The 57,552-nt window shown below is 70.9% G+C and carries 47 protein-coding genes, 2 tRNA genes and 1 pseudogene (1 of these 50 only partly in view); 16 read left to right on the forward strand and 34 right to left on the reverse strand.

Annotated elements, in window-relative coordinates:
* Positions 1-549, reverse strand: a pseudogene (locus AB0O76_RS22215) (hypothetical protein); the annotation flags it as partial.
* A gap of 66 nt (positions 550-615) precedes the next feature.
* On the opposite strand from AB0O76_RS22215, the gene AB0O76_RS22220 reads away from it, so the two are divergent.
* The gene (locus tag AB0O76_RS22220; RefSeq protein ID WP_365493864.1) at positions 616-1,587 is read left to right on the forward strand and encodes an FAD-dependent oxidoreductase; all 972 of its coding nucleotides are present in this window, start codon (positions 616-618) and stop codon (positions 1,585-1,587) included.
* A 48-nt stretch (positions 1,588-1,635) separates the two neighbouring features.
* Here the strand turns inward: AB0O76_RS22220 and AB0O76_RS22225 are convergent, their stop codons facing one another.
* From AB0O76_RS22225 to AB0O76_RS22235, 3 genes are all read right to left on the reverse strand, one after another.
* Complete coding sequence (locus AB0O76_RS22225; protein WP_365494417.1) at positions 1,636-3,264, reverse strand: BCCT family transporter; 1,629 nt, start codon at positions 3,262-3,264, stop codon at positions 1,636-1,638.
* A 176-nt stretch (positions 3,265-3,440) separates the two neighbouring features.
* Positions 3,441-4,721, reverse strand: coding sequence for a M14 family metallocarboxypeptidase (locus tag AB0O76_RS22230; RefSeq protein WP_365493867.1), 1,281 nt, complete (start codon positions 4,719-4,721; stop codon positions 3,441-3,443).
* Entirely contained in the window at positions 4,718-6,718 is a 2,001-nt protein-coding gene (locus AB0O76_RS22235) for a Xaa-Pro dipeptidyl-peptidase (protein ID WP_365493870.1), read from the reverse strand. The genes AB0O76_RS22230 and AB0O76_RS22235 overlap by 4 nt, the downstream gene beginning before the upstream one ends.
* 195 nt (positions 6,719-6,913) lie before the next feature.
* Between AB0O76_RS22235 and AB0O76_RS22240 the strand changes: the two genes are divergently transcribed.
* Entirely contained in the window at positions 6,914-8,410 is a 1,497-nt protein-coding gene (locus AB0O76_RS22240) for a M1 family metallopeptidase (protein ID WP_365493874.1), read from the forward strand.
* A gap of 60 nt (positions 8,411-8,470) precedes the next feature.
* Here the strand turns inward: AB0O76_RS22240 and AB0O76_RS22245 are convergent, their stop codons facing one another.
* The 8 genes from AB0O76_RS22245 to AB0O76_RS22280 form a co-directional block, all read right to left on the reverse strand.
* A complete protein-coding gene (locus AB0O76_RS22245; protein ID WP_365493877.1) occupies positions 8,471-8,968 on the reverse strand; it encodes a DUF3291 domain-containing protein in 498 nt (165 codons plus the stop codon).
* Positions 8,969-9,000: 32 nt separating this feature from the next.
* Positions 9,001-9,681, reverse strand: a complete 681-nt coding sequence (locus tag AB0O76_RS22250) for a helix-turn-helix domain-containing protein (RefSeq protein ID WP_365493880.1) — start codon at positions 9,679-9,681, stop codon at positions 9,001-9,003.
* Between the two features lie 9 nt (positions 9,682-9,690).
* Positions 9,691-10,593: an oxygenase MpaB family protein gene (locus AB0O76_RS22255; RefSeq protein WP_365493882.1), complete on the reverse strand. Its 903-nt coding sequence runs from the start codon at positions 10,591-10,593 to the stop codon at positions 9,691-9,693.
* A gap of 113 nt (positions 10,594-10,706) precedes the next feature.
* A complete protein-coding gene (locus AB0O76_RS22260) occupies positions 10,707-11,486 on the reverse strand; it encodes an alpha/beta hydrolase (protein WP_365493885.1) in 780 nt (259 codons plus the stop codon).
* 167 nt (positions 11,487-11,653) lie between these two features.
* A complete protein-coding gene (locus AB0O76_RS22265; protein WP_365493888.1) occupies positions 11,654-12,133 on the reverse strand; it encodes a hypothetical protein in 480 nt (159 codons plus the stop codon).
* A gap of 94 nt (positions 12,134-12,227) precedes the next feature.
* Positions 12,228-12,707 carry a macro domain-containing protein gene (locus AB0O76_RS22270; RefSeq protein WP_365493891.1) on the reverse strand — a complete coding sequence of 160 codons (480 nt, stop codon included), beginning with the start codon at positions 12,705-12,707 and terminating at the stop codon, positions 12,228-12,230.
* Between the two features lie 43 nt (positions 12,708-12,750).
* Positions 12,751-14,217, reverse strand: coding sequence for an amino acid permease (locus AB0O76_RS22275; protein ID WP_365493894.1), 1,467 nt, complete (start codon positions 14,215-14,217; stop codon positions 12,751-12,753).
* A gap of 180 nt (positions 14,218-14,397) precedes the next feature.
* Positions 14,398-16,209 carry an AMP-dependent synthetase/ligase gene (locus AB0O76_RS22280; RefSeq protein ID WP_365493897.1) on the reverse strand — a complete coding sequence of 604 codons (1,812 nt, stop codon included), beginning with the start codon at positions 16,207-16,209 and terminating at the stop codon, positions 14,398-14,400.
* A 133-nt stretch (positions 16,210-16,342) separates the two neighbouring features.
* Between AB0O76_RS22280 and AB0O76_RS22285 the strand changes: the two genes are divergently transcribed.
* A complete protein-coding gene (locus tag AB0O76_RS22285; RefSeq protein ID WP_365494420.1) occupies positions 16,343-17,077 on the forward strand; it encodes a MerR family transcriptional regulator in 735 nt (244 codons plus the stop codon).
* A gap of 22 nt (positions 17,078-17,099) precedes the next feature.
* On the opposite strand, the gene AB0O76_RS22290 is transcribed toward AB0O76_RS22285, so the two are convergent.
* The 6 genes from AB0O76_RS22290 to AB0O76_RS22315 all read right to left on the reverse strand — a co-directional run bounded on the left by AB0O76_RS22290 (position 17,100) and on the right by AB0O76_RS22315 (position 24,990).
* Positions 17,100-17,792: a hypothetical protein gene (locus tag AB0O76_RS22290; protein ID WP_365493900.1), complete on the reverse strand. Its 693-nt coding sequence runs from the start codon at positions 17,790-17,792 to the stop codon at positions 17,100-17,102.
* Positions 17,793-17,934: 142 nt separating this feature from the next.
* A complete protein-coding gene (locus AB0O76_RS22295) occupies positions 17,935-20,106 on the reverse strand; it encodes a 3-hydroxyacyl-CoA dehydrogenase NAD-binding domain-containing protein (protein WP_365493902.1) in 2,172 nt (723 codons plus the stop codon).
* 265 nt (positions 20,107-20,371) lie between these two features.
* Positions 20,372-21,586, reverse strand: a complete 1,215-nt coding sequence (locus AB0O76_RS22300; protein ID WP_365493905.1) for an acetyl-CoA C-acetyltransferase — start codon at positions 21,584-21,586, stop codon at positions 20,372-20,374.
* Positions 21,587-21,657: 71 nt separating this feature from the next.
* Positions 21,658-22,800: an acyl-CoA dehydrogenase family protein gene (locus AB0O76_RS22305; protein ID WP_365493908.1), complete on the reverse strand. Its 1,143-nt coding sequence runs from the start codon at positions 22,798-22,800 to the stop codon at positions 21,658-21,660.
* Positions 22,801-22,810: 10 nt separating this feature from the next.
* Positions 22,811-23,836, reverse strand: a complete 1,026-nt coding sequence (locus tag AB0O76_RS22310; protein ID WP_365493911.1) for an LLM class F420-dependent oxidoreductase — start codon at positions 23,834-23,836, stop codon at positions 22,811-22,813.
* Positions 23,836-24,990, reverse strand: coding sequence for a CaiB/BaiF CoA-transferase family protein (locus AB0O76_RS22315; RefSeq protein ID WP_365493913.1), 1,155 nt, complete (start codon positions 24,988-24,990; stop codon positions 23,836-23,838). The genes AB0O76_RS22310 and AB0O76_RS22315 overlap by 1 nt, the downstream gene beginning before the upstream one ends.
* A gap of 145 nt (positions 24,991-25,135) precedes the next feature.
* On the opposite strand from AB0O76_RS22315, the gene AB0O76_RS22320 reads away from it, so the two are divergent.
* A complete protein-coding gene (locus AB0O76_RS22320; protein WP_365493916.1) occupies positions 25,136-25,585 on the forward strand; it encodes a DUF523 domain-containing protein in 450 nt (149 codons plus the stop codon).
* Between the two features lie 49 nt (positions 25,586-25,634).
* Here the strand turns inward: AB0O76_RS22320 and AB0O76_RS22325 are convergent, their stop codons facing one another.
* Positions 25,635-26,036 (reverse strand): MmcQ/YjbR family DNA-binding protein, encoded by a 402-nt coding sequence (locus AB0O76_RS22325; RefSeq protein ID WP_365493919.1) that lies wholly within the window; start codon positions 26,034-26,036, stop codon positions 25,635-25,637.
* An 83-nt stretch (positions 26,037-26,119) separates the two neighbouring features.
* Between AB0O76_RS22325 and AB0O76_RS22330 the strand changes: the two genes are divergently transcribed.
* On the forward strand, positions 26,120-27,337 hold the full coding sequence (locus AB0O76_RS22330) for a saccharopine dehydrogenase NADP-binding domain-containing protein (RefSeq protein ID WP_365493922.1): 1,218 nt from the start codon (positions 26,120-26,122) through the stop codon (positions 27,335-27,337).
* 70 nt (positions 27,338-27,407) lie between these two features.
* Here the strand turns inward: AB0O76_RS22330 and AB0O76_RS22335 are convergent, their stop codons facing one another.
* Positions 27,408-28,112 carry an endonuclease V gene (locus tag AB0O76_RS22335; RefSeq protein WP_365493925.1) on the reverse strand — a complete coding sequence of 235 codons (705 nt, stop codon included), beginning with the start codon at positions 28,110-28,112 and terminating at the stop codon, positions 27,408-27,410.
* A 95-nt stretch (positions 28,113-28,207) separates the two neighbouring features.
* Entirely contained in the window at positions 28,208-28,819 is a 612-nt protein-coding gene (locus AB0O76_RS22340; RefSeq protein WP_365493928.1) for a hypothetical protein, read from the reverse strand.
* 216 nt (positions 28,820-29,035) lie between these two features.
* Here AB0O76_RS22340 and AB0O76_RS22345 point away from each other — a divergent pair, with 216 nt between their 5' ends.
* Positions 29,036-29,332 carry a YciI family protein gene (locus AB0O76_RS22345; protein WP_365493931.1) on the forward strand — a complete coding sequence of 99 codons (297 nt, stop codon included), beginning with the start codon at positions 29,036-29,038 and terminating at the stop codon, positions 29,330-29,332.
* On the opposite strand, the gene AB0O76_RS22350 is transcribed toward AB0O76_RS22345, so the two are convergent.
* Positions 29,329-30,480 (reverse strand): oxidoreductase, encoded by a 1,152-nt coding sequence (locus AB0O76_RS22350; protein ID WP_365494423.1) that lies wholly within the window; start codon positions 30,478-30,480, stop codon positions 29,329-29,331. The two genes, AB0O76_RS22345 and AB0O76_RS22350, sit on opposite strands and share 4 nt — an antisense overlap.
* A gap of 302 nt (positions 30,481-30,782) precedes the next feature.
* On the opposite strand from AB0O76_RS22350, the gene AB0O76_RS22355 reads away from it, so the two are divergent.
* Complete coding sequence (locus tag AB0O76_RS22355) at positions 30,783-31,199, forward strand: SsgA family sporulation/cell division regulator (RefSeq protein WP_365493934.1); 417 nt, start codon at positions 30,783-30,785, stop codon at positions 31,197-31,199.
* A gap of 25 nt (positions 31,200-31,224) precedes the next feature.
* Here the strand turns inward: AB0O76_RS22355 and AB0O76_RS22360 are convergent, their stop codons facing one another.
* Complete coding sequence (locus AB0O76_RS22360; RefSeq protein ID WP_365493937.1) at positions 31,225-32,058, reverse strand: isocitrate lyase/phosphoenolpyruvate mutase family protein; 834 nt, start codon at positions 32,056-32,058, stop codon at positions 31,225-31,227.
* Between the two features lie 352 nt (positions 32,059-32,410).
* Between AB0O76_RS22360 and AB0O76_RS22365 the strand changes: the two genes are divergently transcribed.
* The 4 genes from AB0O76_RS22365 (at position 32,411) to AB0O76_RS22380 (ending at position 38,348) form a co-directional block, all read left to right on the forward strand.
* On the forward strand, positions 32,411-34,042 hold the full coding sequence (locus AB0O76_RS22365; RefSeq protein WP_365493940.1) for an ABC-F family ATP-binding cassette domain-containing protein: 1,632 nt from the start codon (positions 32,411-32,413) through the stop codon (positions 34,040-34,042).
* 10 nt (positions 34,043-34,052) lie between these two features.
* A complete protein-coding gene (locus AB0O76_RS22370) occupies positions 34,053-36,344 on the forward strand; it encodes an excinuclease ABC subunit UvrA (protein WP_365493943.1) in 2,292 nt (763 codons plus the stop codon).
* Positions 36,345-36,416: 72 nt separating this feature from the next.
* On the forward strand, positions 36,417-37,193 hold the full coding sequence (gene ddaH / locus AB0O76_RS22375) for a dimethylargininase (RefSeq protein ID WP_365493945.1): 777 nt from the start codon (positions 36,417-36,419) through the stop codon (positions 37,191-37,193).
* 183 nt (positions 37,194-37,376) lie between these two features.
* Positions 37,377-38,348 carry an acyl-ACP desaturase gene (locus AB0O76_RS22380; protein ID WP_135333005.1) on the forward strand — a complete coding sequence of 324 codons (972 nt, stop codon included), beginning with the start codon at positions 37,377-37,379 and terminating at the stop codon, positions 38,346-38,348.
* 27 nt (positions 38,349-38,375) lie between these two features.
* Here the strand turns inward: AB0O76_RS22380 and AB0O76_RS22385 are convergent, their stop codons facing one another.
* The 5 genes from AB0O76_RS22385 to AB0O76_RS22405 form a co-directional block, all read right to left on the reverse strand.
* Positions 38,376-41,717, reverse strand: coding sequence for a hypothetical protein (locus tag AB0O76_RS22385; protein WP_365493949.1), 3,342 nt, complete (start codon positions 41,715-41,717; stop codon positions 38,376-38,378).
* 56 nt (positions 41,718-41,773) lie between these two features.
* Positions 41,774-41,849: transfer RNA gene (locus AB0O76_RS22390), tRNA-Trp, on the reverse strand.
* A 55-nt stretch (positions 41,850-41,904) separates the two neighbouring features.
* A complete protein-coding gene (locus AB0O76_RS22395) occupies positions 41,905-43,098 on the reverse strand; it encodes a ribonuclease inhibitor (protein WP_365493952.1) in 1,194 nt (397 codons plus the stop codon).
* Complete coding sequence (locus AB0O76_RS22400; protein ID WP_365494426.1) at positions 43,095-44,444, reverse strand: SDR family oxidoreductase; 1,350 nt, start codon at positions 44,442-44,444, stop codon at positions 43,095-43,097. Before AB0O76_RS22400 ends, AB0O76_RS22395 begins: the two co-directional genes overlap by 4 nt.
* A gap of 66 nt (positions 44,445-44,510) precedes the next feature.
* Positions 44,511-44,582 (reverse strand) — tRNA-Ala (locus AB0O76_RS22405).
* Positions 44,583-44,712: 130 nt separating this feature from the next.
* Between AB0O76_RS22405 and AB0O76_RS22410 the strand changes: the two genes are divergently transcribed.
* Complete coding sequence (locus AB0O76_RS22410; protein ID WP_365493954.1) at positions 44,713-47,184, forward strand: hypothetical protein; 2,472 nt, start codon at positions 44,713-44,715, stop codon at positions 47,182-47,184.
* A 20-nt stretch (positions 47,185-47,204) separates the two neighbouring features.
* Here the strand turns inward: AB0O76_RS22410 and AB0O76_RS22415 are convergent, their stop codons facing one another.
* Positions 47,205-47,444: a WhiB family transcriptional regulator gene (locus AB0O76_RS22415; RefSeq protein ID WP_135333001.1), complete on the reverse strand. Its 240-nt coding sequence runs from the start codon at positions 47,442-47,444 to the stop codon at positions 47,205-47,207.
* 180 nt (positions 47,445-47,624) lie between these two features.
* A complete protein-coding gene (locus AB0O76_RS22420) occupies positions 47,625-48,416 on the reverse strand; it encodes a VOC family protein (RefSeq protein WP_365493956.1) in 792 nt (263 codons plus the stop codon).
* Positions 48,417-48,638: 222 nt separating this feature from the next.
* Between AB0O76_RS22420 and AB0O76_RS22425 the strand changes: the two genes are divergently transcribed.
* The gene (locus tag AB0O76_RS22425) at positions 48,639-49,865 is read left to right on the forward strand and encodes a glycoside hydrolase family 64 protein (RefSeq protein WP_365493959.1); all 1,227 of its coding nucleotides are present in this window, start codon (positions 48,639-48,641) and stop codon (positions 49,863-49,865) included.
* A 129-nt stretch (positions 49,866-49,994) separates the two neighbouring features.
* On the opposite strand, the gene AB0O76_RS22430 is transcribed toward AB0O76_RS22425, so the two are convergent.
* The 3 genes from AB0O76_RS22430 to AB0O76_RS22440 all read right to left on the reverse strand — a co-directional run bounded on the left by AB0O76_RS22430 (position 49,995) and on the right by AB0O76_RS22440 (position 53,146).
* Positions 49,995-50,249, reverse strand: a complete 255-nt coding sequence (locus tag AB0O76_RS22430; protein WP_365493962.1) for a chaplin — start codon at positions 50,247-50,249, stop codon at positions 49,995-49,997.
* A 129-nt stretch (positions 50,250-50,378) separates the two neighbouring features.
* On the reverse strand, positions 50,379-51,398 hold the full coding sequence (locus AB0O76_RS22435) for a LacI family DNA-binding transcriptional regulator (protein ID WP_365493965.1): 1,020 nt from the start codon (positions 51,396-51,398) through the stop codon (positions 50,379-50,381).
* Positions 51,399-51,556: 158 nt separating this feature from the next.
* On the reverse strand, positions 51,557-53,146 hold the full coding sequence (locus AB0O76_RS22440) for a GMC family oxidoreductase N-terminal domain-containing protein (protein ID WP_365493967.1): 1,590 nt from the start codon (positions 53,144-53,146) through the stop codon (positions 51,557-51,559).
* A gap of 147 nt (positions 53,147-53,293) precedes the next feature.
* Between AB0O76_RS22440 and AB0O76_RS22445 the strand changes: the two genes are divergently transcribed.
* From AB0O76_RS22445 to AB0O76_RS22455, 3 genes are read left to right on the forward strand one after another with little or no spacing between them, the layout of a single operon-like run.
* Positions 53,294-54,280 (forward strand): hypothetical protein, encoded by a 987-nt coding sequence (locus AB0O76_RS22445; protein WP_365493969.1) that lies wholly within the window; start codon positions 53,294-53,296, stop codon positions 54,278-54,280.
* Between the two features lie 42 nt (positions 54,281-54,322).
* Positions 54,323-55,798 (forward strand): HEAT repeat domain-containing protein, encoded by a 1,476-nt coding sequence (locus AB0O76_RS22450; RefSeq protein WP_365493972.1) that lies wholly within the window; start codon positions 54,323-54,325, stop codon positions 55,796-55,798.
* A gap of 31 nt (positions 55,799-55,829) precedes the next feature.
* Positions 55,830-57,308 (forward strand): hypothetical protein, encoded by a 1,479-nt coding sequence (locus tag AB0O76_RS22455; protein ID WP_365493975.1) that lies wholly within the window; start codon positions 55,830-55,832, stop codon positions 57,306-57,308.
* A 22-nt stretch (positions 57,309-57,330) separates the two neighbouring features.
* Here the strand turns inward: AB0O76_RS22455 and AB0O76_RS22460 are convergent, their stop codons facing one another.
* A protein-coding gene (locus AB0O76_RS22460; RefSeq protein ID WP_365493978.1) for a multicopper oxidase domain-containing protein crosses the window boundary here: on the reverse strand, positions 57,331-57,552 show its end. It continues 783 nt past the right edge of the window; 222 of the gene's 1,005 nt are visible here — the last part of the coding sequence; its start codon lies beyond the right edge, outside the window; the stop codon is at positions 57,331-57,333.

Consider the following 57,552-nt stretch of genomic DNA (forward strand, 5'->3'; position numbering starts at 1 on the left):
GCCGTTGCTGATCGTGGTGCCGCTCCCCCCGCTGAAGTCCTCGCCGGAGACGAGTTCGTACGTGGTGATCCCCGCCATCGACACACCGAAGACCAGGCCGAGGGCCTCACGGTATTCGGCACCCTGGAAGCGGAAGGGCCCTATGCCGTGGTAGCCGTTGAGCTCCAGATCGGCCCGCTCGGCGGTCTGCCAGGCGAAGTCACACCACACATAGGCATCCTCTCCGTCCGGCGCCCGCTCGATGACGGCGGTGACCGCCCCGCATTCCAGGCCCTCGCATTCGGGGCATCCGTAGATGACGTGCCGGCCGTCGAGCAGTGGCGCCTCCGTTTCCAGGAGAAGTCCGCGCACATGATGGGTGAAGATCGCGGGTGGTACGTCGGCGGCGAGGGGGGATACGGCGTCGAGGTCGGAGAGCTGGAAGAGCAGCGGTCGTCCGTTCACGATGAAGTCGACGAAATCCCGGTGGACTTGGTAGTCACCGTTGGCGAGAACTCCACCGGCGCGCATGGCCGGTGCCAGACCGAAGGTCGCGTACTCGGCAGACATGGTGTGAGTATCCCCATCTGAGACGTGATGTGAGCACGGCATGACACATTCCGCTACGTTCCTGGGATGGACGAGGCGCATGGCAGCGATGTGATCGTGGTGGGCAGTGGTGTCATCGGTCTGACGACCGCTGTCCTGCTCGCCGAACAAGGGCGCCCGGTGCGGGTGTGGTCGCGGGAGCCCGCCGAGCGCACGACCTCGACGGTCGCGGGAGCGCTGTGGTGGCCCTACCGCATCGAGCCCGCCGAGTCCGTCGCCGACTGGTCCCTCCAATCCCTGTCCGTGTACGAGGAGTTGGCGACGCGGGCCGACGAGACCGGCGTACGCATGGTCGATGGCGTACAAGGCGAGACGTGCCTGGACGAGCTCGGGCCGTGGGCGGCCCGGGTGCCGGGGCTGCGGACCGCGAGCCGCGCCGAGTACGACGGTCCCGGCGTGTGGGCGCGGCTGCCGCTGATCGACATGCCGGTGCATCTGGGGTGGCTGCGCGAGCGTCTCGCGCGGGCGGGCGGGACCGTGGAGGCGCGCACGGTGGAGAGCCTCGCCGAGCCCCTTGCCGAGGCGCGGTGCGTGGTCAACTGCTCGGGGATCGGGGCGCGGACGCTGGTGCCGGACGCCTCGGTGCGGCCGGTGCGGGGGCAGTTGGTGCTCGTGGAGAACCCCGGGGTGCGGACGTGGTTCGCCTCCGCGGCCGCCACCGCGCACACGTCGACGTACTTCTTCCCGCAGCCGGGCCGGCTCGTGCTCGGTGGCACGGCGCAGGAGGACGACTGGTCGTTGGAGCCGGATCCCGCGGTGGCCGACGCGATCGTGAAGCGGTGCGCCGCGGTGCGGCCCGAGATCGCGGGGGCGCGGGTGCTCGACCACCGGGTGGGGCTGCGGCCCGCACGCCCCGCGGTGCGGATCGAGCGTCAACTCCTCGGCGGCGGCCGGGTGCTTGTGCACAACTACGGCCACGGAGGTGCCGGGGTCACGGTGGCGTGGGGCTGCGCCCAGGAGGCGGCGCGTCTCGCGAACGGGACGGCCGCCTCCTCCTGAGCGGAGAGGATCAGCCTGAACGGAACGGGTCAGGCTGAACGGAAAGGATCAGCCGGACTTGACCGGGTTCCCCTCGGACTCCGATTCGCCCCCGTTCTCGACCGGGCCGATCTGGATCTCGAAGTCGCCGTCGTACTGCGCGTGACCCGCGATCACGGCCTTCTCGACGGCTTCCGTGCCGTGCTCGCCCCGCACGATCAGCGGGTCGTGGCGCAGGTCCCGCATCAGCGCCACACACATCCCGATCATCACCAGGGTGAAGGGCGCCGCGACAAGGATCGTCAGATTCCGTAGCCCGGTGAGGGCGTCGTCCGAGCCGTCCCCGATGAGCAGCATGATCGCGGCGACGGCGCCGGTGACCATGCCCCAGAACACGACGACGAGCTTGCCCGGTTCGAGCGCGCCCTTCTGGGAGAGCGTGCCCATCACGATCGAGGCCGCGTCGGCACCCGAGACGAAGAAGATGCCCACCAGGATCATCACGAGCAGGCTCGTGAAGGTGGCGATCGGGTACTCGTGAAGGAGGCCGAAGAGCTGGGACTCCGGGGTGTCCTGGCCCTCCAGGCCGCCGCGGTCCTTGACCGTCATCGCGCTGCCGCCGAAGACGGCGAACCAGATGAGGCTGACGGTGCTGGGGACGAGAATGACGCCGCCGACGAACTGACGGATCGTACGGCCCCTGCTGATCCTGGCGATGAACATGCCGACGAAGGGCGTCCAGGAGATCCACCAGGCCCAGTAGAAGACCGTCCAGCCGCTCAGCCACTCCGCGACGCCCTTGCCGCTCGATGCCTCGGTGCGGCCCATCAGCTGCGGGAGGTCGTCGAGGTAGGCGCCGAGCGAGGTCGGCAGCATGTCCAGCATGATGACGGTGGGGCCCGCGATGAAGACGAACACCACGAGGAGCCCCGCGAGCACCATGTTGATGTTGGAGAGCCACTGGACGCCCTTCTCCACACCGGAGACGGCGGACGCCACGAAGGCCAGGCTCAGTACGGCGATGATGGTGACGAGCAGACCCGTGCCCGCGTCGTCCATCCAGTCGAGGACCTCGATGCCGGCACCGATCTGCAGGGCGCCGAGACCCAGCGACGCGGCGGAGCCGAAGAGCGTCGCGAGGATGGCCAGGATGTCGATGACCCTGCCCCAGGTGCCCTGGGAGTGCTTCTCACCGATGAGGGGCGTGAACACGGCGCTGATGGTCTGCCGCCGACGACGCCGGAACGTGCTGTACGCGATCGCCAGGCCCACCACCGCGTAGATCGCCCACGGGTGGAGCGTCCAGTGGAAGAGGGTGGTGGCCATGGCCGTTTCCATCGCCGCGGCGGAGTCGGCGGGATCCGTGCCCGGCGGGGGCGTGGTGAAGTGGGCGAGCGGCTCACTCACTCCGTAGAACATCAGGCCGATGCCCATGCCGGCGCTGAACATCATGGCGACCCACGACACGGTCCGGAACTCCGGCTCCTCGCCCTCCTTGCCGAGGGTGATCTTCCCGTACCGGCTCATCGCCAGCCAGAGCGCGAAGACCACGAAGGCGCTCGCGGTCAGCATGAAGAACCAACCACCGTTGGTCATCAGGCCGTTGAGCGCGTCCGTGGAGACTTCCTCCAAGGAGTCCGTCGACACGGCGCCCCAGACCACGAAGGCCAGGGTGAGCACGGCGGTCACACCGAACACGATCCGGTCGGTCTGTGGAGACCGGCCGCCGGAGGAGAGCGCCGGATCTGGCGCCTCTCCTCCGCCGTCCGCTTTCTGCAGGTCTTGCGTCACAAGTGCACCTTTCACGGATTTCGTATTCGTACAATCTCTGTGCTCCGCTACCCACTACCACACGTGACGCACCACTCAACTGCTCAACAGGCAGTGTCGGGCCGACCTGTGACCAGGTGATAAGGAGCACGCTCGTCCAGGAGCAGCGGCACGAGGGCGCGCGCGGACTGCCGCAGCGGCACGTACGCACCCGAACCGTCCCGCTTCGCCTGCACTCCGTGCAGGGCGAGTTCGTCCTTGATGTCGCCGTACTGCGCGGCGTCGAGCCGGTAGCAGGCGGGCGGGTCCTGGATCACCTCGGACGGTTCGGCGGGGTCGTTGTCGGCGCCGCCGATGTAGACGGGACCGCTGTCGCGGAACCCTTCGACGCGGGCCGCGCCGGTGGCGGCCTCCAGCTGGCCGCGCCGCTCGTCGGCGTAGGCGAACAGGCCGCCCAGAGCCGAGAGTTGGGACTTCACGCGGCGGCGGTTGTTCAGCGCCTCGTCCTTCTTCTCGGCATCTGTGAGCGGATCGACCCGGCTCTCGATGAGCAGGCCCGCGGCGTGCTTGATGCCGGAGACGTTGCGCAGGATGCGCTCCTGGCCGTCGCCCGCGGTCTGCTTGATGGGTTCACCGGTCACGGGGTCGGTCCAGATCCCGTACGTCCCCGTCGTGTAGCCCGACTTGTTGGCGGCCGGCCTGACGTAACCCTCCGACAGGGTCTTCGCCTCGCCGTGGACCGCCTCGTCGGTGTTGAGGTTGCGCGGCCACAGGTCGAAGAGGTCCTTGTCGTAGTACTTGGGGGTCGCGCCGTACTCGTGCAGGTCGTAGATGGCGTCGGGCTTCCGGTCGCGGATGACGGCGGCCATCGTACGACCCTCCGCCGTCCGCAGCGCGATGTGGTCCCGGTTGATGTCGACGCCGTCGGAGTTGCCGCGGGTGTCGGCGGCGCGGCCGTCCGGGTTGGCGGTGGGGACGACGAGCAGGGTGGTGCGGGAGAGGAACGCGCGGGTCTGCTTGTCCTTCGCGTACGCCAGGTCGCGGATCGTCGACAGACACGCCTCACGGCCCGACGGCTCGTCGCCGTGCTGGCTGCAGATCAGCAGCACCGTGTTCTTGGCGGGCCGGTCGCCGATGCGCACCAGTTGGAGCGGCCGGTTCTGCTTGGTGGTGCCTACGCGGGCGACGGATACCCGGTCGGTCGACCTGTCGACGGCGGCGAGGAAGTCCTGCTCCTCCGGCTGACTGGTCCAGCGCGCGCCGTTCGTCTCCTCGAATCCGGTACGTGGCGGGGTTCCCGAGGCCTGCGCGGGCGCGGTCAGGAGCGGTGCGGCGAGCGCGGCGGTGGCGCAGGCAAGGGCCAGGGTGCGGATGCGGGGTCTCATGAAGTGCTGCCTCCCGGGACGGGGCGGAACGGACGCGGCGGGGCCACGCCGTCGAGACGGGATGCGCGGGGGGTGACGTCTGGTGAGGTGGTGAAGGCACCTGCGCCGCCGACGAGCGGGACCTTCGCCGACGTACGGGCGAGGTCGATGGCGAGGGTCGGGGTGTCGGCAGGGGGGTCGATGAGGTCCTTGTCGGTGCCCGCGACGATCAGCGCGAGGCGGTGCCCCTTGGGTACGACGTGGTCGCTCGCTGCCAGGTCGAGGGTGATGGTGTGCGGCTTGCCCGGCGTGAGGGGGCGGCCCTGGTGGTCGTCGGCCCAGTTGCCGAGGTCGGCCCAACCGCGGCTGAAGACCGTGTAGTCGACGTCGGCGGTCTTCGCCTTCGTCTCCTTGAAGCAGGAGCTGTCGCCGCCGGTGCTGGCGCCCCAGCAGGTGCGTTCGGTGAGCGTGGTGATGCCCTCGCCGGCGCTCGCGTAGTCGCGGATGGTGTCGGGTCCCAGGTCGACGAGGACCGCGGAGAGGTGGGCGGTGCGGGTCGTCGGCGTCGCGGTGACGGTCACTTCGGAGGAGCCGGAGAGCCGCAGGTCGCGGCCGAGCGGGCGGCTGATGAACCCTGCCTTCGCGGGGGTCGAGGTGTCGATCTGCGCGGCCCAGTCGGTCTCGCTCAGCTTCGGGTCGTCGGTGAAGGTCTCGCTGCCGGTGCCGGGGCGGGTGCCGAGGGTGCCGACGCCGGGTGAAGTCCCCTTGCCGGGGCGGAGTTTGACCGTGTCCGTGGCGCGCGGGGGCCAGACGCGGTCGGTGGTCCACCGGTCGGGTGCGCGCTCGATGTCGGCCATCGGCTCGCGGTCGATGCCGTTGTCGTAGCCGAGGAGTTCATGGTCGAACCAGCGGTGCAGGGTGCGCACCCATCCCCAAGCTCTCGGCTCCGCTCGAGCAGGGGAGACCCCACTGCCGCGGCGGAAGTCGAACGGATCGACGTGGCCGGTCTGGCTGAGCCACACCTTGCGGTCGACGCCCGCGTCGGCGAGCGCGTCCCACCACTGACCGAAGTGCTTCATCCGCACGTTCAGGTCCTGCATGCCGTGTACGGCGAAGACGCTGGCCTTCACCTTGTCGGCGTCCGGGACGTGGTCGCGCTCGCTCCACAGCCGGGTCCAGTCGCCGGTGCGGGGCGCCCCGTCGATGAGCCGCTGCTGTACGGCGCCGCAGCGGGCCCGTGCCTCGGGGCTCTCCACGTAGTCCGAGAGCCACTCGGGGCCGCTGTCGTAGAGCGGGGCGCCCTTGGCGAAGTAGTAGTCGTACCAGGAGGAGATGGCGCCGATCGGGACGATCGTCTTCAGGCCCTCGACGCCGGTGGCGGCCACGCCGTTGGCGACGGTGCCGTCGTAGCTCTTGCCGATCATTCCGGTGGCGCCGTTGGTCCAGGTCGCCTTGGCGGACTGGCTTCCTGTCCGGGTCGTGTAGCCGCGGGCCCGGCCGTTCAGCCAGTCGACGACGGCCTTGGCGGACTGGACGTCGGAGCGGCCGCCGACGTCGACGCAGCCGTCGGAGCGGTTCGTTCCCGCGAAGTCGACGGCGACGAAGCCGTAGCCGCGGGGCACGAAGTAGTTGTCGTAGTAGAGCGGCATCTGGACGACGTCGCCGTTCGCGTCGTACGTCTTCTTCTGGCTCTCGTTGCCGCGCCCGCAGCAGGAGTAGTACGGGCTGGCATCCATGATCACGGGTATCTTCCGGCCCTGTTGGGCCGGTTCGCGGGGCCGGACGATGTCGACGGCGACCCGGTCGGTCTTCCCGTCGTCGTCTCCGTCGATCTTTGTGTCGACCCAGACGGCTTCGCGGATCGCGCTCTCGTACGAGTAGACGGGCTTGCTCTCACGCGGGGCGCTCGGCGCCCCTTGTGCGGCGCCCGGGGACATGAGGGTGGCCATCAGGGCGGCCAGGGCCGCCGTCACCAGGGATCTCCGGATCAAGCGTGTGCGTCGCGCACGTATCGGCATGGCGCGGAAGGTACACCGGTCAACTCCCGTGCGACAGAGGGCAGTACGCGGCCGCGACAGGTTCGTGGGGCGTACTGGCACATGTCGGCCGAATGGCGATCGTGTGACAGCAGCGGCCATGGACATGACCCGTGACCGGAGGGCTCAATAAGGTCGAACCCATCTACCGATGTGCCCCTACGACTTGGAGCTCTTGTGCACCGCAGACTCATCGCCCCTGGCGCGCTCGCGGCCTCTCTGCTGCTGGCGATCCCGGCATCGGCCGCCGACTTCACGCCCGGGGCGCCGGGGATCGGCGATCCCTATTACCCGGCGAGCGGCAACGGCGGCTACGACGTGTCGCACTACGACCTGCGGCTGAAGTACCAGCCGAAGACCGATCTGCTCGAAGGCACGGCGACCATCAACGCCACCACGACGCAGGACCTGTCCCGCTTCAATCTCGACCTCGGCCTGAAGGTCAGCGAGGTGCGGGTCAACGGCAAGAAGGCGGCGTTCAAGGCCACCGGCGAGCAGGAGTTGGAGATCACCCCGGCGGCCGGACTGCCGAAGGGCACGCCGATCACCGTCGTCGTCCGTTACGCGGGCAAGCCGTCCGAGGTGAAGATCAACGGCTTCACGGCCTGGGCCCGCACGCCGGACGGCGGTGTCGCCGCACAGGAGCCGGAGTCGGCGGCCTGGTGGTTCCCGTCCAACGACCACCCGCTCGACAAGGCGACGTACGACGTCTCGGTCTCCGTGCCGGACGGCTCGCAGGCCATCTCCAACGGCGTGCTGCAGTCGCAGAGTTCGAGGCTCGGCTGGACGCGCTTCAACTGGCGCTCGAACAAGCCGCAGGCCAGCTATCTGGCGACGCTCGCCGTCGGCAAGTTCGACATCACGACCGACAAGACGGCGGACGGTCTGCCCGTCCTGAACGCCTACAGCAAGGACCTCGGCGACAACGCCGGGGCCGCGCGGGCGAGCATCGAGCGGTCGACCGAGGTCGCGGAGTGGCTGGAGACCGTCTTCGGCAAGTACCCCTTCAACGCCCTGGGCGGGTACGTCCCGAACGTGACGAGCGGCTTCGCCCTGGAGACGCAGACGCGGCCGTTCTACAGCCCGCGGCAGTTCGCCAACGGGTCCAACGTGTCGGTCGTCGTGCATGAGCTGGCCCACCAGTGGTACGGCGACAGCGTGTCGGTGGACGGCTGGAAGGACATCTGGATCAACGAGGGCTTCGCCCGGTACAGCCAGTGGCTGTGGTCGGAGAAGGAGGGCGAGGGCACGGCGCAGGAGCTGGCGGACTACGTGTACGCGCAGCACCCGGCCGACGACCCGTTCTGGAAGGTGAAGCCGGGCGACCCCGGTCCGGAGAACCAGTTCGACATCGCCGTGTACGACCGTGGGGCGCTGGCCCTTCAGGCGCTGCGCAACGAGATCGGCGAGGAGGACTTCTCGGCGATCCTGAAGGGGTGGCCGAAGGAGCACGCGTACGGCAACGCGAAGGTGGGTGACTTCGTCAAGTACGCGGAGAAGGTGTCGGGTAAGCCGCTGGCTTCCCTCTTCGACACGTGGCTGTACCAGCCGGTCCGGCCGGGCGCTCCTGCCGCGCGGGATGCCGGGGTCTCGCGTACCGCGGGGGTTCCGGCTGCGCCGAAGTCCTGGAAGTCCATTGCCGCGACGAACGGTGTGCACGGGCACGGGCACTGAGACTGAACCGCCGCTTCGCGGCGGATGTTTCCCGCCCACCCACCCGATTGCCCCGCGTGATCAGTTGTGGGTGGGCGGGCCCGTCGTCGTCATCGCGGCCTCCTCGTCTGTGTACGCCGAGGCAAACGTGAACGCCCGCGGGGACGGCCCGTGCGACCGCAGGTGCGCGAGGCGCTCCAAGGCCTCGTCGACGGTCGGGAGGTGGCCCGCTGGGACCCACCACATCACCAGGTGCGCCTCGACGTGCCGCTGGAACCATTCGCGGCGCCGCCGCATCACCTCCAGGTGCCCGCTGCGGTAGGCGAAGTCCCACAGGGCCTCCTGGGTCTCCCACACCGTCAGGTTGACGATGACGTCCTCGCCGGCGGGGCGCAGTTCGGTGGCGTCGGCCGCCCCTTCCTCGACGAGCCGCCACACGAAGCCGGGCGCGGCGTCCGCGGCGGCGTTGACCGGGTCGAGCAGCTCGACGAACGGCGCCATGCGCGGGTCGTCGAGGGGATGGCGGAGCGTGGCGACGTTGAGCTGGGCTAGGTGGGCGGCAGGCAGGGATGCGGTCATGGCCTCATCCCAGCACGGCGCGCTTTTCTATGTCAATCGTCATTGTTTTTAGAATCTTCGACCACCACGCAGCACTCCCCCGGCCGCGCGTCCATGCGGGCATGGACGGGGCCGTCCGTGCCGAGCAGCCCCTCCAGGAGTGCCAGATTCATGCCGCAGACGAGCGGCGGGAAGCGTTCGGCGACGGCGTGGAAGGGGCAGTTGCGCATACGGACGACGGGTGCGGCCTCTCCGTCTGCCCCCTCGGCGCCTTCAAGGTGCGGTTCGTAGCCGCGGGCGGCCAGCGTCTTCATGGCCTCTTCGAGGTCGCCGCAGGGCGCCGCCGAACCGCGCAGCGCCTCGCCCCTGCGGCGCGCTGCCGCGTAGAGCCCGGCGTCGAGCCCTGCCTCATCGGCGGCCTCGGCGAGCAGGTCGGCGGCGGTGCGGTAGTCGCGGGCGGGCAGCGCAACCGCCCGCTCGGCCCGGGACCGCGTGTACACCTTCGCGGGACGGCCCGCCCCCGGCCCCGAGCGGCCCGTGAGGCGGCGGCTGCCGCTTTCGAGGAGCCCCGCCTCGGTCAGCTTGTCCAGATGGTGCGCGGCCAGCGTGCGCGCAACCCCGGCCGCCTCGGCGGCCTCGTTGCGGCCGACCTCGCGGCCCTGCGCCGCCACGTACTCGTACAGGCGACGCCGCACCGGATCCTGCAGGGCCGCGATCGCATTGATGTCCTCCACCGGGCCATTCTACGAACAACGCAGGTTGGAGATAGAAGGGCGGGACGCTCGTCTCCCGTAGCGACGGCGTTCTCGCCTTCTCGCCTCGCGGGCCAGCGGCAGGTAGCGCAGGCGTTCCGGCAGGAGCGGCACCACCGTGCGGACTGCGCGCCCGAAGCGGCGCAGGCGGCGTTCCTGGGTCATGGTCCAGGGGAGGCCGATCGCCTGCCGCGCGTCCGGTGGCATCAGGCCGATCGTGAGGAAGCGGCGGGAGCGGGCCAGGGGCGGCAGGATGATCGGCCACAGGACGCGCAGCGCGAGGCGCAGGGCGCGCGGACCCCGGTCGGGCGGCGGGAGCGGGCGGTCCACGGCGACCAGTTCCGCGGCGACGGCCGTCAGCTCCAGTTCGTCGGCAAGCACCTTGTCGTAGTACGGCCAGAACTCGTCGAGCGTCTGCGGCATGTCCCGGTCGTGGATCCCGAGGATCCGGCCCACCTGGAGCCACTCCGCGTACAACTGCCGCTCCTGCGCCGGGGTGAAGGGGCGGCCGAAGTACTGCTGCGCGTGCCGGTAGACGGGGAATCCGGTGGCGTGGACCCAGGCGTAGTACGCGGGCGTCAGCGCGTGGTAGCTCCGGCCGTGGGCGTCCGTGCCCTGGATGGTCTTGTGCAGCTCACGGAGCCTGCGGCCCTCCTCGGCCGCGGCCTCACCGCCGTACACCCATGTCTGCAGCGACCGCAGCGAGCGCTCGCCGCGGCCCCAGGGGTCGGTGCGGAAGACGGAGTACGTGTCGACGCCGGCGCCCACCGCGGGGTGCGCGACCTGCATGGTGAGCGCGGCGGGCAGGGCGAGCAGGGCGCGGACGTCACCGGCGATGTCCCAGAGGATCCCGCCGGGTGGCGGCGGCTCGGGGGCGGCCTGGCGCTGTGGCATCACACGACTCCCGGTGGGTGAGCCGACCTGCCGGCCGGTGCCCGGTATGTACGTGTTCCAGTATGCGACGGCCCTGGTCGAGGCGTTCGCCGGGGTGCAGGGCGGAGTCCCGCTCAGCCTGCCGCCGCCGCGTGTGTCTGCAGGATGAGGTCCGTGACCGCGTCCGGCTCGCGCAGGGTCGGGAAGTGGTCGCTTTCGCGCAGGCGCACCAGGCGGCAGCCGGGGATGCGTTCGGCCATCTCCTCGTTGCAGCGGACCACCGAGGGCTGGTCCAGCTCCCCCAGGGCGAGGACGCACGGCACGTCGAGCTCGCCGAGGCGGTCGAAGGCCGGTGGGTCGGGCACGTTGTGCGGCTGGGTGGCGAACCAGGCCGGGAGGACCGCGAGGAGGTGCGCCCTGACCTCGGGGTCGTAGCCGGTGCCCGCCGCCGCCGAGCTGTGCATCAGCAGGCTCACGAGGCCTTCCATGTCGCCCGCCTTCGCGAGCCTGACGAACTCGGCCATGAACTCCTCGGAGAGGAGGTCGGAACGGCCGGTGATGCCCGGCACCACCAGGGCGAGACCCGCGACCCGCGCGGGGTCGTCGAGCGCGAGGCTGATGGCCGTGGCCCCGCCCATGCTCGACCCGGCGAGGACAGCGCGGCCGATCCGGAAGTGGTCGAGGACCGCGCCGAGATCCTCGGCCAGCGAGAACGCGGCGGTCGGGGCCGGCGACCTGCCGTAGCCGCGCGCGTCATAGCGGACGACCCGGTGCCGCTCGGTGAGGCGCGGCAGGATCCCGTCCCAGATGCGGGAGTCTGCGACGCCCGGGTGCAGCAGGACCAGCGGCAATCCGTTGCCGCCGGAATCTTCCGCCCAGAGCTGGCCGCCCTTGACCGACACCATTTGTCCCATGGTGTGAGCCTGCCGGGCCGACGGGGTCGGCGCCAGGCGAAACTTGGCCTCTCCGGCGGGGGCAGCGCCGCCCAGGCGCCGTGGGGGGCACTGCAGTGCGCGGCTACGGGTACGTCGTGGTTGCTCGCGCAGTTCCCCGCGCCCCTGACGGGGCGCCCCGTCCGTCTCTAGCGGCCCGTTGCCGCCTGCGCCGGAATCGGCTCCCCCACAATCCTGCTCGCAAGGTCCGACGCCAACTCGAATACCTGGCCGCGCAGTTCGGCCTCCGCCGATGCACGTTCGGTCTCGATCCTGGCCTGGCCCGACGCCACGAGTTCATCGCGCTCGCGTACGCCGTCCTCGCGGGCGGCGGCGATCAGCGCGGCGCCTTCCTCGCGGGCCCGCTGGCGCACCTGTGCCGCGTCGTGGCGGGCTTCGGCGAGCATCTCTTCCCGCTTGTCGCGTATCCGCTCGGCCTCAAGGCGCAGCTCGGCCGCCGGTCCGCCGGTGACTCCTTCGAGGATCCCGGCGCGCACTTCGAGTACGCGGTCGAGGCGCGGCAGAATGCGCCTGACCAGGAAGAAGACGGAGCCGAACAGCACGGCTGCGGCGGCGAGGTGTTGGGGCTCCGGCTTGAGGGGGCCCAGGTTCATCGCGATGAGCTGCATGCCGGTGACCTACCCGCTCACCCGTGCACAACAACGCACATCTGCAAGGGAGTTGGGTGAGGCTCGTCACGCCCGGCCCGAGGGTGTAGAGGGCTCAGTCCCCGAAGTCGTACACCGTCACGGCGATCCCGCGGGCCGTGAGCCGCTCGGCTATCAGCGGCTCGACCCGGGACCACTTGCCGCCCGCGAGGCCGCAGCCGATGCGCGGCATGTGCACGGAGGCGTCGAGCTCCACCGCCTTGTCGGCGAGCTTGCACAGGGCGGCGTCGATCGCCTCGTAGCGCACGGGGACGCCCTTGCTGCCGGTGCGCATGCCGTGCTGGCCGATCATGTTGGCCACCCACAGCAGCGGTCCGACCTGGACGAACTGGGCGGCGCCCAGGCCGAAGTCGTTCTTGGCGCGCTCCCGGTGCCACCGGCGGTACGCCGCCTCCGGCTCGGGCCAGCGGCGCGACACCGCGACGACGAAGCCCTTGCCCCAGCCGCCCAGGTCGTTGCAGACATGGGCGATCAGCTTGGTGCCCTTGCCGAACGGAGCGGTGGCGTCACCCCGGACATACGTGATCTCCGACATGACGCCACCGTAGGCGTTGCCACTGACAGTGGCCCGCGCGTTGTTACTTGCCGGCCTTCATGAGGGTCTCGGCCTCGCGGTCCACGTTGCGGCGGATCGCGTACCAGCCCGCGACCAGCGCCGCGGCGATGATCGGGATGAGGTAGAGCGTCTTGCGGCCGACCTCGGGGTCCTTCCACATCAGGGCGAGGACGGAGAGGAGGAAGACGATCGTGACGATCTCCGTGACCGGGCTGCCCGGGAGCCGGAAGCCGGGCCTGGTGAGCAGGCCCTCCTTGGCGCGACGGACGAACGCCAGGTGACAGATCATGATGATCACCCAGGTGCTGATGATGCCGAGGGACGCCACGTTCAGGACGATCTCGAAGGCCTGGCTCGGCATCAGGAAGTTGAGGCCGACGCCGAGCACACACACCGCGGAGGTGAGCAGGATGCCGCCGTAGGGGACCTGGCTCTTGTTCATCTTCGCGGTGAACTTCGGTGCCGAACCCGCCATCGCCATCGAGCGCAGGATGCGGCCCGTGGAGTACAGGCCCGAGTTCAGCGACGACATGGCGGCCGTGAGGACCACCAGGTTCATCACGTCACCGGCCGCCGGGACGCCGATCTTGGAAAGCACCGTCACGAACGGGCTCTGGTCCGCCGAGTACACCGACCCGGGGAGCAGCAGCGCGAGCAGGATGACGGAGCCGACGTAGAAGAGTCCGACGCGCCACATGATCGAGTTCACCGCGCGCGGGACGACCTTCTGCGGCTCGGCGGTCTCGCCCGCCGCGACGCCGACCAGCTCCAGCGAGGCGTACGCGAAGACGACGCCCTGCATCACGATCACGACCGGCATGATGCCGTGCGGCAGGAAGCCGCCGTTGTCGGTGATCACGCTCAGGCCGGGCGTCTGCCCGCCGACGTCGTGCTGGGTGACCAGCAGGAAGATGCCGATCAGCATGAAGGCGACGAGAGCCGCGACCTTGACGATCGCGAACCAGAACTCCATCTCGCCGAAGATCTTCACCGAGATCAGGTTGATCACGAGGACGACGGCGAGCGCGATCAGCGCCAGCACCCACTGCGGGATGTCGGTGAAGAAGCTCCAGTAGTGCGTGTAGAGCGCGATCGCGGTGATGTCGGCGATGCCGGTGGTCGACCAGTTGAGGAAGTACATCCAGCCGGCGACGTAGGCGCCCTTCTCGCCGAGGAACTCACGCGCGTACGAGACGAACGAACCGGACGACGGCCGGTAGATGACCAGCTCGCCGAGGGCGCGTACGACGAAGAAGGCGAAGATGCCACAGACGAGGTACGCGACGGCGAGTGCGGGGCCCGCCGAGTGCAGGCGGCCGCCCGCTCCGAGGAAGAGTCCGGTTCCGATCGCGCCACCGATCGCGATCATGTTGACGTGGCGGGCCTTGAGGTCCTTGCTGTAACCGGCGTCGCCGGCATCCGCGGGGGCCTGGGACGCATCTGTGCGGGATGCGTCCAGGGCGGCCGAATCTACGGCGTCCTTGCTCACGGGGGGATCTACTCTCTGGTGCCCGGAAGAGCTCCGGGGTCCGGATGTGCTCCGGTCCACGACACTCCTGAAGTGCGTGGACCGACGCGACACCTTCCCCCAGAGATCCCCGGACATGCGGTGGCGCACATCACATAGCGGCACTTCTCACATGGTGGGCAGGGGGTGTACAGCCGCTGATCAATGGGTGTACAGCCCATTGATAACGTCCTTGTACTTCTCCTTGATGACCCTGCGGCGCAGCTTCAGGGACGGCGTCAGCTCCCCGGTCTCCGGGCCCCACTCCTCGCCGAGGAGCCGGTACCGCTTGATCTGCTCGGTGCGGTTGAGGCGGGCGTTGGCCGCGTCGACGGCCCGCTCGATCTCGTCCCGCACGGCCTCGCTCGCCATCAGGTCGCCCGTGATCCCCCGTGCCGCGGCCCACGCGGGGGCCATTTCGGCGTCCAGGACGAGCAGCGCCACCAAGTAGGAGCGGCCGTCGCCGTGGACGAGAGCCTGGCCGATGAGGGGGTGCTCCTTGAGGGCGTTCTCGACGAGCGCGGGCGAGACGTTCTTGCCCGTCGAGGTCACGATCAGTTCCTTCTTGCGGTCGGTGAGCCAGAGGAAGCCGTCCTCGTCGATCCGCCCGACGTCGCCGGTGGCGAACCAGCCGTCCGCGTCACAGGCCGATTCGACGCCGCCGTCGGGCAGCAGATAGCCGTCGAAGACCGTTCCGCCGCGCACCAGGATCTCGCCGTCGTCGGCGGTCCGTATCTCCAGGCCGTCCAGGGGCTTGCCCACCGATCCGAGCCGGAAGGCGGCCGGGGTGTTGATGGTGACGACGCCGGTCGTCTCCGTCAGGCCCCACGCGTCCATGATCACCAGGCCGAAGCCCGCCCAGAAACGCACGATGTCCAGCGGCATCGACGCCGCCGCGCTCGCCGTCCACACCAGGCGGTCGAACCCGGCCAGGGAGAGCAGCGGACCGAGGACGTTCTCCTTGGCCTCGCGGTACGCCGTCTCGACATCGGCCGGCGCTTCCTCGCCGCGTTCCGTGTACGCCACGCGCGCGCGTACCGCCTCGTTCGCCGCCTCGATCGAGTCCTGCTGCTCCTTCGGCAGCCCCGCCAGCGCGGCCCGTACCGACGCGGCCAGCTTCTCCCACACGCGCGGGACCCCGAAGAACTGCGCGGGGTGCAGCTCGCGCGCGGTCGCTGCGACGGCGTTCGGATCCGCGCACAGGTGCACGTGCGAGGCGCGGAACACCGGCAGGTAGATGCCGAGCATGCGCTCCGCGACATGGGCGAAGGGGAGGTAGCTGATGTGCTCCACGAAGTCGGGGAGTTCGACGACGGAGTCCAGGGCGACGCCGTTGAGGACGACGTTGCGGTGCGTGATGCGGACGCCCTTGGGGTCACCGGTGGTGCCCGAGGTGTAGACGACGGTGAGCGGATCGTCGGCCCGGGACTCGCGCCAGGCCTTCTCGAAGGTGTCCGGGTTGAACAGGCGTCCCCCTGTGGCGTGCAGGGAGCCGTAGGTGCGGTGCGGGCCCGCATCGGCCGCCTCGACGACGACCAGGCGCTCCAGTGGCGCCGTGGCGTCCGCCAGGAGGGGCTCCCAGCGGGCCAGCTCCCGAGCACCCTCGACGATCGCGAAGCGGGCGCGGCTGTGCCGGGCGATGTGCGCTATCTGCTCGGGGGCCGATGTGCCGTACACGGTGACGGGGACCGCGCCGAGGTGGACGAGGGCCAGGTCGCTCAGCCAGTGTTCGGGGCGGTTGCCCATCATCATCAGGACGTGCTCGCCGCGCCGCACTCCGAGCGCCGCGTATCCGGCGGCCAGGACGGCGACCTTGCGGCGTGCCTCGCGCCAGGTCAGCGTCGTCCACTCCTCTTCGGGGGTGGTGCGCCAGGAGAGTGCGGGGCGGTCGCCGTGGTCCTCGGCGTTGCGGAGCAGCAGGGCGGGGAGTGTGGTGTCGGCGGGTTCCCCGGGAAGTCGCAGGATCGTGGTCATGACCGCCTCCTGGCGTCATCGACGAAGCAAGTGACTGGCCGGGACGCTTTCACAACAGTGGTGAGACAGCAATACTGTTGCACCGGATCGGTGCACAACCGCACACCTGGGGAGGCGATGCGCTGCCATGACGATGACGACGACGTCGGACACCGACGAGCCGACGCTCACGGTCGACGAACTGGCCGCGCGCGCGGGCGTCACCGTCCGCACGATCCGCTTCTACAGCACCAAGGGCCTGCTGCCGCCGCCGGTGATCGGCCCGCGCCGCGTCGGCCACTACGGCCAGGACCATCTGTCGCGGCTCGCGCTCATCGAGGAGTTGCAGCACCAGGGCATGACCCTGGCCGCGATCGAGCGGTACCTGGAGCAGCTGCCGCCCGATCTGAGCGCCCACGATCTCGCCATCCACCGTGCCGTGGTGGCCTCTTGGGCGCCCGACTCGCCCGAGGAGATCGACCGCGCCGAGCTGGAGCGCAGGGCGGGCCGGTCGCTTGACGACGGGGATCTGGAGCGGCTGGCGGCGATGGGTGTCGTCGCACGGGCCGAGCCGCAGGGGACGTACCGCGTCGATCCGGGGCTGCTGCGGCTCGGCGTGCAGCTGCTCGACGTACCGATCGCGCACGAGACGATCCTCGCGGCGCGCACGGTCCTGATGGAGCACACCCGCTCGGCCGCCCACGAACTGTCCCGGCTCTTCCGCGACGAGGTCTGGGGGCCCTACCGGGAGCGGGAGTCGGACCCGGAGCACGTGGCGGCGATGCGGTCCCTGTCGGCCCATATGCAGCCGATGGTGGTGCAGGCCCTGGTGACCGCGTTCCAGCGCTCCCTCAAGGAGGAGCTGCGGGAGTGGCTCAAGGAGAGCTGAGCCACTCCCGCGAACTCCTTGGCTACACCTTGACGTTGGCCGCGGTGGCGGTCGGCGTCTCGTCCTGCGTGACCTGCAGCATCCGCGTGGCGTAGACCTCGGCGAGGGCGTCGAGGTCCTTCCGCGTGTTCGCCTGACCGGAGTTGTCCCGGATGTCGAGCGTGGCGACGAACTTGCCCTGGAGGATCACGATCCGCTGTGAGGTCTTCATCGCGGGGTTCGTGTACCCGTAGGTGATGCTCGCGTTGCCCTGCGGCGGCCCGTCGAGGACCTTGAGCTCGCGGTGGTTGTTCTCCGCGTAGCTCTTCCAGGCGTGGAAGGCGCGCTCGGCGGCCGTCCCGTTCTTGTACACGATCAGGTCGTAACTGGCGCTCTCGGCCTTGTCGCTGGTGCGATAGCCGACCTGGCCGTTGGCGACGGCGCCCTTGCACTTGCCGCTCGGGTCCTTGCACACCGACGGCTTCTTGGCGGCGCTGTACGGCTTCGTCGAGACGGTGCGCAGGGCGGCGGGCATGGTGTCGAGGGGCGGCAGGATCGCCTTCGCGTCCTGGGCGCCGCTCAGCGAACCGGCTCCCTTGCCCGCGGATCCGCCGCCCGTCGCGCCGCCGATGGTGCGGCTGTGCGACGAACCCGAACCCGACTTGTGCTTCTTGTTCTTCTTCTTGCCTCCGCAGCCCGTCAGGGCGAGCGAAAGGACCAGCACTCCGACGCCCACTGCTCGCGTCGTTCCCCCAGTTGTCAACCGCACAGCGGCCATCCTCCGTTTGTCGTGATCATGCTCTACGGCAGGATACGACGCCGGAACCGGGGCCCGGGGTTCCGCCCCCTTGAGGGCGAAACCCCGGGAGATGACCGAGTCAGGCGTCGCTGAACTGCTCGCCCTGCTCCGCCTTCTCGACAAGCAGCGCGGGCGGCGCGAACCGCTCCCCGTAGCGGTCGGCCAACTCACGTGCGCGTGCCACGAATCCGGGCAGGCCACCTTCGTAGCCGTTGATGTACTGGAGCACGCCACCCGTCCAGCCGGGGAAGCCGATGCCGAAGATGGAGCCGATGTTGGCGTCGGCGACGGACGTCAGGACGCCCTCTTCAAGAAGACGCACGGTGTCGAGCGCCTCGGAGAAGAGCATCCGCTCCTGCATGTCCGCGAACGGGATCCCGGCCCCCGGCTTGGCGAAGTGCTCGCGCAGGCCCGGCCAGAGACCGGCGCGCTTGCCGTCCACGTACTCGTAGAAGCCCGCTCCCCCGCTGCGGCCGGGGCGCTCGAACTCGTCGACCATGCGGTCGATGACGGAGTCCGACGGGTGCCCGGCCCAGGTGCCGCCGGCCTCCTCGACGGCGCGCTTCGTCTCGTTGCGGATCTTGCGCGGCAGGGTGAGGGTCAGCTCGTCCATCAGGGAGAGGACCTTCGCCGGGTAGCCCGCCTGGGCAGCGGCCTGCTCGATGGACGCGGGCTCGATGCCCTCGCCGATCATCGCGACGCCTTCGTTGATGAAGTGCCCGATCACGCGCGAAGTGAAGAAGCCCCGCGAGTCGTTGACGACGATCGGCGTCTTGTTGATCTGGCGTACGAGGTCGAAGGCGCGGGCCAGCGCCTCGTCCCCGGTCCGCTCGCCCTTGATGATCTCGACGAGCGGCATCTTGTCGACGGGCGAGAAGAAGTGCAGGCCGATGAAGTCGACGGGCCGCGTGACGCCATCGGCGAGCTGGGTGATGGGCAGCGTCGAGGTGTTGGAGCACAGCAGCGCGTCCGGCTCGATGACATCCTGGATCTCCTGGAACACCTTGTGCTTGAGCGCGGTGTCCTCGAAGACGGCCTCGATCACGGCGTCGCAGCCCGCGAGGTCCTGCGGGTCGGCGGTCGGCGTGATGCGGGCGAGCAGCGCGTCGGCCTTCTCCTGGGTCGTGCGTCCCCGCTGCACCGCCTTGGCGCACAGCTTCTCGGAGTACGCCTTGCCCTTGGCGGCGGCTTCGGCGGACACGTCCTTGAGGACGACCTCGATGCCCGCGCGGGCGCAGGAGTAGGCGATGCCCGCGCCCATCATTCCGGCGCCCAGGACGGCCGCCTTGCGGACCTTCCTGGGCTCGATGCCCTTGGGGCGGTTGGCGCCGGAGTTGACGGCCTGGAGGTCGAAGAAGAACGCCTGGATCATGTTCTTGGCGGTCTGCCCGGTGACCAGCTCGGTGAAGTACCGGGCCTCGATGGTCAGCGCGGTCTCGAAGTCGACCTGCGAGCCCTCGACGGCGGCCGCGAGGATGTTGCGCGGGGCCGGGTAGGGGGCGCCGTTCGTCTGCTTCTTGAGGTTGGCGGGGAAGGCGGGCAGGTTCGCGGCGAACTTCGGGTTGGCCGGGGTGCCGCCGGGGATCTTGTATCCCGGCTTGTCCCAGGGCTGCTGCGACTCGGGGTTGGCGTCGATGAAGACGCGGGCCTTCTCGAGCATCTCCTCGCGGGTGGCGGCCACTTCGTGGATGAGGCCGTTCTCCAGGGCGCGCTTCGGGTTGTACTGGGTGCCCTGGAGCAGCACCTTCAGGAGCGCGTCCGCGATGCCCATCAGGCGCACGGTCCGGGCCACGCCGCCGCCCGCCGGAAGCAGTCCGAGGGTGACCTCGGGCAGGCCGATCTTGGAGCCGGGCGCGTCGAGCGCGACGCGGTGGTGGCTGGCAAGGGCGATCTCGTAACCGCCGCCCAGGGCGGCGCCGTTGATCGCGGCGACGACCGGCTTGCCCAGGGTCTCGATGCGGCGCAGGGAGCCCTTGATGGCGGTGCCCGTCTCGAACGCCGCCTGGGCGTTCTCGGGGCCGACCTGCATCATGTCCTTCAGGTCACCGCCCGCGAAGAAAGTCTTCTTCGCGGAGGTGTAGATGATGCCGCGGATGGAGTCCTTCTCGGCCTCCGCGCGGTCGGCGATGGCCGCGATGGAGTCCTTGAACGCCTGGTTCATGGTGTTCGCGGACTGGTTGGGGTCGTCGAGGACGAGGGTGACGACGCCGGTGTCGTCCTGTTCCCAGCGGATGGTGGTGCTTTCGGTCATGTCCGTGTCTCCGTGAAGTCTGTTGCGGTGGGCGCTTGGCAGTGGCGGGGTCCGGGGAGGGCGGTGCTGTCTCGTTGCCGACTTGACGCCGGTGGGGGCTGGTCGCGCAGTTCCCCGCGCCCCTGAAATGCGCACTGCGTGCGCCATTTCAGGGGCGCGTATCGGGGAAGGCGGCGGCGAAGCCGCATGCCTTCAGGGGCGCGGGGAACTGCGCGAGCAACCACGACGCACCCGCGGTCGGCGACGGCCCCCAGCCCCAGCGGCGCTAGACCCGTTCCACGATCGTCGCGATACCCATGCCGCCGCCGACGCACAACGTGGCCAACCCGTACCGGAGGTCCCTGCGCTCCAGCTCATCCACCAGCGTGCCCAAGATCATCGCCCCGGTCGCGCCCAAGGGATGCCCCAACGCAATCGCACCGCCGTTGACGTTCACCTTGTCCAGCGAAAGACCCATGTCCTTCACGAAGCGGAGCACCACCGCCGCGAAGGCCTCGTTGATCTCGACGAGGTCGATGTCGTCGATGGTCAGACCCGCCTTGGCGAGCGCCTTGCGCGCGGCCGGGGCGGGACCCGTGAGCATGATGGTCGGCTCGGAACCGGAGACGGCCGCGGAGACGATCCGGGCGCGCGGCGTGAGTCCGTAGCGCTCCCCGACCTCCTTGGTGCCCACGGCGACGAGCGCCGCGCCGTCCACGATGCCGGAGGAGTTGCCCGCGTGGTGGACGTGGTCGATCTTCTCGACCCAGTGGTACTTCTGCAGCGCGACGGCGTCGAAGCCGCCGAGGTCGCCGATGTCCTTGAAGGACGGCTTCAGCTTGGCGAGCGAGTCGGCGGTGGTGCCGGGCCGCATGTGCTCGTCGTGGCCGAGGACGACCAGACCGCTGCGGTCCTTCACCGGCACGACGGACCGCTCGAAGCGGTTGTCCTTCCAGGCGGCAGCGGCGCGCTCCTGGGACAGGGCCGCGTACTCGTCGACGTCACGCCGCGTGTAGCCCTCGACGGTGGCGATCAGGTCGGCGCCGATACCCTGCGGCACGAAGCCCGTCTCGTAGTTGGTCATCGGGTCGGCGAACCAGGCGCCGCCGTCCGAGGCCATCGGAACGCGCGACATCGACTCGACACCGCCCGCGAGGACGAGGTCCTCCCAGCCCGAACGCACCTTCATCGCGGCCATGTTGACCGCTTCCAGACCCGAGGCGCAGAAGCGGTTCTCCTGGACGCCCGCGACGGTGTCGGGAAGACCGGCGGCGATGGCCGCGATGCGCGCGATGTCGGAGCCCTGGTCACCGACGGGGCCCACGACGCCGAGGACGATGTCGTCGACGGCCGCCGGGTCCAGGTCGGGGAACCGGGCACGGATCTCGTGGATGAGGCCGACGACGAGGTCGATCGGCTTGGTGCCGTGCAGGGCGCCATTGGCCTTGCCGCGTCCGCGCGGGGTGCGGATCGCGTCGTATACGTACGCTTCGGTGGTCAAGACGGAAGCCTTTCGCATGGAACTTGAGGGTGAGGGTGAGGGGCAGCCGGGGCAGTCGGCTCGGACGGTGCTCAGGCGAGCAGGGAGCGGCCGATGATCTCCTTCATGATCTCGGTCGTACCTCCGTAGATCGTCTGGATGCGGCCGTCGGTGAAGGCCTTGGCGACGCGGTACTCGGTCATGTAGCCGTATCCGCCGTGCAGTTGGAGGCAGCGGTCGGCGACCCGCTTCTGCAGTTCGGTGGCCCACCACTTGGCCATCGAGGCGTGCACGGCGTCGAGTTCCCCGTTCGAGTGATCGACGATGCAGCGGTCGAGGAACGTACGGGTGACCGCGCACTCGGTCGCCATCTCGGCGATCTCGAAGCGGATGTGCTGGAGCTTGGAGAGCGGGCGCCCGAAGGCCTCGCGCTCCTTGACGTACGTCGTGGTGATCTCCAGGAGGTACTCGGCGGCGGCGATCCCCGCGACGGCGATGCCCATGCGCTCCTGCGCGAGGTTCGTCATCAGGTGGATGAAGGCGCCGTCGAGCTCGCCGAGGAGGTTCTCCTTGGGGACGCGTACGTCGTTGAAGAACAACTCGGCGGTGTCCTGGGACTTCTGGCCGATCTTGTCGAGGTTGCGGCCGCGCTCGAAGCCCTCCGTGCCGCGCTCGACGACAAGGAGGGACAGGCCTTTCGCGCCGCCCTCCGGGGAGGTCTTGGCGACGACGATCACGAGGTCGGCGATGATGCCGTTCGAGATGAAGGTCTTGGAGCCGTTGAGCAGCCAGTGGTCGCCCTCGTCGGTGGCGGTGGTGCGGATGCCCTGGAGGTCGGAGCCCGCGCCCGGCTCGGTCATCGCGATGGCCGTGATGATCTCGCCGGTGCAGAAGCCGGGCAGCCAGCGCCGCTTCTGCTCGTCGGTGGCCAGCGAGGTCAGGTACGGGCCGATGATGTCGTTGTGCAGGCCGATCGCGAGTCCGGGCGCGCCCGCGCGCGTGAACTCCTCGGCTAGGACCGCGCTGTAGCGGAAGTCGGCGTTCCCGCCGCCGCCGTACTCCTCGGGCACGGCGAGCCCGAGGAGCCCCTGCTTGCCCGCCGCCCGCCACGCGTCACGGCTGACGATGCCGTCCTTCTCCCACTCCTCGTAGTGGGGCAGCACCTCCTTGGCCAGGAACGTGCGGACGGTCTCGCGGAACGCTTCGTGTTCGGCGGAGAAGATCTGACGCTTCACCTATGGCCTCCTAGAGCCAGCCCTTGACGGTCTCGATCGACTTGGCCGGCTCGGGGCCGACGGGAATGACGTTGAGCATCGTGACGCCCGCCTCACGGAAGGCCTCGACACGCTCGCGTACGTAACCGGCGGGACCGCACAGCGACATGAGCTCGCAGAACTCGTCGGGGACCGCCGCCTCGGCTTCCTTCTTGCGGCCCGACAGGTACAGCTCCTGGATGCGCGCGGCCTCCCGCTCGTAGCCGTACGCGACCGCGACGTCGTTGTAGAAGTTCTTCCCCGGGGCGCCCATGCCGCCTACGTAGAGGGCGATTTTGGGGCGCGCCAGATCCCGTGCGGCGGCCGCGTCCTCACCGATGGCGAGCAGCCCGCCGGCGACCGTCTGCAAGGGTCCGAGCGCCGGATCGCGCTTCTCCTTGCCCTCGGCGAGCGCGGCGCCCCACACCTGGTGGGCCTTTTCCGGGATGAACAGGGTGGGCAGCCAGCCGTCGGCGATCTCGGCGGTCATCCGGACGTTCGCCGGGCCCAGGGACGCGATGTACAGCGGCACTTCGGAGCGCACCGGCTTGGTGAGGATCTTCAGCGGCTTGCCCAGCTTGCCGCCCTTCTCCGGGGGCAGCGGCATGTCCGTGACGCCGTGGTGGTCGATCACCTCGCGGCGCAGGATGCGGCGGGTCAGCTCGACCGCCTCACGGGTGCGGGCGAGCGGCTTGTCGTAGGGCCTGCCGTGCCAGCCCTCGACGACCTGCGGGCCCGATGCGCCGAGCCCGATGATCGCGCGGCCGCCGGAGATCGCGTCGAGTCCCGCGGCCGTCTGGGCGATGAGGGCCGGGGTGCGCGAGTAGACGTTGAGGATGGCGGCGCCGATCCGCATGCGCTCGGTGCGTGCGGCCAGGTAGCCCATGATGGTGGGCGAGTCGAAGCCGTACGCCTCGGCGACCCAGACGGCGTCCAGACCCGCGGACTCCAGGGCGGCCACGTCGTCGGCGGCCTGCCGCGCGTCGCCCTCGTAGGCGAGCGGTGTGGAGAGCTGCATCAGTCGGCTTCCTTCGTCGGTGCGTCGGTCGGGGCGAGCGCAGGTACGTCCCAGTCGCGGGCCACGTCCGCGGTGTCGGCGCCGGGCTCGGCGGGGCCGCGGCGGATGTCCGTCGGGGTCGCCGAGAAGCGGGGCGCGGGGGCGGGCTGGGTGATACCGCCGTGGTCCACGAAGGTCCCGCGGGCGGCGAGATGGGGGTGACCGGGGGCTTCGCGCAGGGAGAGCACCGGCGCCACGCACGCGTCGGAGCCCTCGAAGACGGCCGTCCACTCGTCGCGCGTACGCGCCTTGAAGCGGGCCGCGACGGCCTCCCGCAGCTCGGCCCAGCGCGCGATGTCCTTGCGCGGCGGCGCCTCGTCCGTCAGTCCGAGCAGCGCGGTGAACTCGTCGTAGAACTGCTGCTCCAGCGCACCGACGGCCATGTAGCCGCCGTCCGCGGTCTCGTAGTTGCCGTAGAACGGGCAGCCGCCGTCCAGGAGGTTGGCGCCCCGCCGGTCCTGCCAGCCGCCGGCTGCGAGCATGCCGTGGATCATCGAAGTGAGATGCGCGGTGCCGTCGACGATCGCGGCGTCCACGACCTGCCCGGTGCCGTGCACGCGCGCGTGGTTGAGCGCGGCGAGGATGCCGACGACCAGGTAGAGCGAGCCGCCCGCGTAGTCGCCGACGAGGTTCGCCGGGACGGTGGGCGGCTCGTCGGGAGCGCCGATCATGCCGAGGGTGCCGGTGATCGCGATGTACGCGATGTCGTGCCCGGCACGCTGGGCGAGCGGGCCCTCCTGCCCCCAGCCGGTCATCCGGCCGTAGACGAGCCTCGGGTTGCGGGCGTGGCAGTCGGCGGGCCCGACGCCCAGGCGCTCGGCGACGCCGGGACGGTAGCCCTCGATGAGGACGTCGGCGCGCTCGACCAGGTCGAGTACGCGGTCCGCGCCGTCCGCCGCCTTCAGGTCGATGATCACGGAGCGTTTGTTGCGGTTGGTGATGTCGTACTCGGGATTGACCGCGAGAGAGCCGCCGCCCGGCCGGTCGACACGTACGACATCGGCGCCGAGGTCGGCCAGGAGCATGGCCGCGAACGGCCCGGGCCCGATGCCCGCGAGCTCCACCACGCGCACTCCGGCGAGTGGACCGTGAACGCCCTTGTCCGGCACTGCCATTGAGCCCCCAGCTCTGTGACACAACTGATGTAACACCAGTGATGCTAAGAACGTGTTCCACTCTGCACAAGACCCTAGCAAGCAAGCGCTTAGACAATTCCGCGGACAGGCCGCGGACCATCCGTGCGGCGCCTAACCTGGGGCCATGGATTCCGTACTGGTCAGCGCGTGTCTACGCGGGGTGCCCTGCCGGTTCGACGGCCGCGACAAGGCGTCACCGGAAATCGACGTGGCGGTCGCGGGACGTGAGGTCGTGTCCTTCTGCCCGGAGGCGGCCGGCGGCCTGCCGACCCCGCGCCGCCCTGCCGAGCTCATCGGAGGGGACGGTCACGACGTGCTCGACGGGACGGCTCGGGTGGTCGAGGACACGGGACGTGATGTGACGGCGGAGTTCGTGGCGGGCGCGCGGCGCGCGCTCGCCGCGGCGCGGGCCCACGGCTGCACCGAGGCGCTGCTGATGCCGCGCAGCCCGTCGTGCGGTCGAGGCCTGGTCCACGACGGGTCGTTCGGCGGCGAGCTGGTGGCGGGCGACGGCGTGACGGCCGCGCTGTTCGAGCGGAACGGGATCACCGTGCGGGCGGCTCCCGGGGTGTGACGCGCGGGGGTGCTCCGGGGCTCATTGGGTGGGGCTCATTGGGTGGGGCTCATCGGGCGCGGTCGTCCAGCTCCGCGACGAGCTTATTCGTGGCGATCACGCGATAGCTCTCCTCCACCCAGTCGCAGAGCAGCGCGGCCGATGGCGCGCCCTTCTCCTCCAGGGGGATGCTCACCCAGCCCGCCTTGCCCAGGCCGTACCCGGCGGGCTCGGCGCCCGGTGCGGTGAGGGCGTGCGCGTGCTGCTCCTCCTCCTTGAGCTTGACGGTGATGCCGAGGGGATAGCTGCCGTCGTCCATACCGAGGAAGACGAACACCTTCTTGTTGACCTTGGCGACGGTCTCGCCCCACGGGAAGTCCTCGGTGGCGCCCGGCAGGCCCAGCGCGAAGTCCCGCACGCGCGCCCACTTGGTCAGGGCGCCCTTCGAAGGCCCGCTCTTCGCGACGGTCATGGTTACCTCCTGGTACGTCGTCCCGGAACTCACGCTAGCCTCAGCCACCGACAACGGCGCGGGGTGCACGGCGGAGAGGTGCCATGACCAGTCAGAACGGCAAGGAACGTACGAAGGACGACTCGAAGGACCGCACGTACGACATCGTGCTCTTCGGAGCCACGGGTTTCGTGGGCGCGCTCACCGCGGAGTATCTCGCCGCGCACGCACCCGAGGGGCTGCGCTGGGCGCTCGCGGGGCGCGACAAGGGGAAGCTGGAGCGGCTGCGGGAACGCCTGGCCGGCACGCACCCGGCCTGCGCCGAACTTCCTCTCCTCCACGCGGACGTGGCCGACCCCGCCGCGCTGCGCGAACTGGCCGCCCACGCACGCGTGGTGGCCACGACCGTCGGCCCGTACATCACGTACGGCCAGGAACTCGTCGCCGCGTGCGCGGACGCGGGCACGGACTATCTGGACCTCACCGGAGAGCCGGAGTTCGTCGACCTGATGTACGTGCGGCACGACGCCCGCGCGCGGGAGACCGGCGCCCGCCTGGTGCACGCCTGCGGCTTCGACTCGGTCCCGCACGACCTGGGTGCCTACTTCACGGTGCGGCAGCTGCCCGAGGGAGTGCCGCTGCGCGTCGACGGCTTCGTACGCGCCAACGCCACGTTCTCCGGGGGCACGTTCGCCTCCGCGCTCAACCAGTTCACGCGGGGTCCGCAGATGATGTCGGCCGCGCGGGACCGCAGGCGCCACGAGCCGCGCCTGGTGGGCCGCAAGGCGTACGCACCGACGAGCGCTCCCCGGTACGCCGGTGAGGTCGGCGCGTGGGCCCTGCCGCTGCCGACGATCGACGCGCAGGTGGTGCAGCGCTCGGCGCGGGCGCTCGAACGGTACGGTCCCGACTTCCGCTACCGCCACTACGCGGCGGTGAAGACGCTGCCGTTCGCGGTGGGCGGCGTGGCGGCCGTCGGCGCTCTGGTGGCGGCCGCGCAACTGCCGCCCGCACGGCGGTGGTTGTCCAACCGGGTGAAGCCGGGTGAGGGGCCCAGCGCCGAGCGGCGGGCGAAGAGCTGGTTCTCCGTGCGGTTCGTCGGCGAGGGCGGCGGGAAGCGGGTGTTCACCGAGGTCTCCGGCGGTGACCCCGGCTACGACGAGACGGCGAAGATCCTGGGCGAGGGTGCGCTGTGCCTGGCGCTCGACGACGACCTGCCCGCGGTGGCCGGGCAGGTGACCACCGCGGTCGCCATGGGTGAGGCGCTGACGTCGCGGCTCACGGCGGCGGGCCTCACGTTCCGGGTGGCGGCTGTCCTGTAGCGCGTTCCGGGTGGCCGCCGCACCGTGGCGCGCCGCACCGTGGCGCGCCGCACCGTGGCGCGCCGCCCGCTCAGCCCGCGGTGGCCTCCCGCAGCGCCTTGCGGCACAGCGCGTCCGCCCGCCGGGTCGACTCCGGGAGCCGGTAGCGCGGCGTCAGGCGCAGGGTGTGCGCGCAGGCGTTGTCCAGGCTCACCCGGTGGCCGACGGAGACGAAGACCGGCTTGACGCCCTCGCGGGTGCGCAGGGCACGGCCGATCTCGTCCGTGCCGTCGAGCAGGGGCGCCGCGCTGCCGCGGGGTGCGTCCGGGTCTTCGTACGAGAACGTGAAGGGGTTCTTGGCGACGCCGATGGTGGGCAGGCCCGTGAGGACACCGAGGTGGCTGGCGAGGCCGAAGCGGCGGGGGTGCGCGATGCCGTAGCCGTCGCAGACGAGGAGGCCGGGGGCGGTCTTGAGGTCGCCGAGGGCCGCGAGGACGGTGGGGATCTCGCGGAAGGCGAGGAGTCCGGGCACGTACGGGAAGGCCACACGGCCGACCGCGGTCGCCTCCTCGACCACGTCGAGCGTCGCCCCGTCCAGGACGACGAGCGCGGCGGCCACGACGTCCCGCTCGTCGTCGTAGGCGACGTCAACTCCCGTGATGTGCCCGGTGCCGGGCGGCGGGCCCGCTTCGTCGAGGACTACACGGGGGCGCAGTCCGTCCTGGACGGCGCGGGCGGACGCCTCGTCGGTGGGCCAGTCGGCGGGGGTGGGCGCGGGTGTGGCGTAGGTAGTCATGGTGCGGCCAGCGTAGTTTCCCGCGGCTGCACCGGCCCCGACGCCCGGACGGTCGGCACGCGCCCGCGGGCGCGTGCCGACCGTCCGGTGTCAGCTCACTTCGTAGCGGCGAACTTCCAGATGAACGGCTCGCCGTCCTCCTCCGACCACTGGACCTCGAGGTCCTTGGCGTCCTTGGGAACCAGGTAGGTCTCGCACAGGACGTGGCTCTCACCCTGCTTCCAGCCCTTGAGGGAGTAGGCGTCCTCGCAGCCCGGAGCGTCCTCCGAGGCGCCGATGAGGAGCGTTCCGGGCCGGCCGTCCGCGAAGATCCTGGTTTCGTCGTTGGCGTCCGGGGTCTCCTTGAGGGCCGCGCCCGACTTGTGCGTGAACTTCACATGGGCGATGGCGGGGACCAGGCCCTTGGCCTTCTTGGGGTCGCCCACCAGCTTCTTGGTGTCGGCCTCCGTGCCCACGTCGACCTTCTGCGCGGTGATCTCGTACGTGACGGGGGCGTCGCCCTCCTTCACCTTGCCGGTGGCGCTCTCGCCGGTGCCGAGCTCGCCGCCCGACTCCGGGGTCGCCTTGGCCTTGTCGGCCGCGGCCGGCTTGTCCTTCGACTTGCCCGACGAGGACTTCTCGTCGTCGCCGCCCCCGCAGGCGGTCAGCGCGAGGGCCAGAACGGCCACGGGCGCGGCAAAGCGAAGGGCGGTCTTCTTGTGCAGCAAAGTGAACTCCCGGCAGAAATGGGCCCGCCGCTCGCCCTGTGGTCAACCCACGGGAGCGGCCGGAGGAGCGGTCAGCATATGAGTCGACTACGCATCGCGTCGAGCCGGTTCCGCTGCGCACGCCAGTGATTCGTTAACACTTGCTACGCATTCGGAAGAAAGCGAACAGCCCAGCAGGGACTACGTATTGCGGCTCACAGCGGTAGCCTCGCGATCATGTTCGTTCTCGAGTTGACCTACACCGCGCCCGTCTCCGCCGTCGACAAGGAGATGGAAGCCCACATCACCTGGCTCGACCAGCTGTACGCCCAGGGCGTCTTCATCGCCTCCGGGCGCAAGAACCCGCGCGACGGCGGCGTGATCCTCGCCGTCGCCGATGACCGCGCGACGATCGAGAAGATCGCGGCGAGCGACCCCTTCGTCGTCGCGGAGGTCTGCGAGTACCGGATCACGGAGTTCATCGCGACGAAGACCGCCCCGGAACTCGCCCCGTACCGGGAGCAGTTGCCCTAGTTCCGCCCCGCGTCGGGCTTCTGGTCCCGCTCCCAGCGAGCGATCCGGCCCTTCTCGCCGGACGCCCAACAGGCCCGGTCCCGGGCGCAGTCCACCGTGTCGTACGACCCCGTGTCGACGGTCCGCCAGTTGCGCCCGCCGTCGGCGGTGACGTCGGTGCCGGTCGGGCCGACGGCCAGGGCCGTGGTGCGGCTCCCCGGCAGCCAGGTGACGCCCGAGCGGTAGGCGGGCGGGGGCTGCGCGGACGGGGTCCAGGTGCGGCCGCCGTCGCCCGTCGTGGCCGCCGCCTTCGGAGAGGGCTGGTTGGCGCGGTAGTCGCCGCCGACCGCGATGCCGTGCGTACGGTCGCGGAAGGCGAGACCGAAGACGCCGCGGGCCGGATCGCCCGCGGGGATCGGTGCGTCGGTGGCCTTCCAGGTGCGGCCGCGGTCGGCGGAGTGCAGGACACGCGCGCGCGGCGCGCCGCCGGTGGCCAGCCACACGTCGCGGTGGCCCGAACTCACCAGGCACTGACCGCTGGCCGCGAAGCCCGCCTCGCCCTCCTGGGCGGCGGGCATCCCGTCGGTGGGCAGCACCTTCCAGGAGCGGCCGCCGTCGCGGGTGGACAGGATGCGGTACTTGCCGTCGACCGGGTCGCTCATCGCGAGGCCGTGGCGCCGGTCGAAGAAGGTCATGCAGTCGTAGAAGGCCTTGGGGTCGGTGTTGCGGAACGACTCGATCCAGGTCGCGCCGCCGTCCGCGGTGCGGAAGACCCGCGATGCCTCGCCCTCGCCGATGGCGAGGACCACCGCGCGGCGGCCGTCGAACGCCTCGATGTCGCGGAACTCCAGCTCGGCCGCCCCGGGCGGGGAGACGTCGCGCCAGCTCGCGCCGCCGTCCGTGGTGCGCAGGACCGTGCCCTTGGAACCGGCCGCCCAGGCCGTGTCGCGGCTGACGGCGGCGAGGCCGCGGAAGCGGGCTTCGGTTCCGCTGTCCTTCACGTCCCAGCCGCCGCGCTGCGCGGCCGACGCCTGTGCGTGAGCCGGTGCCTGTGCGTCAGCCGGTGCCTGAGCCGGTGCCTGTGCGTCAGCCGTCGAAACCGCCTGCGCGAGCCCGGGCGCCGCGAGTACCGTCGCCACGATCGCCGCCCCGCACAGTCCCACCGACATCACGCGGCCCAATGACCGTGCCGGCACCGTCCGCACTGTCCGCCCCGCCCGCACCGTCCGCCTCGAATTCCCCATGCCCCTCATGGCGCGCGAAGCTAGCCCACTCCCCCGGCCCCGTCCAGATGGCCTCCCTGTCCCGCCGGGGCCACCGGAACACCCGGATCCTTCAGGGAATCCCGTGAAAAGAGTGAATAGAGGGCGGTGACCGAGGTCACTCGGTGTTTGCGTGCACGGATTCCTTCATTCCGACGTCTATCCCAGTGCCGACCCCAGTCGTCCAGCTGTCAGTGAGGGAGCAGGCCTTGTCCAACCGCATCGAGCAAGCCGTAGAGGCCCGCCTGGTAGCCGCCGCACCGCGGATGCCGACCATCCCCGCCAAGATCCACTACGACCCGCGCGACCCGTTCGCCGTCCACATGAGCTTCCCCGCCCCGGCGACCCTCGAGGGCGTCGAGGTCTACTGGACCTTCGCCCGCGAACTCCTCGCCCAGGGCACGGAGAGGGCGGTGGGGGACGGCGACGTCCGGGTGCGGCCCTACGGGTTCGACCGCACCGTCCTGGAGTTCCACGCCCCCGAGGGCACCGCGATCGTGCACATCCGCTCCGGAGATCTGCGCCGCTTCCTGCACCGCACGATGGCCCTGGTCCCCGCGGGCGACGAGCATCTGCACGTCGACCTGGACCAGGACCTCGCCGAACTGATGCGGGACGCCTGCTGACGCCGCTGCCCCGGCCGCCCCACCCTCAGGAGCCGAGCAGCGTGTTCAGCTCCCCGTAGTCGAGCCCGCCCGCGAGCGACTCGTACGTCCCCTCGGCGAGCAGCTCCCGCGCGGCCCTGCGCACGACGGCGTGCGCGGCCTGCGCGATGCCGGCGCCCACGCTGATCCGCGCGACCCCGAGCCCGGCGAATTCCGCGACCGACGGCGCACCCGGGCCCGCCATCACATTGAGCGGCCCCGCCACGCCCTCGACGAGCACCTTGACCGTCGCCGGATCGACCGCCCCCGGCACGAAGATCCCGTCCGCTCCCGCGGCGAGGAAGGCGGCCGCCCGCTCCAGGGTCAGGCCGACGCGGTCGACACGCGCCCCCACGCCGCGCAGATACGTGTCGATGCGCGCGTTGACGAACAGCGGCACGCCCGCGGCGTCGGCCGCCGCACGGACCGCGGCGATGCGCTCCGCCTGCTCGGTGACCGGACGCAGCGGTGCGTCACCGTCGTACAGGGCGTCCTCGATGTTCACGCCCACGGCGCCCGCCGCGAGCACCGCGCGCACCGTGTCGGTGACACCCGCCAGGTCCTTGGCGTAGCCGCTTTCGATGTCCGCGGTCACCGGCATGCCGACCGCGGCCGCGATCCGGGTGACCGCGCCGAGCGCGCGGTCCCTGCCGAGGTGGTCGCCGTCCGCGGCCCCGAGGTCCCAGGCGACACCCGCGCTGGTGGTGGCGACGGCCGCGGCGCCCGCGGCCTCGACGATGCGGGCACTCGCCGCGTCCCACGCGTTCGGCAGGACGAGCGGCCGTCCGGCGGTGTGCAGGGAGCGGAACTTCAGGGCGCTGTCACGGAGATTCGTCGTCATGCGGGCCACTCAACCAGTAGTGCGGGGGCCGAGGCTGGCGAGAATCCGACATGTACATCGGCCGTGATTCATAATCCGTTGACAGCGGACCGGTGTCCTCGTACGTTGTACAGCGGTTCTGTTGTCGCCGATAGGAGAAGGACGTTGCTCGTCTGAGGTCTGGAGTCACCGCGTCACACAGCTCGGCTGTGTGCGTAGCGTGCGACCTCGGCGTACGAGCCGTCCCCGGCGCAGGGCCCTTTTGCATGCCCCTGCACTGACGCCTCCCTCTCCGCCTCTCTGTCGCACCCCGCGGTGTCCCGAAACGCGTTGCCCTTGACCGCGCTTCATCTCACGCAACCGCGAGGCCTGTATGTCTACTTTCCCCACCTCCATCACCTGCACGTCGCTCGACTTCACCTGGCCTGACGGCACCGGAGTCTTCGACGGGCTCCAGGTGGCCTTCGGCCCCGGCAGGACCGGCCTCATCGGCGTCAACGGCTCTGGAAAATCAACCCTGTTGAAGCTGATCGCCGGTGAGCTCACGCCGGGCGACGGCGTCATCCGCGTCGCGGGCGACATCGGCTATCTGCCGCAGAACGTCACCCTCGACACCGGACTGCGCGTCGACGACGTACTCGGCATCGCCGGGACGCGTGCGGCCCTGCACGCCATCGAGGCGGGCGATGTCGCCGAGGAGCACTTCACGGCGGTCGGCGACGACTGGGACGTCGAGGAGCGTGCGATCGCGACCCTCGACCAGCTGGGCCTCGGCCACATCGGCCTCGACCGCACCACCGGCGAGGTGTCGGGCGGCGAGTCGGTGCTCCTTCGCCTTGCCGCGCTGCTGCTGCGCCGGCCCGACGTGCTGCTCCTGGACGAACCCACCAACAACCTTGATCTGTACGCCCGTCGACGCCTGTACGAGGCCGTCGAGGCCTGGTCCGGAGTGCTCGTCGTGGTCAGCCACGACCGTGAACTCCTCGACCTGGTCGACCAGATCGCCGACCTCAGGGACGGCGAAGTGAAGTGGTACGGCGGCAATTTCACCGCGTACGAGGAGGCCCTTGCCACCGAACAGGAAGCGGCGGAGCGCATGGTGCGCGTCGCCGAGTCGGACCTGAAGAAGCAGAAGCGCGAACTGGCCGACGCCCAGGTCAAGTTGGCCCGGCGCAAGCGGTACGGCCAGAAGATGTGGGACCAGAAGCGCGAGCCGAAGGTCGTCATGGGCGAGCGCAAACGCCAGGCCCAGGTGTCCGCGGGCAAGCACCGCATCATGCACGAGGAGAAGCTCTCCGAGGCGAAGGAGCGGCTCGACGACGCCGTGGAGGCGGTGCGGGACGACGACGAGATCCGCGTCGACCTGCCGTTCACCGCGGTCCCGCCGGGCCGGGACGTGCTCAGTCTGCGCGAGCTGACCTTGCGTTACGGAGCGCGCGTGGCAGGCCAGTTCGAGCTGCGCGGCCCCGAGCGGGTCGCGCTGGTCGGCCGCAACGGCGCGGGCAAGACGACCCTGCTGCGGACGATCGCCGGGGAACTGGCCGCCGAGGAAGGGGAGGCACTGGCGCACGTCCCGATGCGCTTCCTGCCGCAGCGGCTCGACGTGCTCGACGAGGAGCTGACCGTCGCCGAGAACGTGGCACGGTTCGCGCCCGACGCCACCAACAACCGGATCCGGGCGCGCCTCGCCCGCTTCCTGTTCAAGGGGGCGCGGGCCGACCAGCGGGCGGCGACCCTGTCGGGCGGCGAGCGATTCCGGGCCGCGCTGGCGGCGCTGCTGCTCGCGGAGCCCGCGCCGCAGCTCCTGATGCTCGACGAGCCGACGAACAACCTCGACATGGCGAGCGTGAAACAGCTGGCCACGGCCCTGGAGTCGTACGAGGGAGCGCTGATCGTGGCCAGTCACGACGTGCCGTTCCTGGAGTCGATCGGCATCACACGCTGGCTGCTCCTCGACGGAGAAATGAAAGAAATCACGACAGAAGCTGTCGGGTATTCCGGCTAGCTTCGCGTGTATGCGGCAATACATCACCATCACCGGAGCCCGTGAGAACAACCTCAAGGAGGTGAGCCTGCACATCCCCAAGGGCCGGCTCACCGTCTTCACCGGAGTCTCGGGGTCGGGAAAGTCGTCGGTCGTCTTCGACACGATCGCGGTCGAGTCACAGCGCCAGCTGAACGAGACCTTCACCTGGTTCATCCGCAACCGGCTGCCGAAGTACGAGCGGCCGCACGCGGAGACCATCGAGGATCTCTCGCCCGCGATCGTCGTCGACCAGAAGCCGATCGGCGGCCACTCCCGCTCGACGGTGGGCACCATGACGGACATCTACTCGGTGATGCGCGTGCTGTTCTCGCGGCACGGCACACCGAGCGCCGGTCCTGCCACGGCGTACTCGTTCAACGACCCCTCGGGCATGTGCCCCGAGTGCCATGGTCTGGGCAGGACCGTGCGGCCCGACTACGAGCGCATCCTGGACCCCGCCAAGTCCATCGCGGACGGCGCGATCCTCTTCCCGCCGTTCGCCGTGGGGACGTGGCAGGGTCAGACGTACACCAACACACCCGACCTGGACACACACAAGCCGGTGGGGCAATTCACCGCCGCCGAGCGGGAGTTCCTGATGCGCGGCGGCGGGAACGGCGGCAAGGTCAACGTCAACAACACAGGCGGCGCACGGGACATCGAGTACGAAGGTCTCGCCGACCGCTTCGAGCGGCTCTACCTCAACCGCGACCTCTCCGCGCTCTCCCAGAAGACCCGTGACCTGGTGCAGCGTTTCCTCGTCGAGGGCGAGTGCGACGCCTGCCACGGGGCGCGGCTCAACGCGGCGGCGCTCGCGTCGCGGATCGACGGCCTGAGCATCGCCGACTGCTCGCGCATGGAGGTCACCGACCTCATCGCCGCCCTGGAGCGGATCGACGACCCGGTGGCGGGCCCCATCGCGAGCGCGGCCGTGACCGCCCTGGAGCGGATAGAGGCGATCGGTCTCGGCTATCTCAGCCTCGGGCGTGAGACGTCCACGCTCTCCGGCGGCGAGGGGCAGCGCCTGAAGATGGTGCGGCACCTCGGCTCAAGCCTCACCGGCATGACGTACATCTTCGACGAACCCAGTGTCGGCCTGCACCCGCGCGACGTGGGCCGCCTCAACGATCTGCTGCTGCGGCTTCGCGACAAGGGGAACACCGTCCTGGTCGTCGAGCACGACCCGGACGTGATCGCCGTCGCCGACCACGTCGTCGACATGGGTCCTGACGCGGGCACCGGAGGCGGCCTGGTCGTCTTCGAGGGGACACCGGACGAGCTGCGGCACGCGGACACCCTCACCGGCCGGTTCCTGCGGCGCTCCACGGGCGTCAAGGAGAGCCCGCGCGAGGCGGTCGGCGGACGCTGGATCAAGGGCGCCGACCTGCACAATCTCAAGGACGTCAGCGTGCGCGTGCCGACCGGGGTGCTCACGGCGGTGACGGGTGTCGCGGGCTCGGGCAAGAGCACCCTCGTGTCGCGGGCGTTCGTCGACGAGCATCCGGATGCCGTGGTCGTCGACCAGTCGAGCATCGGCATCTCGGGCCGGTCGACCCCGGCGACGTATCTCGGCATCATGGACTCGCTGCGCAAGCTGTTCGCCCGCAAGACCGGCCAGGAGGCGGGGCTCTTCAGCTTCAACTCCCGTGGCGCCTGCGAGAGTTGCCAGGGGCGCGGGATCATCTACAGCGATCTGGCGTTCATGGATCCGGTGACCACGACCTGCGAGGCGTGCGAGGGGCGGCGCTTCAAGGAGGAGGTGCTGCGGCTCACCGTGGACGGCTGTTCCATCGTCGACGTCCTGGAGATGACGGCCGAGCGCGCGCTCGACTTTCTCGCCGCCGTCGACGACATGGCGGTACGCCGCCGGCTTCGCGCCCTGCGGGACGTGGGGCTCACCTACCTGACGCTCGGGCAGCCCCTGAGCACGCTCTCGGGCGGCGAGCGGCAGCGCATCAAGCTGGCGACACAGCTGCACCGCACCGGCACGACCTACGTCCTCGACGAGCCGACGACCGGCCTTCACATGGCGGACGTGGGCGGGCTGCTCGCCCTCCTGGACCGGCTCGTCGACGCGGGGAACACGGTGCTCGTCGTCGAGCACAACCTGGAGGTCGTCAAACACGCGGACTGGGTGATCGACCTCGGCCCGGACGGCGGCAAGCACGGCGGCCGTGTCGTCTTCGAGGGGACACCGCGGCAGCTGATCGGCGCGGAAGGGTCGTTCACCGCCGCCCATCTGCGGCGAGACCTGGGCCTGGAGCCATCGCGCGCTGCATGATGTGCGGCAACACCCCGGCCCGGCATCCCGCCGGTCCTGCCGCCCCCGCCGCCGCACTACGGAGAACGCCCCGTGCCCAGCAAGAAAGCGCTGATCCGCCGCCCCAGCCCGCGCCTCGCCGAAGGCCTGGTCACCCACATCGAACGGACACCGGTCGATGCGGACCTCGCCCTTGAGCAGTGGGAGGCCTACGCCGAAGCGCTGCGGGCGCACGGCTGGGAGACGCTCGAGGTGGAGCCCGCCGACGACTGCCCGGACGCGGTCTTCGTCGAGGACGCGGTCGTGGTCTTCCGCAATGTGGCGCTGATCGCCAGGCCCGGCGCCGAGTCGCGGCGCGGCGAGACGGCCGGGGTCGAGGAGGCGGTGGCCCGGCTCGGCGCCTCGGTGAACTGGGTGTGGGAGCCGGGGACGCTCGACGGCGGCGACATCCTCAAGATCGGCGACACGATCTACGTCGGGCGCGGCGGGCGCACGAACGCCGCGGGCGTACGGCAGCTGCGGGCGGCCTTCGAGCCGCTCGGGGCGCGGGTCGTCGCCGTACCCGTCAGCAAGGTCCTGCACTTGAAGTCGGCCGTGACGGCGCTGCCCGACGGCACGGTCGTCGGGCACCCGCCGCTGGTGGACACCCCCTCGCTCTTCCCGCGCTTCCTGCCCGTGCCGGAGGAGTCGGGGGCGCACGTGGTGCTGCTCGGCGGTTCGAAGCTGCTGATGGCGGCGAGCGCACCGAAGAGCGCGGAGCTGTTCACGGATCTCGGGTTCGAACCCGTCGTGGTGGACATCAGCGAGTTCGAGAAGCTCGAAGGCTGTGTGACATGCCTCTCAGTGCGGCTCCGCGAGCTGTACGCCTGACCAGTGCTGGGGCGGATGTGGCGATCGGGGCCGGTGGGCCCCGCTTTCTCAGGCACTTTACGGAGGGCTTAACCTACGGCAACGTAACCTACGACACCGTAGGTAGGTAGCACCCGCTCGTGCGACCTGGTAACCCCCTGTAGCCCGTTATCCGAAAAATCTCCCGTCCCCCCTGGAGCCCCCGTGACGATCACCTCTCCCCACCTCGGCAGCACGGACGACTGGACCGACGCCCGGTTGCTGTTCGCCCTGGAAGAAGTGGTCGAGAAGGAGCTCAACCGCCACCTGAAGGTGGCCAAGGACTGGATGCCGCACGAGTACGTCCCGTTCTCGGACGCCCGGAACTTCCCCGGCTACTTCGAGGACGGCGAGGCCTGGGAGCCCGAGCAGTCCAAGGTCACCGACATCGGCAAGGTCGCCCTGGTCGTCAACCTCCTGACCGAGGACAACCTCCCCAGCTACCACCACGAGATCGCCACCCTCTTCGGCCGTGACGGCGCCTGGGGCACCTGGGTGCACCGCTGGACCGCCGAGGAGGGCCGCCACGGCATCGTGATGCGCGACTACCTCCTGGCCTCGCGTGCCGTGGACCCGGACAAGCTCGAGCAGTTCCGCATGGCGCACATGGCCGAGGGCTTCGAGTCCGACAACCGGCACTCGATGCTGCACTCGGTCGCGTACGTGGCCTTCCAGGAGCTCGCGACCCGCGTCTCGCACCGCAACACCGGCCACCAGTCGGGCGACCCGGTCTGCGACCGCATGCTGGCGCGCATCGCCACCGACGAGAACCTGCACATGGTCTTCTACCGCAACCTCCTGGGCGCGGCCTTCGAGATCGCCCCCGACCTGACCATGCAGTCCGTGCGCGACGTCGTCGTCAACTTCCGGATGCCCGGACACGGCATGCCCGGCTTCGAGCGGGCCGCCGCGCAGATGGCGATCGGCGAGATCTACAACATGCGGATCCACCACGACGACGTGATCCAGCCCGTCCTTCGCTACCTGAAGGTCCTGGACATCGACGGGCTCGGCCCCGAGGGTCTCAAGGCGCAGGAAGAGCTCGGCCTGTACATGAACGGGCTCGACACCGAGGCCGCCAAGTTCGACGAGAAGCTGGCTGCGCGTAAGGCACGGATGGCTGCGCGGGGGAAGTAGGCACGCTGGGTCGGTGTGCGTGGCGGGTCACTCATCCGCCGTGCACACCGCCAGAGCCGCATCCCGGACATCCGGGACCGGATGGAGTCGCAGGGACACCAGCAGGTCCCGCCAAGGCTCGGGCCAGTTCGTGCGCTCGCCGAGCGAATCCGTCACCGCCAGGGCGAAGAGCCCCTCCGCATGGCCGCCCTCGTCCGCGAGCCGGTGCGCCACGGGCAGCAGCAGGGACTCCTTCGTGTGCTCCTTGTCCGCGAAGCGGGCGCCGAGGGCTGTCGCGGTCCGCGTGGCGAGCGCCGGCCGCCCCTCGTGCAACCGGCCAAGGCTCAGCAGCGCCGCACCGGGCTCCGCGTCGACATCCAGCGCCGCCACAAGGATTTCCGCGGCCTGCGGCACGTAGTCCGCGTACCCGGCGAGCACGTCACCCGCCGCCAGAGCGGGAATCCGATACGTCTCGCCTTCCTCGGCCAGCGTCTGGGCCAGATACTCGATCCGCCGACGGGCGGGCAGATCCCGGCCCGGCAGCATGGTCGTTTCAGAGCCCGCCAGCGCCGCAAGCGCCCCGCACAGCGCCTCTCCCCCGCGCGGCGCGGTCGCCGCCGCCGTCACGAGCCCCCGAGCCGCCACCTGCCACGTGGCCCGCCGCGACAGATCGGTGACCGCGTCCGCGAGGACCGCGGCCGCGTCGGGCGACCACGGGGCCCACCGCGCGAGCGCCGAGAGCGCCAGGGCCGCCGCATCGTCGTCATCGGTGCCCACCGCCTCGCGCACAAGGCGCGCGTACCGCTCCCGATGCCCCTCCGCCAGATCCAGCGGCCGCACCCGCAGCACGGCCGTCCGCAGCACCGCATCGCCCGCTGCGGCGTCCCGCAGCAGCGCCCAGACCCGCTTCTCGCCGAGCAGCCCGCCCGCGAAGGCGACACACGCCGCCCGTACGTCACGGTGGGCGTCCGGCGCCTCGTAGGCATCGCCGAGCAGCGCCGCCGCCTCGGGCGCGGGCAGCCGTACGGCAGCGAGCCGCGCGGCCTCCTTGCGGCTCGTGACCTTCTTGCCCCGACCGCACAGGACCTCCCGCAACAGCGCCGCGAGGCGGGACGGTGCGACGTGGCGGGACGCCTGCGTGGCCGCGTACACCGCGACGCGCGCCCGCTCACCCCCCGCATGGGCCAGCAGCTCGGGCAGCGAGTCTCCCGGCCGCGAGGTGTGGGCGAGCGCGCCGAGCGCCGCCTCGGCGAGCACGGTGTCGGGCGATCCGGTCCAGCGGCGTACGAGCTCCTCCCCCGCGCCGGGCATGCACGCGCCGCGCGCGATGGCCGCCGCACGGTTCCACTGCGGCAGCCCCGCGTCACTTGCAGCCCGAGCCAACAGCCGTACCAGTGCGTCCTGTTGACGCGGCAGCCAGCGGCGGATCTGCCAGGCGCAGGCCGGTACGGTCCACGCCGCGCCCTTGGTCAGAAACCGTCCGTACGGCGGCGTACCGGACAGGAGTTGGTCGAGCAGGTCCGTGCGGCGGGCGCACAGCAGCGAGTACACCGGGGTCAGCACGCCCGTCGACGGTTCCTGTGCGAGAACGCGCGCCACGCGCTCGTCTCGCGACGCGGCCGGTTCCAGCCACAGGGCGATCGCCTTGGACACGGTCGCGTTGCTGCCGAAGCGGATGGCCTGCCACAGAAGTTCCTGGAGCTCCGCCATGCCCTGCGCGCGCCGTCCGACCGCGCGGGCGAGCGCGAAGGTCAGGCTGTAGTCGGCCTTCTCGGCGCCCGCCTCGATCCAGGGGCGCAGCGCTTCGAACACCTGGTGCTCCTGGCCGCGGCGCAGTGTGCGGTCGAGGCGGCCGAGGTCGGCGCCGCCGGTGCTGCCCGAGATCCGGACGAGGGTGCGCAGCGCCCAGTTCACCAACTCCCGTTCCCCGCCCGCCGCGTGCTCGCGCAGCACGGCGACGGCAAGGCGGCTGAGTGCGCCGCGGGTGCCGTACGAGGAGTCGCGGGCCGCGACGGCATCGGCACAGATCCGGTCGAGGAACGGTTCCGCCTCGGCGCCGAAGAGGGCGGGGCGGGTCTCGGCGAGCGCGGACAGGGCGGCGGAGCGCACCGGGTCCTGCTCGTTGGTCAGTCGCGTCATCTCTTCGAGTACGGCGGTGACTTGGGCGCGTTCCCCGGAGCGGGCGGCATTGCGGACGAGCAGCGGCCAGGCTTCGGCGCGTTCCTCGGCGGACGCCCGCCGGGTCGCCGCCACGAGCCGGTCGTGCACCTCGTCGCAGGGCAGGAAGGACTCGGCGAGCAGGGCTGAACTCCCCTGCCCGCCCTGTTCCTTGGCTCGCTCGGCCATCCGCCGGGCCACGTCGGCAACCGCACCGCGGGGCAGCGCGCCGAGGAGGACCCCGTCGACGGTGACGAACCCCGCGCCGCGCCCCTCGACGGCCCGCGCGTACACGGCGGCCCGCTCCCCCGGCGGGTGCGCGAGGATCAGCCGGGAGAGATCGGTGGAGTCGTCGGCGACGGCACGGGCGTACGCGAGGAGTTCGGGGACACCGGAACGGACCAGCTTGCGCAGCACAGGCATCGTGACCCCACCGCTGCGCCGCAGCGGCCACCCCCAGGGCCCGGTGAGGACAGCCAGTACGCGTCCCGGCGCCGCGTCCGCGAACACGCCAAGATGCGACCGGAGTCGAGAAGGAAAGGCACTGGGTGCACAGCGCTCCAGCAGGTCGAGCACCCGCACCGGCTCGGCGTCCGTGGCCGCCGCGATCCCCGCCGCGTACCGCTGCCACCACCCGTCCCGCAGCGCATCGGGCAGCGCGCCGAGTTCACGTTCCGCCACATCGATGAGCACACCCGCGTGCCGTTTCGCCAGCGGCCGCCATCCGCTTACGGCGTGGAAGAGCTCCGGCAGCAGCCGTTCCACCACGGGGGCCGAACAACCGGGCAGCAGCCTGGCCGCCTCCCTGTCACCCCACGCGCGCCGCAGCGGGCCGATGACGCGATCGGCGAGCGCGGTGCGGCGCCCGGCGACGATCGCGTGCAGCAACTGCCGCCGCACCGCTTCGGGGGCATCGTCGAGCGCGGCCTCGAAGGCGGCGTCCGGCACCCGATGACTCTCCGCGACACGCAGCGCGTGCCCGCGCACGAAGGGGTCGGGGTCGGCGAGCCGCGCCCCGGTCCACTCGGCGTCCCCGCCGGCACAGGCGAGCACGATGGCCACGCCGCGCTCGTACGCCCCACCGCACCCCAGCTCCTCCAGGACCGACCGCAGCGCACCGCGCGCAGCGAAGTCCTGCGCACTCTCGGCGATCTCCCGCATCCGCCGCGGATACGGCAGCGGATCGAGGTCGGAGAGCAGATGACGGGCGGCGGTCTTCTCGGGCGGTGCCATGCGCGGATTCTGCCTGGCGGGACCGGCACGGGGACAGCGAATTGCAGAGGTGAGGGGGCGGGGCGGCTGGAATCGAACCAGCGTGTTCCGGTTTTGGAGACCGACGCGACTGCCTCTGCGCTACGGCCCCGCCCTTGGGGGGATCGTATCCCCCGGGCTCCGGGGCCCCACACGCCCAACGGAGCCCTCACCGATGCACGCTGCGCACGGCGGCGACGTCCGCCGGAACCGACGGTGCGGGTATGCCCCGACTGAACACCGCAAGCCGCCGCTTGACGCTGGCCGCAACACCCTGGCCAAGCACAAAACGCGTAGGCCTCAGCGCCTGCGGGGCGGCGTCAAGCAGCCGATGCGCCTCCCGGCTGCGCAGTCCGGTGTGGCTGAGCACCAGATGGGCCAAGCGATGCTCGCCCGCGGCGAGACTCCCGGCCATGGCCATGGCGCCCGCGTCGTCGACACGGTTGTCCGCCGCGCCGAGCGCCCCCGCGGCCCGCACCCGGCCGAGGTCGAGCAGCTCGACCCCGGCGGCCACGGCGGCCGCGACAAGGCGCGCGGCGACCAGAGGCCCGATGCCGTTGCTGGCGACGGCGAGGCGGTCGAGCGCACCCCGTGGCGCACGCTCAAGACCTTCCGCGATCCGCAGTGCCCCCGCATCACCCAACTGAGCCGCCGATACGTACAGTTCGCGCACCCCACCCCCGGCGACCAGCTCGGCAAGCGGCACGGCGCCCGCCGGCCCGAGCGGATTGCCGCCCAGGAAAACCCGCTCGACGCGTCGGCCCGCAGCGGACGCCGCGAGCAACGCGTCGGCGAGGACGGCGGTCCCGGCCGCGTCGAGCCCGGTCTGCACGAGGTCGAGCGTACGCAAGGTCCGTACGGAGTCGATCAGTTCGGTCGCCGCGGCCCCGCCCTGCGCACCCAGCGGATTGCGCTTGAGCCAGACGCCCGTCACCACCTGCGGCGAGGCCCGCAGCTGATCGGCGATGCGGCAGGCGCCGCCCGCCGTGATGCCGTTGCAGCCGAGGTAGAGGGTCTCGACCCCCCTGGCTCCGGTCGCGGTGGCCGCCGCGGTGGCCGCCCCCTCGTCACCCAGGCCATCGGTTCCGAGCAGCAAGTGACGTACGGGAGAAGCCTGTTCAGCATGTGAGCTGCCCCGCAGCGCATCGGCGACCAACGCGGCGCCCTCCGCTCCGAGCGCCTGCTTGCACAGGTCGAGCCGCCCGTCCGGAAGCACCGTCCCGGCCGCGAAGTCGAGGCGCTCGCCCGCCGGGCGGCCGCCCCTCAACCAGTCGAGCAGCGGGGCCAGTTCGGCGGCGGGGCGTGGCACTACGCGCGGAACTCCCGCGAACGCGAACGGGCTCACGGCCGTCGGGTCGTTCACCACTCCGCCTCCCGGTAATCCTTGAGGAACACCCCGGAGACGGGTGCGCCCGCCTCGCCGCGCACGATCGGGTCGTAGATCCGCGCGGCGCCGTCCACCACGTCGAGGGGTGTGCGGAAGCCCGCGTCCGCGATGCGGTCCTTCTTGGGCGTCGGGTTCTCGTCCGTGATCCAGCCGGTGTCGACGGCGCACATGTGCACGCCGCGCTCGGCGAGTTCGGCCGCGCTGGTGCGGGTGAGCATGTTCAGGGCGGCCTTCGCCATGTTCGTGTGCGGGTGCCCCGGCATCTTGTTGCGCACCGCGAAGCGGCCCTCGACCGCCGTGACGTTGACGATGTACGTACGGGGGTGCGGCGATGCGAGCAGCAGGGGCAGCAGCCGGTCGCAGAGCAGGGCCGGGGCGAGTGCGTTGACCAGCTGGGTCTCCAGGACCTCGGCGGGGTCGAGGTCGCCAAGACGCGCCGACCAGGAGTTCTCCGGCGAGGGATCGGGCAGCAGCCCCGCCTCGTCGGCCTCGCGAAGGACCAGGGCGATGGCGCCCTGCGCGGCGGAGCCGTCGACGGCACGCATCGGCCGGAACCCGGGCGCACCACGTGCGCCGGCGGGCAGCGTCGCCAACTCCCCCGCGGTGAGCGCCGCGTACGACTCCGGTGGCCGCCGGACCGTCTGCGCGGCGTTGTTGACCAGGATGTCCAGCGGCTCGCCCTCCTGCCGCAACTCCTCGCACAGGCCGAGGACTTGGCGGGGGTCACGCAGGTCGACGGCGAGCACCGTGAGCCGGTCGAGCCACTTCTCGCTGCCTTCCGCCGCACGGAAGCGCCGCTCCGTGTCGTGCGGGAAACGGCTGGTGACCAGGAGTTCGGCGCCGTCGCGCAGCATCATCAGGGCCAGCTGGAAGCCGATCTTCACGCGGCCGCCGGTGAGCAGCGCGCGGCGCCCGCTCAGGTCGGTGGTGAGCGTGCGCCGGGTGCGGTTGTCGGCGGCGCAGTCGGGACAGAGCCGGTGGTAGAAGGGGTCGACCTGTCGATACGACGCCTTGCAGACATAGCAGGGCCGTGGGCGCCGGAAGACCCCCGCGGCACCCCTAGAGCTCTCGGCGACCAGCGGCGCGTCCTCGCGGCGGTCGTCGGCCCCGGTGGCGGTGGCGGCCATCACGGCCGCGTCGGCGGCGGAGAGTTCGGCTCCGCGCGCCTTGCGCCGACGGAGCCGCCCGTCGCGGGCGAAGGACGCGGCGACCTGCTCGGCGCGCAGCCGCACCGGGTCGTCGACGGGCAGCTCGCGGAGCCTGCCGACCACGTCGTGGAAGACCGCGAGGTCCGCCGCGCTGATCCCGCCGCTCTCGCTGATCCCCCTGCTCTCGCCGATCCCGCTGCTCTCACTCATCCGTCCCGCCCCGCCCGTGCCGTCCGCCCGTGGTCCCGGCCGGATTCGAACCGGCGTATCCGCCATGCCGTGGCGGCGAGTCTGCCTCTGCTCTACAGGACCCCGCATACGCGCGGACCAGCGGTGATCGGTCCGCGCGCGCTCCCGGATGGTAACCGTGCGAGGACCGCGGTGCCGAACGGATTTACGGCTGCCCGCCCCGGTGCAACGGTGGGCAGCGGGGGTGGAATCCATGGCGCAGACCCATGAATGGATGTTCTACGAGGTCATGTGGCGCGGCTGGGCGGGCAGGGCACGCATGCCCTATCCCGTGCCCTGGTGGGCGCAGGCGGCCTTCCGGCGCTGGAGCGACGACTTCGACCAGGGGACGTACGAGTCCAAGGAGGCGGCCTTCGCCTCCAACGCCCTGTACCGCTACTGGCACATGGTGGGTGTGAAGGACCACCGTCAGGAGTCGCTGATCGGCCAGGCGGGCGAGATCGAGCCCGTCTACGACAAGTACTGTCTCTCCTTCTTCCTCTACGAACCGGCCAACGGCGCCCTGCATCTGCCGCAGTTGACGGGCGGCGGGACGGTCGGGCAGCGCATGGAGGCACCGCATCTGCCGGTGGTCCTGACGACGTTCCGCACGGCCGACGGCACCGAGTTCGTGCAGCGGACCTTCGCGACCGCCGTCGGCGCCCGGCAGCGCGATCTGGTCGTGACCCGCCTGACGGTGGGCAGCGCGACCGGGCAGCCGCGCGAGGGCTGGCTCTGTGCGGCGGTCATGCCGGCGGGGCCGAGCGGTTTCCAGCGGCACGACCGCAACGGCCGCCAGATCACCGACCGGCGCCTGACGTTCCTGCGCCATCTGCCGGACGAGGGGCGGGTGGAGACCAACAGCGGGTGGGGCCCGGTGTTCGACACGGCTCCCGAGCAGTACGGCGTGTACGGCAACCCGGACTTCACGTACGACCCCGACGCCTATCTCACGCACAGCCCGTTCCACGACCTGGTCAACGGCGGCAAACTGAACGGCGCGCTGCGCGCCCAGGACCAGATCGCGGGCCTGTGCAGTGCGGCGTTCGCCTGGCCCTACCGGGTCGCGGACGACGACCTGTTCGAGCTCGACGTCCGGCTCCCGGTCGATCTGTACAGCGGGGCCGCCGACCTGGCCGAGATCAAGGCCACTCCCGCCGCCCGCCTGGAGGAGGCCAACCGCGACTTCTGGACGGACAAGCTCCTCTCACAGGGCGTACAGCCCGAACTGCCTTCACCCGTCGCCCACTTGACGGACCGCTTCCGGCAGTGCCGCTCACAGCTCCTGATCCTCTCCGACCACGGCGAGATCCATCCCGGTCCTACGGTGTACGACTCCTTCTGGATCCGCGACTCGTCCGTCGAGGCCACGGCGTGCTCGCTGGTGGGCGATTCGGCCCTGGCCGAGCACCAGTTGGGCACGCACTACCCGCTCAAGTTCAACCGCGGGACGGGCCGGATCGGGCCGTGCGCCGAGTACGGCTTCTACGGCGGCCCGCACGAGAAGGACGACCGCGAGTGGGACAGCAACGGCCAGGCGCTGTGGGCGATCGGCCGCTTCGACCGTACGCGCGGCCGGTCCGCCGCCTTCGGCGCGAAGCTCTACACGCCGTACGTCATCGACGGCGCCCGGTGGCTGCGGGACAACCGCGACCAGTACGGCCTGCTGCACAGCGGCTGGAGCGCCGAGCACCTCGGCGAGCGCGACAAGCCGCACTACTGGGACGACCTGTGGGGCCTGGCCGGGCTGTACGAGGCGGCGCGGCTCGCGGAGCGCATCGGATCCCCCGACGTACCGGAACTCTGGGGCGCCTTCGACGACTTGAAGCGCGCGACGGCCGCATCGGTGCGCTGGGTCCTTGAGGAACAGCGGCGGCGCGGCGCCTGGGAGACGTACATACCGACCGGACCCGCCGACGTCGGCCGGCTCGACTCGACGATGATCGGCACGGCGGCGTTCTTCCATCCGCTGCGGCTGCACATGGGCAGCAAGCTGGGCGAGGACATCGACCGGGCGGCACGCCACACGCTCGACACGATGTACGCCCACTTCGTGACCGGCGGCTACCGGCACGAGGCGGCGTGGAACACCTACGGGCCTTACCTGACGACGCAGTTGGCGCACGCCTACCTCCTGGCCGGTGACGCGGCGCGGATGGACGCGCTGCTCGGCTGGATCGTGGGCGCGTCCATGCCGCGCACCGAGGAGCGTGCGGTGGCGCTCGGCGCGTGGAACGAGCAGCACGCCTTCCCCATCGCGTCCGACTACCGCGAAGTCCCCGGCCGCCACTGGTACATGGGGGACATCCCGCACGGATGGGCGGCGGCCGAGTATCTGCTGCTGCTCCGCGACATCCTCTTCTTCGAGGCCGACGAGGACCGCGATCCGCACCTGTACATCGCTCCGGGTGTACGTCCGCACTGGGTGCCGGACGGCGATTCGGTGGCCGTCGATGACGCCCCGAACCTGTTCGGCGCGCCGTTCGGCTACCGCCTCACCCATGACGCGGGCGCGCGGAAGGTCACCGTGGACATCACCAGGTCACCGGAGCGGGTCCGCTATGTCTATCCGTGCCGGTTCGGCTCGGTGCGGTCGGCGACCGCGGACGGCCGGGATCTGACGGTCGCGGGCGACGATGTGCGCGTACCGGCAGGGACGAGGAGGTTCACGGTCACCTACGCGTGAGACACGTACGCCCGAGAAGGTCACCTACGCCTGAGGTGGAGCCGCTCCTTCTCGGAGAGCCCGCCCCAGACGCCGAACCGCTCGTCATGGGCCAGGGCGTATTCGAGACAGGCGGGGCGCATCTCGCAGAGCTGGCAGATGTACTTTGCCTCGCGCACGGAGCTGCCCGGTTCGGGGAAGAAGAAGTCGGAGCCCGTCTGCGCACACAGCGCCTGCTCCTGCCAGGCGAGTTCCGGCTCGGTGGTCATGTCGATCTTCATGCCGATGATGCTGGCAGGGCGCGCGAAACAACCGATCAACGAACGATCAACGCGGCGCGGCGACGCGTTTCGGCCGTTCTCCACGCGCCGCGTCAGCACGCCGCTTCGGCGCGCCGCTCGCCCCTCCGGACTGCCCGGCGTCGCCCCCGGTGGCCGGGCGACGCCGGACGGTCGACATCCTCAGCCCGCGCTCAGCGCCGGCTGCATCAGCGCGAACCGCGCCCCGGACGGATCGGCGAGCTTGGCGAAGCTGCCGACGCCCTCCAGGTCCATCCGCGGCACCCGCACCGTGCCCCCGGCGGGCTCGACCTTGGCGAGCACCGCGTCGATGTCGGTCACCTGGAAGTACGGAGTCCAGTAGGCCCCGCCCTCGGCTTCCTCCGGGGCGTCGGCCAGCGGCCACAGGCCGCCGAACATGTCGTCCGCGGTGCCTTCGGCGGGGTGAATCATCGTGTACGAACCGCCGGGGAAGGACTGGGTGGTGGTGCCCCAGCCGAAGACCGTGCCGTAGAACGCGGCGGCCGCTGCGATGTCCGGCGTGTACAGCTCGGTCCAGTTCATGCTGTTCGGCGCGTCGACGAGGTCGAGCCCCTGGTTCGTGCCCGGCTGCCAGACGGCGAAGCCGACACCCTGGGCGTCGGTGAACACCGCCATGCGGCCCAGGTCTCCGACGTCCATGGCCTCGTACTTGACGGCGCCGCCCGCCTGCTCGACCGCCTTGCTCGTCGCGTCGGCGTCCGGCGTCTTGAAGTAGAGCGTCCAGGCCGGCGGGGCCTCCTCGGCGGGGACGGTCATGGCGCCCGCCACGGTCTTTCCGTCCGACTGATACATGCCGTATCCACCGAATTCCGCGCCGGCCGACTGGAACTCCCAGCCGAAGAGCGCGCGGTAGAAGGCGTTGGCACTGTCCAGATCCGGAGTGCCGAGGTCCACCCACACAGGGGCACCCGTGAGGAAACGGGTACTGAGCATGATCGACTCCTTTGTCGCATCTCGCTTCCGTTCTTCCGAGTCTGGCACCTGGCACTGACAACGCACGCGGACCGCCACCTTGTGAAGGAACGACATTTCTGAGAGCGCTCTCAGCCACATCTCTTGACGCCGGATTTCCCTGACGCAACAGTGGTCTCACCGCACGCCGGGCACGCCCCCACGCCCCCACACCCCCACACCCCACATCCCGGGAGACCTTCCGTGATATCGCGTCGCGTATTTCTGTCGTCCGCAGCCGGTGCCGCCGGAGCCCTGACCTATCCCGCCTGGGGCAGCCTCCTCAGCCCCGACGCCAAGGCGGCGCCCGCCACCTGTGAACTCGCCCTGCAGAACAAGTCGTTGGCCGGCGAGGTGCGCGCCTACGTCACCGGGCACGAGCAGGGCACCGACCGCTGGGTGCTGCTCAAGCCGGACGGCGGTGTCTACCGGCCCGACTCGCCGTCGGCCCCGCAGACGCCGCTCCCGGTCGACTGTTCCATTCCGCTCGGCGCGGCCGGTTCCGAACCCAAGGTTCTGACGTTGCCTCAAATGTTCGGCGCCCGGGTCTACTTCGTGCGGGACGACAAGCTGGACTTCTTCCTCAACCCGGGCCCGTCCCTGGTCGAGCCCGCCTTCGCGACCAAGGAGGACCCCAACTACGGGCGCACCTGGTCGTTCTGCGAATTCACCTTCAACAGCACGCAGTTGTACGCCAACATCAGCTATGTCGATCTCGTCACGGCCCTCCCCATCGGTCTGACCCTGGAGGGCGACGCCAAGCACACCGTCGCCCCGCTGCCCGACGGGGCCGTCGACAAGATCGCCGCCGATCTCGTCGCGCAGGGCGAGAAGGACGGTCAGCCGTGGGGCGATCTGGTGATCCGGGGCGACGGCGGGGACGTACTGCGGGTCATCTCACCGCAGAACCTCATGGCCCCGTACTTCGACCGGCCCGACGAGATGCCGTTCCGCGACGTGTGGAACAGCTACATCGACCAGGTGTGGGAGAAGTACCGGGGCACCGACCTCAAGATCGACCTGCAGGGCGGCCGTGGTGTGTTCACCGGGCGGGTGAGCGGTGACACGCTGACGTTCGACGGCGGGCACACGTTCGCGAAGCCGACGTCGAAGGACATCTTCACCTGCAACCACGGGCCGTTCACCAATGACCCCGCGGACTCCGACGACAAGAAGGGGCTGCTCGCGCGGCTCGCGGCGGGGTTCAACCGGAGCATCATGCTGACGCATGCCGAGCAGCCGAACGGGGCGGGCTCCGGGGACTACTACAAGGACGCGGTGACGAATCACTGGGCGCGGGTGGTGCACGCGAACTCCCCCATCGGGTACGCGTTTCCGTACGACGATGTCCGGCCGGACGGGGAGCCGGATGTGTCCGGGGCGGCGCACGACGGCAATCCGCGCAGGTTCACGGTGAGTGTCGGGGCGTAGCCCGGCGAAGTGGACGGGGCGTAGCCCGGCGAAGTGGACGGGGCGTAGCCCGGCGAAGTGTTCGGGGCGTAGCCCGCCACGCGGAAGCCCCGTCGCGTTCGGTACGCGACGGGGCTTCCGTCGGCAGACCTACCTGCAGCTGTTGCCCACGGCGGGGTTGAGGGCGCCGATGAGATTCACGGAGTTGCCGCAGACGTTGATGGGAAAGTGGACGGGCACTTGCACGAGGTTGCCGCTGAGGACGCCGGGCGAGTTCGCCACCACGCCCTCCGCGAAGGCGCCGGGACCGGGGCCGGGGCCGGGACCGGCGATGGCGGAACCGGCCCCGCCGATGACGGTGACCGCGGCAAGGGCCGCCGCTGCCAGGATCGCGCACTTGCGCATGGGTCTACCTCCTGATGAGGGGAAATACCGCTTCGAGCCTCACCCGGGCGGCGCGCGGCGGAAACACCGGTGAGCCGCGCGGGGTAACGAGGGCACCCTTTCGTGCGGCGCGCTGGTCCGTCCGGCCGCCTACGCCGACCCCCTGCGCACCAGCTCCGTCGGCAGGACGACGCTCTCCTCCGGGCCGCCCCGCGACAGCAGCATGCGCGCCATCAGCCGCCCCATCTCCTCGATGTCCTGCCGCACCGTCGTCAGCGGGGGTGATGTCTGCTCGGCCACCGGCAGCATGTCGTCGAAGCCGACCAGCGCGACGTCCTCCGGCACCCGCATCCCCCGCTCGTGGAGCACCCGGAGCGCGCCCGATGCCGAGAGGTCGTTGGCGGCGAAGACGGCGTCCAAGTCCGGGCAGCGGTCGAGAAGTTCACGCATCGCCCGCTCCCCGCCGGCCGGCGTGAAGTCGCCCTCGGCGACGTACGCGTCCCCCGCCTCCGGCAGGACGTCGCGGTAGCCGTCGAGCCGGTCCACCGCCGATGTCTGGTCAAGGGGGCCGGTGATGTGCGCGACGCGTGTGCGGCCCAGCGAGACCAGATGGCGGACCGCGGCCCGCGCGCCCCCGCGGTTGTCGCAGTCGACGTACGGCGATGTGGCCGTACCGTCGGGCCACCCCGGGCGGCCGCCGAACACCGTCGGCACCCCGGCACCCTGGATGATGCCGGGCAGCGGATCGTCGAGGTGCAGGGAGAAGACGAGCGCGCCGTCGACATGGCCGCCCGACAGATAGCGGCCCACCCGCTCGTGATCGTCGCGCCCCTCGGTCAGGAGCAGCACGAGCTGCACGTCGCGCGAGGTCAGCTCCTTGCTGATGCCGCGCAGCTGCAGCGCGAAGAACGGGTCGGCGAAGACCCGTGTCTCCGGTTCGGCGATCACGACGGCGACCGCGTCGTGGCGGCGGGTGACCAGGCTGCGGGCGGCGCGGTTCGGTACGTAGCCGAGCTCGTCGACCGCGTGCCTGACCTTCTCGGCGAGCTCATCGCGCACCCCCGTGTCGCCGTTCACGACGCGGGACACCGTGGCCCGGGAGACCCCGGCGCGGGCGGCCACCGCCTCCAGCGTGGGGCGCGCGGCGGCGCTCGACGGCGGCTCGGTCACCTGGGGCTCCTCAAGGACTGCGGTGCATCAAGACTGCGGTGAATCAAGGACTGCGGCGGATCAGGGACTGCGGCCGATCGTCCGCCGGCGGATCGTCCGCCGGTCAGAATACGGCCGCCGGGCACACCGGACGGCCTCGGCCTGCGGGGTTCGCCCGGTCACCGCCGCGCGTCCGCCCTGATCAGCTCCGCCGCCTTCTCCGCGAGGGCGACCGTGGGCGCGTGGGTGTGGCCGCGGGTGATCCTCGGCATCACCGACGCGTCGACCACCCGCAGCGCCTGCACGCCGCGCACGCGCAGCGTCGGATCGGTGACCGACCGCTCGTCGCCGCCCATCCGGCAGGTGCCGACCGGGTGGTAGAGCGTCTCGGCGGAGCCGCGGATCGACCGGGCAAGGGTGTCGTCGTCGACGGTCCCCGGATACGGCTCGAGCGGGCCCGACGTGTACGGGGCAAGGGCGCTGCCCGCGAGGAGTTCCTCGGCGCGGCGCACCCCGGCGACGAGGGTGGCGATGTCGGCGTCGGCCGTCAGATAGCCGGGGTCGATGCGGGGCGGCGCGGAGACCCCCGGCCGGGTGGGGGTGATCCGGCCCTCGCTCTGCGGCTGGAGGAGGACCACGCCGATGGTGATGCCGTGCTCGGTGGGCGGTACGAGCCCGTGGTCGACGAACGGCACGGGGGCGTAGATCAACTCGATGTCGGGGGCGGTCAGTTCGGGCCTCGTCCTGATGAAGGCGACGGCCTCGGCGACGTTGGACGTCAGGGGGCCGCGCCTGCCGAGCAGGAAGCGTCCGACGTTGGCGAGGGAGTCGGCGCCGGTCAGGGTGACGGGCCGCGGGCAGCGCATGGTGACCGAGTAGGCGAGGTGGTCCTGGAGGTGACGGCCCACGTCGGGTGCGGCGACACGGGTCTCGATGCCCGCCTTGGCGAGTGCGTCGGGGTCGCCGACGCCCGAAGCCTGGAGCAGTTGCGGGGAGCCGATGGCACCGGCGCTGAGGATCACTTCGCGGCGGGCGATCAGCTTGCCGGGCACGCCGTCGGCGATCACACCGGCCACGCGTGTCCCGTCGAACTCCAGCCTGCGGACCCGCGCGTCGGTCAGGATGTGCAGGTTGCGGCGGCGCCCCGCCGTCCTGAGATAGCCGTCGGCGGCGCTCCAGCGGCGGCCGCCGCGCTGGTTGAGCGGGGTGAGCGCGAAGCCGCCGTTGTCGGGGCCGTTCAGTTCGTTCAGTTCGGTCAGGCCCGCCGCGCGGCAGGCGTCGAGGAACGCGGGCGTGGTCGTGTTGAGGGCGCGCGGCGGCGAGATCCAGAGCGGCCCTTCCGTTCCGTAGACGCTGCCGGCGCCCGCCGGGCCCGTCCACCGCTCGGCACGCCGGAAGTACCGCTCGAACTCCTCGTAGGACCACTCGGGGCCCGCCGCCTCGCCCCAGGCGTCGTAGTCGTCGCGGTGCCCGCGCACCCACATCATGGCGTTCATCGACGACGAGCCGCCGAGCATGTGGCCGCGGGGCCAGAAGAGTTCACGGCCGTCGAGGGCGGCCTGCTTCGCGGTGGAGAAGTTCCAGTCGTAGGGCGTCTTGAACAACTTCGGGAAGGCGGCCGGGATCCGGATCTCGGGCTTGCGGTCCCGCGGCCCCGACTCCACGAGGACCACCCGCGTCGCGGGATCCTCCGAAAGCCGCGCGGCAAGCACACATCCCGCGGATCCGGCACCGACGATGACGTAGTCGTACTCGCTGTCCTTGCTCAACTCGGCTCCCTCGGGGGACGGTTCGCGGCTGCGGGCGTACTGCGACGTGCGGGTCGCGCAGGGGTGATCCGTACAAGGAGTACACCCAACGTGTATCCCCGGGTAAAGGGTTGGCACGACGATCCGTGTGTCGTACAGGATCTCCACATGACGACCAGAAAGGCCGATGCCGACCACAGCACCCCCGTTGCCGTGGACACCAACACCGTTACCGGGCACAGCGCCTCCGTTGCCGGGCACAGCCCTCAGGAAACGCCTCCGACGCCCCTCGCCCCGTACGCACGCCTGCCGCGCAGGTACCACGACCGCCACATCGCCCACAGCACCGTCGACGCCTTCGGGTCCACGCACTGGCTCGTCGCCGCGCGCGAACCGAAGCCCGGGCCTGGCGCGCTCAAGCCGTACGACGCCCTGGTCGTCACCGTCGACGCCGAAGGACGGGACCACGCGACGGAACTCAGCGCGCTCCGCGCCCGGTTCCCCCGGATCGACGCGCTCCCGGACGGTGGCTTCGTCGTCGCCGACGCGCGCAGCCGCAGGAGCGAGCAGCATGTGCAGGTGTACGACGCGCTGGGCCGTGAGTCGTGGACGTTCCGCGTCGGGGACGCGATCGAGCAGTTCCTGGTCGACCCGGCAGGCCGGCTGTGGGTCGGCCACTTCGACGAAGGCGTCTTCGGGGACGACGAGCTCAGCCGTCCCGGCCTGCGCTGCTGGAGCGCCGAGGGCGAACCGCTGTGGGCGTACGAGGCGGTGGAGGGCGCGGGCGAGATCTACGACTGCTACGCGCTCAACGTGAGCGAGGACGGCGTATGGGTCTGCGCCTACAACGACTTCGCACTCGTGGAGATCCACCCCGACGGCAAGGTGCGGCCACGCGTGAACTCCGTGACGGGCGCCGCGGCGTTGGCCGTGTCCGCGGGCCGGGCGACGTTCGTCGGCGGGTACGGCGACGACCGCGACCGTCTCGTCGACGCCGAGGTCACTTACGACCAGGTACGCCCGGTCTCGACCGGACGTCTTGTCGGGCCCGGCGGCACCCCGCTCGGGCGCCGCCGGACCGTAAGCCGTGGCCCGCGCGTCTACGTACAGGAGGAGCCGTACACGGCGTGGGCGGTCCTCGACATCAGCATCTGAACCCGCCGTCGGCCCGCGTGGCGCCCCGCCTACGCTGTCGGGATGTTGGCGAACCGGAGAGCACGCAAGCGGGCGGAGCTGCGCGAGGACCTCGCCGCCAGGCTGCGGGACACGGACCCTGAGGTCCGGAGCAAGGCGGCGGCCGAGGTCGCCGAGAATGACGACCAGGAATGGGCGCTGCGCGAACTGGTGCGGGCCGTGGAGCGCGAACCGTGGGCGGAGGACTTCTCCGGGACGGTGGTGAGCGGCTTCGCGGCCGCGCTGCGCCGCGAGCGGCCGATCCGCGAACGGACGGAACAGGTCTTCGCGCAGCACCTGGACGACCCCGAAGGCTTCATCCAGGCCTGGACCTCACTCACGGCGGAGCTCGGCGGCGGCCCTGCCGTGCGGGACATCGACGACGACCTGCGCGACGACATGCGGGGCCGCCTCAGCGCCGTACGCCGCGAGGGCTGGACGGCCGACGGCATCGTCGGCCGCGGACAGCCGGGCGGCTTCGCCTACGACCTGGCGTTCGACATCGCCGTCATGCTGGCCTGCGTCGTGCTGCTCCAGAACGCGCCGGTGTCGGAGGAGGAGGCGGAGCGGCTCCGAGCTGATACGCGCGCCGTGCTCAGGAAGGCCCTGCCGCACTCGCCGGGCAGCGACGAACGGGCCGCCGCCCTCGCCCCGTTGACCAAGTCCCCCGTGGTCGAGTCATGGACCGACCGTGCCCGTGCGGGCGTACTCATCGACGAAGCGCTTGACCTGTGCACCAGCGAGGAACAGGACTTGGTGACGCTGGGCGCCGAGCTCCTGGCCAAGCTCCTCTTCGGCGAGGTGGTCCGCCGCGACCGGGTGCGCGAGATCCTCGACGGCCTGGTCGCCCGCGAGGCCCAGGAGAACCCTTTCCTGCTGAGCCGGATCCTGCAGTGCTACAGCCATCTGCACATGCCGATGCCCCTGGACGACCCGCCCCTCCCGCTGTTGCTCGACTCGCTGCGCCATCCCGACCCTGTCGTCCGCGCCGCGGCAGCGGAGAGCCTCGACCCGATAGCCGCCGGCTCCCCTGCCGAAGCGGAAGCCGTGGAGGGCCTCGTCGGCCTCCTGGAGAACGACTCGGACACGGGTGTGCGCCGCCGCGCGGCCTTGGCACTGCGGTGGCTGAACTACGGCGACGAACACCACGCGCGCATCGCCTCCGAGGCCTTGGAGCGCCAGGCGGACTCGGACGTACCGGAGATCCTCGCGCACAGCGTCGCCGACGCGCTGCGGCGCGGCGCCCCGGACGCATACGACCGGCTCCTGTCCGGGCTCGAATCCCCTTCTGCACACTGGCAGTTGCTCCTGGCCCTGGGAAACGTGCCCGGCGGATCCGGCTTCGTCCTCCCCTCGCGCTCCCAGCGCAAGGCACTCATTCAGCGCGTCGAGGCGTTGCGCGACACGGCGTGGGCCGACCGGGACATCTCCTCGGACTTCACGGGCGCGGAGAGGGCGCAGCTGCTGTCCGACCTGCTGGATCTCCTGCGGGGGCAGTAGCCGTACAGCGCCCGCCCCATACGGTGTCCTCATGTTCAAGAAGCGGAGAGAGCGCAGGCAGGCAGAGCTGCACGAAGAGTTGGCCGCCGCGCTGCGGGACGCGGACCCGGACGTCCGGGGCAAGGCGGCGGCCGACGCGGCGGCGAACGCCGATCCGGCATGGGCGCTGCGGGAGTTGGCGCAGGCCCTGGAGCGCGAGCAGTCGGTGAACGAACCTTTCGACTCCTTCGCGAGCAGCTTCGCCGATGTCCTGCGCCGCGACCGCGCGATCCGCGAGCGGACGGAGGCGGTCTTCGCCGCGAACCTGGACGACCCCGAGGGATTTCTGCGGGAGTGGACGGCGCTGACGGCAGACCTCGGCGGCGCCCCGGCGCCGAGTGAGATCTCCCCCGACGCACGGGACGATGCGCGAGACCGACTCCGCCAGATACGGGACCACGACTGGACCGCGCAGGGTCTCGCTCACGCGGGCCGACCCGACAGCTTCGCGTACGAGGTGCGCTTCGGTGTCGCCGTCATGCTGGCCTGCGTCGTGGCGCGGCGAGCGGTACCCCTGCCCGCCGACGAGTCGGACCGGCTGCGGTCCAGGACACGCGACGCCCTCGCGAAGGCGCTCCCGCTCGCTCCGGGCGGCCCCGAACGCACGGACGTGCTGACGGATCTTGCCGAACAGCCCGAGGTCGAGTCCTGGACGGACCGCGCGCGGTCCTGCCTGCTGATCGACGAGGCCCTGGCCCTGTGCGACGACGAGGACCCGGACCGGGTGGCGCTCGGCGTCGAGGCGCTGTCCGCGGTGCTGCTGTTCAACGGCGTGTTCCGGTACCGCCGGATCCGCGAGACCCTCGACCGCCTTGCCGATGGCCCGCCCGACGCCGTCGCTTTGAGCGAACTGCTGTGCTGCTACGACGGGTTGCACATGAACGAGCCGCTGGAGGCCCCGCCCCTCCCGTTGTTCCTCGACGCACTGCGGCACGCCGACGCCAGGGTTCGCAGCGCAGCCGCCGAGGGCCTCGACCCGATGGTCGAGGGCTCCCCGTCGGAGGGCGAGGCCGTGCACGCCCTGATCGACCTGTTCGAGCACGATGCCGACCGGGGCGTCCGCGTGAGCGCCGCCAGGACGCTTGCCGGTCTCCGCTGCGCCGAGGAACGCAACTCGTGGGCCGCCTTCGACGCCCTGCAACGGCACGCCGACTCCGGCGTCCCGGAGATCCGCGCGCTCAGCCTCCGCGATGCGCTCCAGCGCGGCACGCCGGACGCCTACGACCGTCTCCTGCGCGAACTCGAATCAACCGATGTGCACTGGGAGTTCCTGTCGGCGTACACCTTCGCCGCCCTGAACCACGGTTTCCGTCTCTCGCCGGACATCCGCCCTCGCCTCGTCGAACGCCTGGAGCGCCTGCGAGCATCCGGCTGGGCCAACCACAGTGAGGCCCCGGACGCCTACCCCGATCCGGAGGACCGCATCGATATGCTCGACGAGCTCCTGCGCGACCTCCGCGCCGACGCCTAGGGCCTGTCCGATGGGTCAGGCCCTAGCCGTGATCGTGCCCGGACGCCCCGGACTCCTCGGCAGCCCCGGCCGCCGCATGATGCGGCTCATAATCCGGGATGGTCCCGTCCGCCTTCTTCACGAGGAACAACCCCGCCATCCCCATGTCCGAGTGGCTCTGCACATGGCAGTGGTACATCCACGCGCCCGCGCCGACCCCCTCCCCCGCGATCACCTGGAAACCGAACGAGTCCCCCGGCCCCGT

Source organism: Streptomyces sp. NPDC086554 (assembly GCF_040686095.1).
GTDB lineage: Bacteria > Actinomycetota > Actinomycetes > Streptomycetales > Streptomycetaceae > Streptomyces.

Coding starts and splice junctions, on each gene's coding strand:
- AB0O76_RS22220 (WP_365493864.1), top strand. CDS start 616: ATGGACGAGGCGCATGGCAGCGATGTGATCGTGGTGGGCAGTGGTGTC.
- AB0O76_RS22230 (WP_365493867.1), bottom strand. CDS start 4,721: ATGAGACCCCGCATCCGCACCCTGGCCCTTGCCTGCGCCACCGCCGCG.
- AB0O76_RS22235 (WP_365493870.1), bottom strand. CDS start 6,718: ATGCCGATACGTGCGCGACGCACACGCTTGATCCGGAGATCCCTGGTG.
- AB0O76_RS22245 (WP_365493877.1), bottom strand. CDS start 8,968: ATGACCGCATCCCTGCCTGCCGCCCACCTAGCCCAGCTCAACGTCGCC.
- AB0O76_RS22255 (WP_365493882.1), bottom strand. CDS start 10,593: ATGCCACAGCGCCAGGCCGCCCCCGAGCCGCCGCCACCCGGCGGGATC.
- AB0O76_RS22260 (WP_365493885.1), bottom strand. CDS start 11,486: ATGGGACAAATGGTGTCGGTCAAGGGCGGCCAGCTCTGGGCGGAAGAT.
- AB0O76_RS22265 (WP_365493888.1), bottom strand. CDS start 12,133: ATGCAGCTCATCGCGATGAACCTGGGCCCCCTCAAGCCGGAGCCCCAA.
- AB0O76_RS22270 (WP_365493891.1), bottom strand. CDS start 12,707: ATGTCGGAGATCACGTATGTCCGGGGTGACGCCACCGCTCCGTTCGGC.
- AB0O76_RS22280 (WP_365493897.1), bottom strand. CDS start 16,209: ATGACCACGATCCTGCGACTTCCCGGGGAACCCGCCGACACCACACTC.
- AB0O76_RS22285 (WP_365494420.1), top strand. CDS start 16,343: ATGACGACGACGTCGGACACCGACGAGCCGACGCTCACGGTCGACGAA.
- AB0O76_RS22295 (WP_365493902.1), bottom strand. CDS start 20,106: ATGACCGAAAGCACCACCATCCGCTGGGAACAGGACGACACCGGCGTC.
- AB0O76_RS22310 (WP_365493911.1), bottom strand. CDS start 23,836: ATGCAGCTCTCCACACCGCTCGCCTACGAGGGCGACGCGCGGCAGGCC.
- AB0O76_RS22315 (WP_365493913.1), bottom strand. CDS start 24,990: ATGGCAGTGCCGGACAAGGGCGTTCACGGTCCACTCGCCGGAGTGCGC.
- AB0O76_RS22320 (WP_365493916.1), top strand. CDS start 25,136: ATGGATTCCGTACTGGTCAGCGCGTGTCTACGCGGGGTGCCCTGCCGG.
- AB0O76_RS22325 (WP_365493919.1), bottom strand. CDS start 26,036: ATGACCGTCGCGAAGAGCGGGCCTTCGAAGGGCGCCCTGACCAAGTGG.
- AB0O76_RS22330 (WP_365493922.1), top strand. CDS start 26,120: ATGACCAGTCAGAACGGCAAGGAACGTACGAAGGACGACTCGAAGGAC.
- AB0O76_RS22335 (WP_365493925.1), bottom strand. CDS start 28,112: ATGACTACCTACGCCACACCCGCGCCCACCCCCGCCGACTGGCCCACC.
- AB0O76_RS22345 (WP_365493931.1), top strand. CDS start 29,036: ATGTTCGTTCTCGAGTTGACCTACACCGCGCCCGTCTCCGCCGTCGAC.
- AB0O76_RS22350 (WP_365494423.1), bottom strand. CDS start 30,480: ATGTCGGTGGGACTGTGCGGGGCGGCGATCGTGGCGACGGTACTCGCG.
- AB0O76_RS22360 (WP_365493937.1), bottom strand. CDS start 32,058: ATGACGACGAATCTCCGTGACAGCGCCCTGAAGTTCCGCTCCCTGCAC.
- AB0O76_RS22365 (WP_365493940.1), top strand. CDS start 32,411: ATGTCTACTTTCCCCACCTCCATCACCTGCACGTCGCTCGACTTCACC.
- AB0O76_RS22370 (WP_365493943.1), top strand. CDS start 34,053: ATGCGGCAATACATCACCATCACCGGAGCCCGTGAGAACAACCTCAAG.
- AB0O76_RS22385 (WP_365493949.1), bottom strand. CDS start 41,717: ATGGCACCGCCCGAGAAGACCGCCGCCCGTCATCTGCTCTCCGACCTC.
- AB0O76_RS22410 (WP_365493954.1), top strand. CDS start 44,713: ATGGCGCAGACCCATGAATGGATGTTCTACGAGGTCATGTGGCGCGGC.
- AB0O76_RS22415 (WP_135333001.1), bottom strand. CDS start 47,444: ATGAAGATCGACATGACCACCGAGCCGGAACTCGCCTGGCAGGAGCAG.
- AB0O76_RS22420 (WP_365493956.1), bottom strand. CDS start 48,416: ATGCTCAGTACCCGTTTCCTCACGGGTGCCCCTGTGTGGGTGGACCTC.
- AB0O76_RS22430 (WP_365493962.1), bottom strand. CDS start 50,249: ATGCGCAAGTGCGCGATCCTGGCAGCGGCGGCCCTTGCCGCGGTCACC.
- AB0O76_RS22445 (WP_365493969.1), top strand. CDS start 53,294: ATGACGACCAGAAAGGCCGATGCCGACCACAGCACCCCCGTTGCCGTG.
- AB0O76_RS22450 (WP_365493972.1), top strand. CDS start 54,323: ATGTTGGCGAACCGGAGAGCACGCAAGCGGGCGGAGCTGCGCGAGGAC.
- AB0O76_RS22455 (WP_365493975.1), top strand. CDS start 55,830: ATGTTCAAGAAGCGGAGAGAGCGCAGGCAGGCAGAGCTGCACGAAGAG.